We start from the raw sequence: 57,671 nt of genomic DNA on the forward strand, positions 1-57,671 counted from the left end.
CATTCAGCTGGAAAAGTATCGTTATCTTTTTCAATGCGCAAAGGAAAGCAATGATTTTGATTCATTTATGAAATTCGCAGTGTAGTTTTGTGCAATTTTTTAAATTTGCTCATTTATAGATTTTCATAAATATTTCGTCCACTCTCCACTGCCTTGATGATCGTGGCAAAATTATCATCCGTCAGAACCATAGATGCCGCATCTTTTGCAACCTCTGTCCCCGTGATTCCCATGGCAACTCCCACGTCTGCCTGCTTCAATGCAGGTGCATCATTGACTCCATCTCCGGTCATAGCTACGATGTTCCCTCTTTCCTGCCATGCACGCACAATACGTATCTTATGCTCCGGTGTCACACGTGCATACACTCTGATATTTTCCACAAAATCTTGAAGCTCCTCATCGCTCATACCATCAATCTGTGCACCCTCACAGGCCTGGGAAATATCATCCAGAATCCCGATCCGTTTTGCAATAGCGGCTGCTGTCACCTTATGATCTCCTGTAATCATCACCGGGCAGATACCTGCACGCTTACAGTCCGAAACCGCCGCTGCACTTTCCGTACGGGGCGGGTCCATCATTGCCAGTAACCCCAGAAAAACCAGCCCCTGTTCATCCTCTGTGGAGATATTTTTTTCCACCGGAAAATGGCGATATCCGATTCCAAGAACACGTAAACCTGACTCTGAATACTGTTCATTAACTCTGCAGATGTTTTCCACATCCACCTCTGTAACAGGAAAGATTTTTCCCAAAGCGATCCAGATTAATCTGAAGCGGTGTTTTCTTCTCCGAAGTATTCTTTAAAAGACCGGCGATTTTTCCTACTTCTGTGTTCATTCCAATCCCGGTTACAAGAAAAACACCTCTTCCATAAGTCACATAGCTTCCGGAAAATACCATGTTCCTGCGATCTCCCAACGGAAGTTCCCCGGTAAGCGGAGCGCTGATCTTATCTACACCAATGCTTTCTCCGGTAAGTGCACTTTCATCAACCTTAAGGCTGGCACTTTCCAGCACACGTCCGTCCGCCGGAATATAGTCTCCAGCCTCCAGATGGACCACATCTCCTACTGTAATTTCCCTTCCCGGAATTCTCACCACTGCACCGTTTCGAACCACCTTCGCCTCCGGTGCAGCCAGCTGTTTCAGGCTTTCCAGGGAATTCTCTGCCTTAATGGTCTGCACAGTTCCCAGAATAGCATTCATAGTAATCACAACCAGAATTACCGCTGCGCTCTCTGTTTCACCCAGGAACAGGGAAACCACCGCCGAAACAATCAGGATCAGCACCAGAAAATCTTTATACTGCTCCAGAAAAATCTGCAGGCCGCTTTTTTTCTTACCTTCCGCAAGTTCATTGAATCCGAATTTTTCCTGCCTTCTTTTTACTTCCTCATTTGTCAGAAAATCCTGTTCCCCATTCAGATCTCTGCGTACAGTTTCTACCGTTTCATTGTAATAAGCTTTCACAGATACCATTCCTCCTTTACAGATCCTCAGCAGAATCCCTGTTAACAGTATGGGCAGAATCGTAAAAAAAAGAGACTTTTATTGCACAAAAACATGCAATAAAAGTCTCGCTGTTTCATCACGATACGGACAGGTATGCACCCATCGAGATTGACGACATCATGAACACTGACGTGCCAGCTACTCCCCTTTATATGGTTTTACTATACTGTCCAAAAAAGCTTTTGTCAACCCGGAATATCAGTATGTAAATACGCCGACTCCATAAGCTTCCAGCGGATATGCAAAAGAAAATTCCCGGTTGTCGCAGTTCTTCTTCTCTGCCTTAAATGCCTTGCCTTTCGGAAGAAGTCCCTGCTCATTCATAATCAGTTTGTACTGTTTCTTCTTCGGTACACCTACACGGTAATCCGGACGTGCTACCGGCGTGAAGTTGCATACAACCAGAATGTTGTTACGTCTTGTGGGGGATTTTCTCACAAAACTGAAGATACTTCTGTCGCCATCGTTGGCATTGATCCACTCAAATGCAGAAGGATCATTGTCCGCACCATAAAGTGCCGGATATTTCCTGTAAATGTGAAGAAGATCACTGACATACTGCTGCAGCTTCTGATGATTCTCCTCACCAAGGAGATACCAGTCAAGTTCTCTGGCCTCACTCCACTCCCGGAGCTGTCCAAAATCCTGTCCCATAAACAGAAGTTTCTTACCCGGATGTCCGAACATGAAGGTATAGCCAGCCTTCAGGTTCTTGAATTTATCATCCAGTTCGCCTGGCATTTTTTCCAGCATGGAGCACTTCAGATGTACTACCTCATCGTGGGAAAGAACCAGAACATACTTCTCACTGTATGCATAAGTCATGGAAAATGTCATCTTATTATGATTAAATTTACGGAAATACGGATCCAGCTTCATATATTCCAGGAAATCGTTCATCCATCCCATGTTCCATTTCAGGGAGAATCCTAGGCCGTCATCTTCTGCCTTGCCGGTTACCATCGGCCATGCGGTAGATTCCTCCGCAATCATGACAGTTCCATGATTTCTTCCGAGAACAACCGTATTCAGATGCTTGAAGAATTCAATGGCTTCCAGGTTCTTGTTTCCACCGTATTTATTGGCAACCCACTCACCGTCTTTTTTACCGTAATCCAGGTAGAGCATAGATGCAACCGCGTCTACACGGAGACCGTCAACGTGGCATTCCTCTACCCAGTAAAGGGCATTGGCGATCAGGAAATTCTTTACTTCCGGACGTCCGTAATTGTAGATCTTGGTTCCCCAGTCCGGATGCTCGCCCTGTCTCGGATCTGCATGCTCGTATACTGCAGTTCCGTCAAAGTTGGCAAGTCCGTGTGCATCCTTCGGGAAGTGCGCCGGTACCCAGTCAAGGATAATACCAATCTTCTGGCGATGGAGATAATCAACCATATATTTGAAATCCTGTGGTGTTCCGTAACGGGAGGTCGGTGCATAATAGCCGGTAACCTGATAACCCCAGGAACCGTCAAAAGGATGCTCTGCGATGCCCATAAGCTCAACATGTGTGTAACCCATTTTCTTGACATACTCGGCAAGCTTCGGGGCTAGCTCTCTGTAGGAATAGAAACCATCCTCGTCTTCCGCGGTCTGCGGATGTTTCATCCATGAACCCGGATGCACCTCATAAATAGACATGGCACTTGTATCCGGATCAAAGGCCTCACGGTTCTTCATCCAGGTATCATCTTTCCATTTATAATTGGTGATGTCGGTAACACGGGAGGCTGTTCCAGGACGCATCTCAGCAGCGTTGGCATAGGGATCTGCCTTGTAAAGTTCCTCGCCATGTGCACCTGTAATGTAAAATTTATACAGTTGTCCAATCTTCGCTCCCGGTACAAATGTCTCATAAACACCAATGGGGCCAACTTTTTTCATGGGATTCTTCTCTGTGTCCCATTCATTGAACTCACCTACAACAGAAACCGCCTGTGCATTAGGTGCCCACACTGCAAAATAAACTCCTTTTTTCCGGTTCTGTGTATCCGGATGTGCTCCCAGTTTCCTGTAAATATCGTAATGCGTGCCCTGACCGAACAGATACTGGTCAAGCTCCGTAAATTGTAATTTCTTTCCCATTTTCAGGTACCTCCCTTTATAGTTCTGCCACTGTCCATTCCCCAATTTTAAGTGGAGTTTTTTATTCTATAATTATACCAATCCCCCTATTTTCAGTCAAGGAAAAACCCCCTCTGTTCAATATGTGTCTATTATCCGACAGTGTCGGATAAAGTCAAAAAAGAGACCTGAATGACGCACATTTTGTCACTCAGGTCTCTGGTGTTATTTAACCAAATATCTTCTTAATTATTCTTCACTTCCATCATCGTAGGAACCATCGTCATAGGAACCGTCATCATAGCTTCCATCATCGGAAGAACCATCGGAATAATCACTTCCGTCAGAGGAATCATCGGAACCGTCACTGACATCAGAACCATCGGAAGAGCCATCGCTGACATCTGTGCTGTCAGAAGATTCGCTTCCATCGGAAGAATCTGTGGAATCACTGGAATTTCCCGCATATCCTGCAACACGTCCAGCCTGAAGGGAGCTGTCCCAGAAGTCAGAATAGGAAGCACTCTGTAAAGTAACATCCTTAGCTGCTGCAAGTTCACTGACTGTCACCAGCTTATATCCTTCATTGACCAGTTCCGGAATCAACTTCTCCGTGGCACATTTTACAGATGGCTCATGGATATCATGCATCAGGATGATAGAACCATCACTCAGATCGCTGTTCATGATCTCATTGTAATCCGCATCCGCATCCATCAGTTTCCAGTCCAGAGAGTCTGTGGACCACATGAAAAACGGTTTGCCTACTGCTGCCATCTGCTCTTCTGTGATTGCTCCATACGGTGCACGGCACACAGTTGCAGCCTGTCCACAGGCTTTCACCAGCTCGTCATCCGTTTTCTGGAATTCCTGTACAACGGAATCCAGATCCATATTCGGAAGAGTCTGTGACGGATGATCCCAGGTGTGGTTACCGATCTCACAGCCAAGCTGAACCATTCTCTGTACGGTGGACTCACGTCCCTCAACATTCTGTCCCAGCATAAAGAAAGTAACATGAATATTATATTTCTCAACTGTGTCAAGAAGTGTTTCTGTATATTCTCCAGGTCCATCATCAAAAGTCAGGGCAATCATCGGACGCTTCTGAGTCGGGTCGTAGGAACCATCCTCATTGAAGTAATAATCTTTCACGCCTTTCTCAACCCATCCGGTCTGCATATATCCATTCTCATCAAAACTGTATGTAGTTCCGTCAATCTCCGCAAAACCATTGATATAATATGTACCGTCCGGATTCTGATACCATTTTCCTGTGGAATCCTCATGCCATCCCGGTGTCATAACCGAAAGCTTATCTGCAGCCGCTGTGCCCTTTACAGGCATCACCGTAGCATCTGTGCTGCTGTTATCCGAACTGCTGTCTCCGGATGAATCTGAAGATCCGGAATCGGACGATGCGGAAGCATCTTCTGTACTGTTATCCGTGGAAGTTCCTGCCGTATTCGCCTGCACATTTACAGTCTCTGCATCTTTACTGCTTCCACCGCCTGCATGATTGACAATCGGAAGAATTACCCCGCGAACAACAAAAATCAGCAGAAGAATTGCCGCAACCACACAGGTTATACGTTTCATCATCCTCCGCCGTCTTAATTGCTGCTGCTTTCTACGCATTCTTTCGCGCAAAACTCTTTTGTCCATTTTATATATCCCCATTTATATTACTTATAACTTTTTAATGTCTAAACTTTATCATACCTCATTTGGTATTCAAATACAATGGAATTTCCGAAAGAATCTCTTAATTTTCGCCTCTGGTATTTCTGTGAAAAAAGCGGTTCCCGGAAAGAATTCCGGGCCCCGCATCTTATTTCTTTACTCTGCTGAATCTGTTTCTCACTCTTCAGGAACCATGTCTGTGGCTTCTGCTGCTTCCAGTTCTTCATCAACCGTTCCCTCGGCGCTGCTTCCGTCTTCTGACGGATCGTCTCCGTTTACGCCTTCGGTATCACCGGCAGTAACTTTTTCTTCCACTGTAGCATTATCCAGTATAAAATCTTCTACCCTGAGAAGTCCGATGGATTCATCTACTGCAGCCTGTCCATATTTATCTACCAGCGCTGCCAGATCTTTGACATTATATGCCTTGATCAGTTCATCCTGAATGCTGAGAGATTTTTCATCCTCAAGTGTCATATTCTCCGCATCCATAATTCCCTGCACGATCAGGTTCTGTTTCACCTTATATTCCGCATACTGACTGCTCTGTTCCTCAAAATCATCCATGGAAATTCCCTGGGCTTTTACAAAATCCTCCAGAGTCATATCACCCTGTTTTGCGTAATTTTCGTACAGTGTCTTAAATTCTGTTTTTGCTGTATCCAGATCATCCTGAGGATATTCTTTTACTTCGGAAGCAGAAAGTACTGTATTCCATGCAGTCTCACGGAGTGTATTCTGTGCGCTTGTTTTTGCCTCATCCTCCAGTGTGGTGCGGATCTCTTTTCTGTATTCTTCTGCTGTTTTGCAGTCTGTATTCTTGGCTGCCCAGTCATCGGTAAGCTCCGGTGCACGTTTGAAGCTCTGCAGGGTAACTTTGAATACAACTTCCTGTCCTGCCAGCTCTTCAGATGAATACTCTTCCGGGAATGTAAGATCGAGATCTTTTGTCTGGCCTTTTTTCATTCCGATAATTCCATCTTCAAAACCGTCAATAAAAGTTCCGGAACCAATGGTCAGTTCATAATTGTTAGCTGTTCCTCCATCAAATGCCACACCATCTTTGGTTCCTACATAATTGATCGTAACCACGTCACCGTTCTGGACGTTTCCTTCGGTTACTTCCTCGGCCTTATTCTGTAATTCTTCCTTAATTCTTCCGTCAACCATATCATCGGTTACCGCTTCTACAGTTTTATCAAGAGACAGCCCCTTATACTGTCCGATTGTCACATATTTGCTGACATCATCCACAGATACCAGTCTTGTATCTCCGGAAACTGTGCCTGTACTTTCTTTATCTGAATCTGATTCTGCGGAATCTGCTGCTTTGGAATCTTTTTCATCAGCTGTATCCTGTGATTCCGCTGTGGATTTTGTTTCTTCTTTCTGACCTGCAGATGTGCCACAGGCTGTCATTGCCATAGCTGCACACAGTGCAAGAATAACGAGATATGTCTTTTTCTTCATATCTTACTCCCTTCATCAAATAAAACGGATATTTATATTCCGATTCAAACTCTATATTCAACTGTGGATTATTATAGTCTTTTTTTATGTTTCCCTGTAAAATCTGAATTACTTTTTTACATTTCAGGAACCGGTGTCGGCCTGGAAGAATCCCATACTTCAGATACATCAAACAGATCACTGAGCATATCCGGATTATAATACATACGATATCCATCCAGATTTCTTCTTCCCTGTCGGAAATATTCACTTGTAATCTGTACAAAATACTGGCTGGAATCCACGTTACAGAAATAACGGTAGCCACGGCTCTTGTAATATTCATACTTGGCGTTATCCGAAGTATATCCTTCCCAGTCACCGATATCTGCGCCAAAGGCAAAAATAATCATGTCCGTTTTTCCCAGAATCGGAGCCACATATTTTTCCCATTTCTTATTATCGGTTTTCAGTTCAGCCGCAGTGGAAGACGTTGCATTTCTGTGTCCCCAGGTATGGCTTGCAAATTCCCAGCCGTCTTTTTTCATGGCTTTTGCCACTTTCTTGGCCTGCTTTACCTCTTTATCATAATCAAAATCCGGATTGGCTTTAAGAAAAGCCTTCTGGTCATCCTGAAGATTTTTCTTGGTTTTATAGGCACCGTCGGTACGGTATCCCAGAACTCCGTTGTAACCTGTCATCGCCAGAATTCCTTTTCTTCCATGATAGGAAAAATCCGGATGCTGTTTTATGAAGGAGTCCAGAATAGGCACCACATCGTAATCGCCGGTTACAACTGTTCCGTCTGCCTTTTTATATTCACACTTGATGTCTCCGTTGTCATCAATTACCAGCTTTGTGGCAAAACCGTCATCATCCATGTAATGGTAATAGCTGACATCATCTTCGGAAAGCACAAACGGAATCTTGCCTTCCGGAAGCATGATCTTTCCTCTGCTCATAGTTCCGTCATCATTAACAACCGCCATGTCATGAGGACTTACCAGTACGTATCCCTTCTCATACATACTCTGAATCATCTTTTTAAACTCGCTGACTGTTGTCATCATCTGATTGTATCCCGCTTCATCGGAATCTCCGTCAAAAGCTCTGGATGTGTCTACAATCAGTGAATGAAAGAACACATGGGTAATATTTTCCAGAGGATATTCCACACAGGCATCTCTTTTCTTTCTGTATTCCGATACTGCCTTCTGCATCTTATCACTGGTTGCAAACTTCCAGTTATTCTGAAGAACAGAAATCGCCCCTGTGTAGTCATACTGCTGTGCCAGTTTCTGCGCCTTCTTGAGAAGTGTTTTTTCGTCTGAGGAAGTACTTGTGGAACTGTCTTCGGATTCTTCCCGTTTCTGGGTTTCCTTCTCTGCTTTTTTTTCTTCTTTTGGTGTCTCGGTAGCTGCCGGCTGATCCTCCGGATCTGCTGCTACTTTGGCCACTTCTTCTGCTTCTTCAGACTGTGTATCCTCCTCTTCTGCCTCATCTGACTGTGTTTCTTCACTGTCCTGTGACTGGGCAATCATATTGTCCTTCTCAACGGTAACGGAAGAATTTCCGCCCACAAGAAGTGACGCTGCAAGTACTGTTGTCAGTACACCTGCAATTTTTTTCTTCATAAATAATAAGCCCCTTTCTTTTAAGTCCCCTCGTATCTTTTATCTGCGGATCATCCCATCGGCGGTACCGGTGTCGGTCTTGCAGAATCAAAAACTTCTTTTGCGTTAAAAAGATCCTCCAGAAGCTCCGGATTATAATACATACGATATCCATCCAGATTTCTTCTTCCCTGTCGGAAATAGCGGTCACGGATCTGTACAAAATATTGACTGGAATCTACATTACAGTAATAATTATAGCCCTGTCCCTTCAGATATTCGAATTTATCACCGGAATAATCTGCTGCATTTGTAAGATCTGTTCCAAAAGCAAAAATAATGATATCCGTTCCCCCAATCAGCGGATCCACATTTTTTTTGAATTTTTCGGTATCGGACTGCAGTTTCTCCAGGGAAATCTGTCCTACATTCTGATGTCCCCAGGTATGGCTCGCAAATTCCCAGCCTTCTGCCTTCATAGCATCAGCAACTTTTTTTGCGGCTGCCCGTTCTTCCTCCAGACTGAAATCCGGATGTTCGTCCAGCCACTGTACTTTATTTGCATCCAGATCTGCAGGACGTGTTTCATAACTTTCGTCTGTACGGTATCCCAGAATTCCATTGTACCCGGTAAGTGCCACGATTCCCTTGGCTCCCCGGTAGGAAAAATCCGGATGCTGCTCCACAAAACGGTCAATCAATGGTACCATATCGTAATCTCCTACTGATACGCTGCCATCATCTTCCACATATTCGTTGCGGATTTTCCCCTCTTCATCCACAATCAGTTTTGTGGCAAAACCATCTCCATCCATATAATGATAATAACATACATCATCCTGCGAAAGGACAAACGGTGTTTTCCCCGGTGGGAGAAGAATTTCTCCTTCTGTGATATTGCCGTTTTCATCCACCTTTGCCATGTCTTTAATGCTTACCATGACATAGCCCTTATCGTACATGGTCTGCGTAATCTTATTAAACTCATCAATGGTAGTCATAACCTGATTATAATCTGCTTCTTTATAATCTCCGTCAAAAGCTTTGGATGTATCTTTTATCAGAATATGATAAAAGACATGCGTCACTTCTTCAAGTGGCCATGCCGTACATGTTGCTTTTGTTTCTTCATATTTTTTTACCGCATTCTGCATCTTCTGGCTGGAGCCGTAACCCGGATCTTTTTTCAGAAGATCTATTGCCTTGTCATAATTATACTGCTGTGCAAGAATATCTGCCTTTGCAAGAGTATCACCGGATAGGGTTTCTTCTAATGCGGCAGCTTCTGTAGGAACGTTCTGCTTGGAACTTTCATCCTGCGAATTTTTCTGATTTTCTGTTTCGTTTGATTCCTTTGTAGCAGATGCGCTTTTTTTCTGCTGAGAGACTGCTGTATTTTTTTCTTTAAAAGCTGTCACACCGGCGGATATGCCTCCGGAGACAAGCAAAACTGCTGCTCCTATGGCGATCAGACGATTTCTGCGTTCCCGCTGCAGACGCTTCCTGCGGCGTTCCAGCATACATTTCCGCCATTCTTCATACTCCGGAGTTCCCATTTCTGGTCTGGATCTCCGGGGTCTGTTCTCTTCCATACCAATTTCCTCCATCTCTGGTCTTTTTTCGTTTCTTACGTATAAACAAAGATCGCCCTGTTTCTGCAATCCATCTGGTATATATTGTGGACCACAGCACAATCATTATACCTTGTAAACGCTGAAATTTCCACCATTCCTCCTGTCTTTTTCACTTTTCTTTTATCTTGCCTTTTTGAGAAAACAATGCTAAAATATTTTGTACGTAATGTAACCGATTGCGAAACAAATATACATACAGGGGGATTCTCAAATGAGTACAGTTACCATTGTTCTTCTGGTCATCCTCGTTATTCTGATCGCAGCATTAGTCGCACTCTACTTCTTCGGAAAGAAGGCTCAGAAAAAACAGGACGAACAGCAGGCTCAGATCCAGGCCAACAAGCAGACAGTTTCCATGCTGATCATCGATAAAAAGCGGATGCCACTGAAAGATTCCGGACTTCCACAGATGGTCATTGACCAGACACCGAAGCTTATGCGTCGTTCCAAACTTCCGATCGTAAAAGCTAAAGTTGGTCCGAAGATCAGCATCCTCATTGCAGATGAGAAAGTCTTTGATCTGATCCCGGTTAAGAAAGAGATCAAAGCTGAAGTCAGCGGTCTTTACATCGTTGGCGTAAAAGGAATCCGTGGTTCTCTTGAAACACCACAGAAGAAGAAAAAAGGCTTCCTCGCAAGATTCCGTAAATAATCCGAATACAAAACAACCGCCGTGCTCTCAGGATTTTCCTGATGTACGGCGGTTATTTTTTATGATGCTGGTATTATAAGACAAAATCCTTACAGTCTCTTGGCTGTACCTGAATTGCCAGGTAGCAGTCTGCCACATGTTCCTCATTCATATCCAGCGCATAATCTGCTTTCATCTGAAGATTCTCTTCGCTTTCTTTAAGCTCCAGGCTTGTAGCTGCAATTCCCATCTGAAGTGTTCCATATGGAGTAGTATAATAGGTCATGTTTTTCTTTCCCTGTTCAAATACCATATGGACATTTACCAGGCCTTTTTTGCTTACTTCCAGGCCTTTTTCTGACATTTTTATGTAATTGATTGTGGGTTCGGCAGTTTCATCCAAAAGTTCCTCATATCTGAGATAATGGGAACCGTTGCGGAAATAATACTGTCCCGGCACAACGATCTCGATCGGCTCCTGGTCTCCCTGTGAGTCCATCATCTGAAGCCCTCTTACATGGATCAAAACTTCTTTTTGCATTTTTTTCTCCTAATATTTCTCAATATCGATCTTCTGTGTCTTTTCTACATTATATGGAAGAATGGAATTGGCAAAATCCTTGAATTTCTCGGCAAGGTCACTTACATAAAAGCGGTATGGAAATTCTTCCTGTGCAGCTTCATCACTGGCAAGATCCATCCCCGCCAGAAGCTTCTTCAGTTCCAGCGCCGTTTCATATGCCGGGTTTACAAGGCGGACCTCCTCACCCATAATCTTCCGGATCGTAGATCGCAGAAGCGGATAATGGGTGCAGCCAAGGATCAGCGTATCGATCTCCTGATCCTGCAGCTCCTTTAAGTATCTTCTGGCTACTTCCTCTGTAACCGGATCGTGATACCATCCTTCTTCCACCAGCGGTACAAATAAGGGGCACGCCTTTCCGATAACTGTAATCTCCGGATCCAGTTCTTTCAGATAAGAAGCATGGATGCCGCTGCCTACGGTACCTACCGTACCGATGATACCAACACGCTTGTTTCTGGTTTCCTGGGCTGCCACTCTGGCACCGGCCTCGATCACTCCCAGAATAGGAATATCCAGCTCGTCTTTCACCTCATCCAGGGCAAAAGCACTGGCCGTATTACAGGCTACAACAATGGCCTTCACCTTCTGTTCCTGCAGAAAATGAATGATCTGACGGGAGTAACGGATAACCGTTTCTTTGGATTTGCTTCCGTATGGAACCCGGGCTGTGTCTCCGAAATATACGATTTTTTCCGAGGGAAGATTCCGCATGATTTCCCGGGCTACGGTCAGTCCTCCGATACCGGAATCAAACACACCAACCGGTGCGTTTCTGTCTATATTCATTGATCTTATTCTCCTGAAATAATTAATCGAGCGCTATAATTACTCGTTGGAATATTGTATCACCAATCCAGCGCTTTCGCAAGCCAGAAGGAGATCTTCACCGGCTTATTTTCCCCATTATCCTCCACTTTCTCAAAGCAGAATTCCGGGTAGATGGTTCCCCACCAGGCATAAACTCCAGGGTTCTCAAAACCCGTAATCCTTTTCTCCCAGGTACCGCCTGCAAGAATTATGGCAGCCAGAAGAAAAATCCCCCATGTTCTTTTTAATATATGCTTTCCTGTTGTTATCGCATTCATAATCAAACCCTCCTGATATCTTTTTGATGGATATCAGAATTATTAACAGCCGGAACTTTATTTATTCACCGTTCCCGTAATCCACCTCCAGAAGCTCCCCGTTTACCCATACAGACGGAATCCACGGCAGTGTTCCGTCCTGGTAAAACTGATGATACACCTCTCTTAAAGTCACTCCTTTTTTCTGCTGACCGGTAGTACGGTTCTCCTGGATCCCCTGAAGATACTCACCCACAGAACTTTCTTCTGCCCCTTTCCAGCGAAAAACCTCTCCCAGCATTCCTGTTCGGAACATATACACATCCTCTCCCACATGTTCTTCCTGCTTCAGATACTCAAGAAATACTTTTCTGTTTTCTTCTGTCAGCATGCTTTCATCCAGAATTACCACCTGAAGGTGTCCCAAATCCAGAAATTTTTCCTGAGACCGGTTATAAACTTCCTCGATCTCCTGAAAATTTTCACCTGCAAGAGTCAGTACGGAAACCGGATCTTCCTCCGGCTTTTCCTGCCCGGTGGTCACATTCATATCCGGCATGGCATATTTCAGCACAAAACCTTCTTCTGAAACACCGGCGCCCAGTGCCAGCGGATACATTCGTTTTTCCGGTTCCACAGCTGCGCATCCGGTTCCCATAAGACTTATAAAGAAAAACAGGCTCGCAGACACCACTTTTTTCTTCCACCGGCCTTTATTTTCCACGCTGAGAAAAATCTGGATCACAAGAAGCAGCGGCACAAAAATATATGCCAGATACCAGCCATAATACGTTTCTATCCCGGCACCGTTTTTTTCGTAAAACGAAAGGATCCACCCTGCTGCCGGAATCCAGTACCGTCCACTTCCAAGCTTTGTTTTTTCCGCAATCTGATTCCCGTAATGAAAAAGACTTCCCAGAGAAAAAAGAAGCCCGAACACCAGAAATCCCATCCAGATCACATCAAATCTTGCCAGCACATTTCCCGGAAGATCTGCCCCGTCCAGAAGAGGCAGCACCGGATATGTTTCCGCCAGAATCCTGTTTTTTCCAAATACAGCAGGAAGCAGAACCTGCATACCAAGGACAATTCCACACACGGTAAGAAAGGCCAGGATCACCGGCTTTCTGGCACTTCCCTGTTTTTCTACTTTTTCAAGCCCAAAAGGCAGAAGCCCCACTCCGGAAAAAACACAGAGAAATGCATACACATCCCGGATCATCCATTTCCCGGAAAACCTGCTACCGGTACCCTCCACGGTTTCCAGAAAATATTCCGCTTTTCCCTGTCCTGCACTCAAAATCATAAGAAGGAGAATCCCTGCCAGAAAAATCCCTCCGGAAATTTCCGCAATCCTTCCTCTTCTCTGCATTCCCCGGTGCGTTCCCAGACTGCATGCTGCCACAGCAAGCAGAGACAGCCATTTCCCGGAAATCCCGCTGATCAGACTCTGTGGAATTACTTTTGCAAGAAGATCCGCCAGAAAAGCCGCACTTAAGATTACATATAAAAGAAAGAACAGTCCAATAAACCGTACAGTAATATTTCCTGTCATTCTGGAAAGTTCTCCATAAGCAGGAGCAAGACGGATCAGCCAGATCACATAAAATGAAAGAAGCACCGCCGCCAGGATCGTCCCTGCCATAGCATTCACTCCCAGCATTTCTCCGTTTTTAAAAAGGCACAGAAGAAAAGGCGCCGGAAACACAAGTATGATCTGCCGGAAAAGCTGTCTGTGGGAAATCCTGTTGTTTTCTGCAAATCTCATAATCCTTTTCCTTTCTGCCTCCACGGCTTTGTCCGCAGTCTGCGCTTCTGGTCATCTCTTGCATACAACGGCCGGAATTTCCGTTTCCGGAATGGCTGGCGCAAAATTCTTCCTCCTGTTTCCGCCTGGCCGTTTTTTTCTACAAAGGGTACCAGATATGGGACACCAAAACTTAAAAGTCCTGCCAGATGTGCCGCTGTCAGATACAGTCCCAGCACAATTCCGAAGATGCCAAGATATCCTCCCAGAAAAAGAAATCCATACTTCAGAAGCCGGAACGCAGACGCAAATTCCTCATTGGGGATCGCCAGAGATCCAAGCGCCGTTAATGCCACAATAATTACCACCACGGGGCTTACCAGATTAGCCTCCACAGCTGCCTGTCCAATAATCAGGCCTCCAACAATCCCGATGGCATTTCCAAGAGCTCCGGGAATCCGCACGCCCGCCTCCCGGATCAGCTCAAAAGACAGCTCCAGGAACACCAGCTCCACCACGCTGGAAAACGGTACGCCTTCCCTTGCCTGTGCAAAAGAAAGAATCAGATTGGCCGGAAGAATCTGAGTGTGGAACCGTATCACAGCCAGATAAAGTCCCGGAAGCAACGTTGCCACAGCCATAGCCAGATACCGCAGCACACGCAGGAATGAAGTCATTTCAAAACGGTTGTACCAGTCCTCACTGCTTTCCATAAAACTGTTAAATGCACCTGGAATCACCAGTGCCACCGGTGAGTTGTCGCAGAGCAGAACGGCTTTTCCATTGAGAAGTTCCTGTGCCGCCCGGTCCGGACGTTCGGTTGTCTGAAACTGAGGGAACGGCGAATACCATGCTTCTTCGGTCAGCTGTTCCAGCATTCCGCTATCCAGAATTCCGTCCACAGTAAAAGATTCCAGCCGTTCTTTCACTGCGGTCAGAAGTTCTTCGTGCACCAGATCTTCCACGTACAGAAGCTGCACCACTGTATTGGAACGCACCCCGATGCTTTGCTGCTCTACTTTAAGACGGGTATCCCGGATCCGCTTCCGCACAAGGGCCGCATTGGTTTTTACGCTGTCGCAGAAACCTTCCTTGGAACCCCGCAGCACTTTTTCCGTTTCCGCTTCTGATACATCCAGCCCCGGATAGCCTTTGCTGGATATCTTCATGGCCCTATCATAACCATCCATAAAGAAAACCGCATTTCCGGAAAGAACAGCCCCGAAGACTTCTTCCATGGAAAAAAGTTCTTCCACATCCGCAATTCCGAGACTGTTTCTCCTGATAAATTCCCGAATCTTTTCTTCCGGAATTTCCCAGAAATGATTGATCATCTTTCCAATGGCAGAATCGTCCAGCATCATGTTGGAAACTGCCACTTCAATATAAACCATCAGACAGTCCACTTTATGACCCTCTCCCAGGCGCATGGGCCGTATCAGAATATCATCGCAGTTTTCACAGCGCTTCCGGATATAAGATTCATTTTCATGGAGAGATACTGAAATCTTTTTTTCTTCCACAGTTTCACCGTCCTTTTCCAATAAAAAAGAGATGCCAGTGGCATCTCTCTTAATATCCCCGGATATCCGGTTCTTATTCTTTTTTCTCGGATTCTCTGGCTGCATTCTCCGCGCGGATGGTACGGATAATTGCCATTCTCTGATTCTCCAGATGGTGAAAAGAAATATCCTGTGCTTTCTGCACATCACCCTCCCGAATCGCTTTTACCAGTTCTTCGTGTTCGCTGACAAGAAGATTTCTGGTCTGCTCTTCCTTCAGATATTCCACGCGGTAACGGTACATCTGTTCCCGGAGATTATTCAGTACCTGGTTCAGGCGCTTGTTATCGGAGGCCTGGTAAATGATCTCATGGAACGCCACATCCGCTTCCGCAAGACGAACAAGATTTCCCTCTGCTTTTGTTTTTTCGAATTCTTTGGCTGCCACCCAGAGCCGTCCAAGCTCCTCCTCTGTAATCAGCTTGCATGCCTTTTCTATAGCTACGTTCTCAAGTGCAATACGCACCTCAAGAACATCATTCAGATCTTTTTCAGTAATGCTTGCAACCTGGGCTCCCCGGCGCGGAATCATTACCACAAGACCTTCCTGCTCCAGCTTACGCATTGCCTCACGCACCGGTGTTCTGCTGACCCCCAGACGCTCTGCAAGAGCGATCTCCAGAAGTCTTTCCCCCGGTTTCAGTTCTCCTTTCAGAATTGCCTGCCTCAAGGTGTTAAAAACAACATCCCGAAGCGGCAGATATTCATTCATATCCACAGAAAAATCACTTGTCATTTGTAACTCCTCCATCCCTGTTGTAAATATCCGTGGCAAATACTGTTTTTGCCAGTCCGCTCTTTCTGAGACTTCTGGCTGCCGCCGCCATCTTATCTCTGTTATCAAAAATACCAAATACCGTTGGACCGCTTCCGCTCATCATCGCTTTCAGCGCTCCCTTTTCTTCCATGAGTTCTTTGATATTTCCAATTACAGGGTACTGGCGGATAATTCCAGGCTCAAATACATTCTCCATTTTTGATGCCATGGCATAAAGATCACCGCACTCAATATCCCTGATAAGGCCATCAATATCCGGATGTTTCCCGATTCCCGCCAGATTCAGATTTTCGTAGGCAGTTTTTGTGGAAACATTGATTCCCGGTTTTCCTACCAGCACATAGCATTCCGGAACTTTCGGAAGTCGCTTCAGCTTCTCACCGATTCCCTCCGCAAGGGCTGTTCCACGCATAATGCAGTACGGAACATCTGCTCCTACCTTCACTGCGCGCTCCATCAGCTGCTCTTCCGTCAGGCCCAGATGAAACATCCGGTTCACACCTACAAATGCGGCCGCAGCATCAGAGCTTCCGCCTGCCATACCTGCTGCTACCGGAATAAACTTGCGAAGTTTAATGGAAAGTCCCTCTTCAATTCCAAATTCGTCCATCAGCATCTGTGCTGCTTTATATACAAGATTCCGGCTGTCTGTGGGAATAAACGGAAGATTGGTGGTCAGCACGATTCCTGGCCGTTTCGTCTTTCTGATATCCAGGATATCATACATACGGATGGTCTGCATGATCATGCGTACCTCATGATAGCCGTCCTCTCTCTTCCCCAGAACATCAAGTCCGAGATTGATCTTTGCCATTGCTTTTAAACGCATAAGCCCCTCCATTTGTACTTTGTATACAGTATTTATATGTATATTTTATATGATTTTCACAGTCTTTTCAACAGCAAAATTTTCCAGCTTTTTTCATTTTCTGCTGTTTTTTTCTCATTTAATCTGTCCTTCTACTTTTTTCACCACAAGAAGCGGTGTTCCCGGAGATGGCTCCTGGTTTTCCTTAAGCCCGTTCAGAGTGCAGATTTCTTCAATGGATGTATGATATTTTCTTGCAATATCCCACAGCGCATCTCCCGGTTTCACCATATAAATCAGTATTCCCGGCATGGCCTGGATTTTTTTCATATCCAGAGGTTTTTCTTCCACTTTATCAATAATAAATACCGGTTCCCGGATCACCGCAAGAAGATTCAGGCCCACTGACGCCCGGATCTCGATTTCGTTGCCGTCTGCCATGGATGCAGAAAGCTGTTCCAGTTCCGCCTTTAACCGGTAGCTGCTGTCCGGTCGGATACCTCTTGCTTCCACCACATGAGAAAACGGGATCATAGCCTCCATGGAATAAAAAGGCATCCTGTCATTTCCGATAATATACAGAATCTTCAGCATGACCACTCCATCTGCCTGCACTCCGTTCTCCACAATCCTGGTCTTATCGATTTTTACTTTTCCCTGGCTGTGACAAAGCTGAAGAATTTTTCCCTGGGTTTCTTTTACCTGAATACGGTCACTGATCCGGCATCTGGAAAAATTCCGCACCAGCAGTCTTTCCAGGACTTCATTTTTTCCTTCCGGAATGCATTCCCGAAGAGGTGTATACACATCTGTAACCATTGAACATTCTTCCTCCCGGAAAAACTTCATATCCAGTTCCAGCACTACATCAGATACAAAAATTCTTTCTTCTCCATCTGCATCCGGCTTTACTTCCAGGCTCTGGTGCATTACAGACACTTCAATATCCGGAATCAGTTCCTCCGTACAGTCCGAGCATTCCACTTCCCCGGAAAAGGGCAGGGCGTATTCCAGCCATTGCACCGGTGCTTCTGTATCTTCCGATTCATACAGCACAAAAACTGACAGCTCACCTCTTGCTTTTACGATATTTTCTCCCGGTTTCAGCTCCAGCCCCCGTACATCCATGGTATACCAGATCAGGCTGGAAATATCCGGGCGGTTGGAAGCAATGGTATATTCATCTTTGATCCGGAAGGTGTCTTTTTTATGTACAGTAAGTCCCAGGAAACGTACCTGCTTCTTTCTCACAGAAATGTCCGTAACATCCAGCGCTACCGGAAGCCGGATCTGCTCCGTCTCATCCACAGCTGCATAAAAAGTTACCAGGGCTTTGATATTCAGCTTTCTGGAATGGATCAGCCGGAGCGTAAGATCCTCTATTTCCCACTTCAGGCACATTTTATCCCCATTTACAATATCTTTCAGGTTTAATGTTTCCTCAAAAGGCAATTTTGCTGTAAGACTGCTGATAATTCCGCTTTCTTCCCCCACATAAAGAACATCTACCTGCAGATCTCCACGCAGAATCCCTTTTCCATCTGCAAGGCGTACATCCTCCATAATGATCCGTCCCTTATGCTGGATCAGTCTTCCCACATCCGGTTTTGCATCCGGTACATTAAAATCCTCATCAAAAGTAACCTGGCTTTTCGCCCTGCTTTTTTCTCTGAGTATCTGCATACTTTCCTTTTTTAATTCCACAGTCTAATCCCCTTTCTCAGATACTTTTTCTGATTTCCTGCTGCCTTCCCGGAAAGTTACCGGCTTTTTCTGGCGCCGGGTTTTTATTACAATGGAAGGGTACGATGGAACTCCGGCTTCACTCAGATCTTTTGGTCCCAGAAGTCTTGTAATAAAAAAAAGCCCGTTTCCGGATTCCCCAAGTTCTTCTACCTGAATACTGTACCCACCGCTCATCTGACGGCCATATCCCTTTACCAGGTACAGATCCTCCCCTGTTTCGTAGCTTAGCTGAAATTCTTTTTCCTTTTTTTCTTCCATGATCCTGGAAAGTTCTTCCGGGATATCCGAATGTTCCACTACCGTATAGGAAACCGGTTTTCGATCTTCTTCCTCAATCCGCACAAACCGGCATCCGGAAAGCAGAAAGGCTGTTATTACAGCAATCAGCACAAAAACTGATTTTTTCATAATTCCCTCTTTTATCAGCAGCCTGCATTACTCAGTATTTATTCTATGTAATCCGGGAAAGATTTATTGCAACTATCGGAAATTCTTCGTATAATGGTATCAGGATGCGAAGCTGCATCAAAATATAGAAAGGACAAAAGACATGATTCGATTTATACTTGTCTGTATCGTTGTCATCGCTTATCTGGTGCTGACGATCCCGGTTCTTCTGGTGGAATGGATCATCGGCAAGTTCTCTCCAATGACCAAGGATATCAGTTCCCTGCGTATGGTACAGGCCATATTTAAATTTATCCTGTGGATCACTGGTGCCAAAGTCACCGTCATCGGTGAAGAAAATGTTCCGAAAGATCAGGCCGTTCTCTATGTGGCAAACCACAGAAGTTATTTTGACATTCTGCTGACCTACAGCCGCTGCCCGATCCGTACCGGTTATGTTGCAAAAAAAGAAATGGAACGTTACCCTCTGCTTTCCAACTGGATGCGTAACCTCTACTGCCTCTTCCTTGACAGAGAAGACATCAAACAGGGACTGAAAACCATCCTTCAGGCGGCAGATTACGTAAAATCCGGCATTTCCGTATGCATTTTCCCGGAAGGAACCAGAAACAAAAATGCAGACGAAACCGATATGCTGCCATTTCATGACGGTAGTTTCAAGATCGCAACCAGAGCAAAAAGCCCGATCATTCCTGTTGCGATCAGCAATTCCGCCAATATCTGGGAAGCCAATTTTCCAAAGATGTCTCCTACACATGTGGTAATTGAATATGGCAAACCGATCATTCCATCTGAGCTTGACCGGGATACTCAGCGTCACCTGGGTGCGTATACTCAGAGCATTATTAAAGAAATGCTTATCAAAAACAAAGAGCTGGTGTGAGCAATGTTTCACACCAGCTTTTCTGATCTATACAGATTCTTTTTTATTTTTCAGGAACGTCTGTTCCCCCCCCCCAATTGTCGGGACGTTATCCATGTATTCTTTTTTTATGTCTTCAGACACGGATTTAAAGAACTGTTCTTTTGTTTTTTCGTAGCCGTCAAATTCTGAGGTAGCACTTCCCTTATCTTCAGTCTCCGTACGCTCTTCTGCCATTGAGATCATTTCTCCTTTCAGACGGCTCTGAATATCTTTCAGGCATTCCAGAAGAAGCGGATTGAAGGTACCGCACTCTCCATTCAGGATCATCTCAACAGCTTTCTCATGAGAATAAGCTTTCTTATATACACGTTCGCTGATCAGCGCATCGTATACATCAGCCAGTGCAACTACCTGGGCAGAAATCGGGATTTCTTCTCCCTTCAGGCCATCCGGATAGCCTTTTCCATCATAACGTTCGTGATGCCATCTGCAGATATCATGGGCAATCCGGACCAGCGGTTCGTTTTTATAATATTCCAGGCTCTCCAGCATGGAAGCACCAATAGCACTGTGTGTCTTAATCACCTCAAATTCTTCTTTGGTCAGTCTGCCCGGCTTATTCAGAATCTTATCATCAATACCGATCTTTCCGATATCATGAAGCGCAGACGCTGTAACAATCATTCTTCTTACGGAGCTGGACAGATCATACTGATCCGTTTTCTGTATCAGTCTCTCCAGAATCAGTTCTGTAATAATATTGATATGCAGAACATGGGCACCACTTTCACCATTTCTGAATTCTACAATCTGGCTTAAGATGCTGATCATCATACGGTTGTTCTTTTCTTTTTCATAAATCTGATCTGTAACAAGAACCAGCAGTCTTCTCTGTTTTGCATATAATGTAATGGTGTTGTAAACACGTTTGTATACAATCTGGGCATCAAATGGCTTTTTGATATAATCCGCAACTCCCAGATCAAAGGCACGTCTCACGTAGGAAACGGAATCTTCACCGGAAATCATGATAACCGGAATATCCTCAAGCCAGTTTCTTTCATTCATATAGCTCAGTACTCCAAATCCGTCCAGCACCGGCATAACAAGATCAAGAAGTACCAGAGAAATTCCTGTTTCATACTGTCTCAGGAGTTTAATGGCTTCCTCTCCGTTAGTCGCTTCCAGAATGTCATAATCTTCTTTCAGCATTTCGGACAGAATGCAGCGGTTCATCTCTGAATCATCTACAATCAGAATGGTCAGTTTTGTTTTATCCTGCAGTAAAATTTCCTGTGCACTGTTTCTTCCTACAATCTCATTTTCGCTGATAACAACCATATTTTTACGTTGTTTTGCACGATACATAAACTTGTCTGCACGAAGTACTGCTTCTCCCAGCTTTTCTCCGGTGGAAAGCACTCCACCGATACTTACTGACAGTTTCAGCTGAGAATATCCGGGAACTCTGGCTGCATGGACTTCTTCCTGAATCTCTTTCAGTTTTCTGGTAAAATTATCCACATTAATATCCGGAATCAGAAGAAGAAACTCATCTCCTCCGAAACGGACGACTTTATCTGTCTTACGCACATGCCGGTGAATAACTTCCACAACTGCTTTTAATGCTTTATCACCTGCATCATGTCCATAGGTGTCATTATAAAGCTTAAAATCATCCAGATCTACCATCGCCACTCCGGCCGAACTTTCCAGTTCTTTCACCTTATCCTCATAATATCTCCGGTTAAAAACACCTGTCAGCGCATCTTTATACAATTCATCCGCATATCCACTGAGCTCTGCGAGAAGATTCTCCCGGTCTTCCGAATCAATAATATCATCATCTTCCAGGTTGTTAATCATTTCCATGATGTATGGCTTCCCGTCAATATTCAGATATCTGGCAATTACCTGATAAACTTTGGAGTCTACGATTTCTATTTTTGTTTTCTGGCGTTTCTCCTTCAGTGCTTTTCTGGAAATACAGTTTATACACTGTTCACTCTTACCCCATACTGAATAGCACTGACATGGCGGTTCAATCCCCGCTCCGGTTTCCAGCGTTTCTCCATCCAGCAGGCGCACAATTGAGAAGACTTTTTCCAGCTGATTCTTCATTTCCTGTACTTCCTGCATTGTCATGATATCCTTTAACTCCATTTTTTTCCTTCACTTTATACGTTACTCTGATAATCATTTTTCTTCTTATTAACATGATAGCACTAATTATTTTTAAAGTATAGTGAGAAATAACAAAAAAACCATATCCATGTCTATTTTTCGACATGTGATATGGTTTTTACATTAATGTGCTCCTGCACCCAAAATCTTCTCTGCATTTTCAATCCGCTCTTTTGTTGGCGGATTAATCCCTTTCAGCGGATAATCAAGATGAAGGTTTTCCCACTTGAAGATTCCAAGTGTATGATATGGAAGAACTTCCACTCTATCAACAGTTTTCAGGGTTGCGATGAAATCAGCCAGGCGATGGAGATAATCGTCACGATCATTACGCTCCGGTACCAGCACGTGACGAATCCACATGGATACACCCATATCCGAAAGTTTCTGCGCCATGGCAAGGATATTTTTGTTGGTACATCCTGTGAGAATCTTATGCTGTTCCTCATCAATATGTTTGATATCCAGCATGACAAGATCTGTATATTTCATCAGCTCTTCCCATTTTTCATGCCATGGGCCCTCTTCTGTGTAAGGATTGCCGCTGGTATCAAGCGTTGTGTGGATTCCCTGTTTTTTGGCTTTCTTAAAAAGTTCAGTGAGGAAATCGATCTGTAACAGTGGCTCGCCTCCACTCACAGTAATACCGCCCTTACTTCCCCAGTAAGAGCGGTATCGACAGGCTTTTTCAAGCAGCTCATCTGCTGTGTACTCCGTTCCTGTTTTCATTTGCCAGGTGTCCGGATTGTGGCAGAACTGGCAGCGCATGGCACAGCCGCTCAAAAAAATCACATACCGGACTCCTGGTCCGTCAACAGAGCCGAAGCTCTCCAGTGAGTGGACGTAGCCAGTAATTTTTTTCTGGTCGTCCATATTTTTTATTACATCCTTTCGTGGCAGGTTCTTGCGATAACGTCAAGCTGCTGCTCTCTTGTAAGGTCGATGAACTTAACAGCATATCCGGAAACACGGATGGTGAAGTTTGCATACTCCTCTTTTTCCGGATGCTCCATAGCATCGATAAGTTTCTCTTTACCGAATACGTTTACATTGAGGTGATGTGCACCACGGTCAAAGTATCCGTCCAATACATTTACAAGGTTCTCTGTACGCTCTTCCTCAGAATGTCCAAGGGCATCCGGGTTGATTGTCTGAGTATTGGAGATTCCGTCAAGGGCATCCTCATAGTCAAGTTTTGCAACAGAGTTCAGGGAAGCAAGAAGTCCGTTCTGCTCTGCGCCGTAAGACGGGTTAGCTCCCGGTGCCAGAGGCTCGCCGGCTTTTCTTCCGTCCGGAAGAGATCCTGTAGCTTTACCATAAACAACGTTGGATGTGATGGTAAGGATGGATGTGGTTGGCTTGGAATCACGATAGGTATGGATATGTTTCAGTTTCTCAAGGAATGTGGAAAGCAGTGTTGTTGCGATCTCATCTGCTCTGTCATCATCGTTACCATAGCGTGGGAAGTCACCCTCAACCTGGAAGTCTGTTGTGATTCCGTCCTCGTCACGGATTGCTTTTACTTTTGCATATTTGATAGCGGAAAGGGAGTCTACTACATGTGAGAATCCGGCGATACCAGTTGCGAAAGAACGGTCAACCTTTGTATCGATGAGTGCCATTTCAGCTGCCTCATAGTAGTATTTATCATGCATGTAATGGATCATGTTCAGTGTTCCAACATACAGATGTGCAAGCCAGTCCATCATCTGATCGTATTTAGCGATTACTTCGTCATAGTTAAGGTACTCGGAAGTGATCGGCTGATACTGAGGTCCTACCTGCTGTTTTGTCTTCTCATCAACACCACCGTTGATCGCGTAAAGAAGGCATTTTGCAAGGTTTGCACGAGCGCCGAAGAACTGCATCTCTTTACCTGTCTCTGTAGCAGATACACAGCAGCAGATGCTGTAGTCATCGCCCCATACCGGACGCATAACATCATCGTTCTCGTACTGGATGGAACTTGTTGTAACAGAGATGTCTGCTGCATATTTCTTGAAGTTCTCAGGCAGTCTTGAAGAGTAGAGAACAGTAAGGTTCGGCTCCGGAGCCGGCCCCATGTCCTCAAGTGTATGAAGGAAACGGAAGTCGTTCTTTGTTACCATGGAACGTCCATCCTGTCCCATACCTGCTACTTCCAGTGTTGCCCATACCGGGTCTCCGGAGAAGAGCTGGTTGTAAGACGGGATACGAGCGAATTTTACCATACGGAATTTCATTACCATGTGGTCAACAAGCTCCTGTGCCTCTTTCTCTGTAAGAGTTCCGTTCTCAAGGTCTCTCTCAATGTAGATATCAAGGAATGTGGAGATACGTCCAACACTCATTGCAGCTCCGTTCTGAGTCTTGATTGCTGCAAGATAACCGAAGTACAGCCACTGGAATGCTTCTTTTGCATTCTTAGCCGGCTGGGAAATATCAAAGCCGTAGATCTGAGCCATTTCTTTCATCTTCTTCAGAGCGCGGATCTGATCTGCGATCTCCTCACGAAGCTGGAAGTCATAACGTCTCATACCCTGACGGTCGCATGCTGCGAAATCTTTCTCTTTACCGGCGATCAGGAAGTCGATTCCGTAAAGAGCTACTCGTCTGTAGTCACCTACGATACGTCCACGTCCGTAAGTATCCGGAAGTCCTGTAAGGATCTTGTTGTGACGTGCTCTCTTCATCTCCGGTGTGTAGATATCGAATACACCCTGGTTGTGTGTTTTGAACTCATAGTTGTTGAAAACATCTTTGATCTTGTCGCTTACATGGTATCCATAAGTCTCACATGCCTGCTCTGCCATTTTGATTCCGCCGTATGGCATGAAAGCACGTTTCAGAGGTTTGTCTGTCTGAAGACCTACAACCTGCTCAAGATCTTTCAGCTCCTCATCGATGTATCCAGGACCATATGCTGTGATACCTGTAACTACCTCTGTCTCCATATCAAGAACGCCGCCCTTGGCACGCTCCTCTTTCTGAAGCTCCTGAAGTTTGCCCCAGAGTTTATCAGTTGCCTCTGTCGGCTCTTCCAGGAAAGAAGCGTCTCCGTCATATGGTGTGTAGTTCATGCTGATGAAGTTACGAACGTCGATTTTCTCTTTCCAACGATCGCCTTTGAATCCGTTCCACTGCTCGAAATTAACTTTTGCCAATTTGTTGCACATCCTTTCTCTGTTCTGTTTCGATGATTATTCGTTCACTGCCCGCGCAGTTAGTAATATATAACATTTCTCATGACGACCATAAGATACCAGATTCAGATTTTAAAGTCAACAGATTGGAAGTATGTTTTTTATAATATACAAGGGATGGTATTATTGATAAAATTAATGATAAAATTGTACTAGATATTGTACATTGTCGGGCGTCTGACGTACGCACTTTCGCAGTGGGCGGAGTTCCCTTTCCGGGTGGGACGCTTTGGCTGCGGGCGTTTTTGCGAGGAGGGGAAGCATTCATAGTTGCGAAGGCCATTTCCCCTCCTCGCGCTCCTCCCCTCCGGCCACGCAGTTGTTCTGCGTTGTGGGAATGTGATTCTTTACTGACAAGAAGATGGATTCTGCTGTATTGGATATGAAACACTATGCCGATTTTAGCGAAGATGTGGACGGGAATGTGGCACTTACGTTCCTGTTCCCTGGGTGTGGAATGGGTGAATAGATGTGTAGGGTTTAATCTATAACTGACTTTTAAAGTATATCTTTTATATTTTCTGATTATTTGTATTGAAACACTTTTTTGATGGAGCTATAATGTAGAAAAAAGGAGCGTGATTTTTATGAGTACGGAAACTACGAAGGATACTCTTCCTTTTACCTGCACACCGGCTTATAACCGGGATGCCTGTAAGGGGTGTGTCTGTTCTACCTGTTATGAACAGGAATTTTGTGACCGGTGCAGCTCCTGTGTGGAGCAGGGACATCGGAAGGAGCGATGTAATGCTTATGAGGGGGCTTATAACTACTGAGCGTCTGAAGTAATTCTAACATTTCAGTCATTTATACACAACAGGTACAAAAAGGGAGATGCGAAAAAACTCAATCGAGTTTTTTCACATCCCCTTTTTAATATCTGTTTTATTCCTTTGTTTTTCCCTCCATAGTCTGCTGTTCATGATTATAAATCCAGCTGGGCGTCATACTTTCGCTTCCATCTCCGTATACAGAAACAGCAATGTACTTTCCGTCTTTCACATAATATCCAATTTCCAGTTTCAGATTCGCTGCCAGTGGTCCGCCTTGTTTCCGGCTTTCTCCTATCTGAATATCGGCATTGCTGATATCAAAGGTAGTCTGTGTAAAATTGCCTTCCGAACCATATTCCATCGTTACGCTGTCCTCATCAGATTCTGTAAGGACTCCGTTTATATATATGATTTCCGATTCTGGTTCGTCGGCAGCACTGCTCTCAGAAGAGGAGGTCTCTTTATTATTCGGGGACTGTCCACATCCCGGAAGACCTGCCAGCAATATCCCAAGCATTATGAATCATGCTGTCATTCTTTTGTATCTCATTTTTCTCTTTCCCCTGTTGTAAATGATGATTTTCCTTTGATTCTGCCCTCCCTGTTAATAATCCTCAGAAGTTTCCTCTTCCTCGTCTATATAATCTGCATCCCCGGATTCTTCATACTCCTGCGTATCCTCTTCTGCCTGGGTATTTCTCTGTTCCATATTATACAGCTGACTGGGTGAAAAATATTCTGTCCCATCGCTGTATACATAAGTAGCAATGTTCACTCCATCTTTCACATAATAATTTACATCTACATTAAGGCTTGTTCTAAGACCACTGACTCCGATCACTTCATCTACCTGAATATCCAGCTCTGCACTGCTGATGTCAAAAGTCATTTCATAGAAATCTCCATCAGAGCCTGTCTCTATTGTCATGGTAGAGTCATCGTTATATCTTACATTTCCGCTGACGGACTTCATTTCATAATTATAAACCCAGCTTGGAGTCATACTTTCACTTCCGTCTCCATATACAGAAACAGCAATGTAATCTCCATTCTCCACATAATATCCAATTTTAAGATTCAGATTTGCCGCTAAAGGTCCCCCCTGTTTCTTGTTTTCGCCTATCTGAATATCCGCATTACTGATATCAAAAGTTGTCTGATTAAAATCCCCGTCAGATCCATACTCGATTGTTACACTGTCCTCATCGGAATCTGTTAAAACTCCGTTTATATATGTAATTTCTTTTTCCGCTTCTGAAGATGTGTTTCCTGTATTGCCGGACTGAGACCCTGAGCCTGTCTGCGCAGCTGCTTTCGTAGGTTTTGGTGCTGCTGTGGCTTTTGGAGTTGGCGTAGCTGTATCCTTCGGTGCTGCTGTGGCCGCCGCCTTGGTCGGTTCCGAAGCAGATGTTCCTCCATTCCCCTCTGTCAGTCCGCATCCGGAAAAACACGTTGCTGCTATTCCCAATGCCATAAATACTGCTGTCAATTTCTTGTAGTTCATTTTCTCTTCCTCCTGACATAATATTTTTCTTTCATTATACGCCTTTAACTTATCCATTTTGCAGAAACTGTCAAAATCACGTCTCTTATTGGAATAATTTCCTTTTTTTCTTTTTTATTTATTTTTATTTTATACCTGCAAATTCATATTTTGTAAAACTTACCTTCCTGATATTCTGCTTTTATAAGCTTGTCCGATATGATAAAATATTGATAAGATAAAAAAAGTACCAGGATCGGTTTTCCCGAAACTGGTACTTTTTTCAGAGAAAGTATTCTCCGCATCATATTTTTTTAAATTACAATACTTTGGAAAGAAACTCCTTTGTACGTTCCTCCCCTGGATTGCCAAAGAGTTCTTTCGGCTTTCTGTCTTCAAGGATCACTCCGTCGTCCATAAAAAGCACTCTGTCGCTGACTTCTCTTGCAAATCCCATCTCATGGGTAACAACCAGCATGGTCATGCCTTCTTTTGCAAGCTCTTTCATAACCTCAAGAACCTCCCCGACCATTTCCGGGTCAAGGGCTGATGTTGGTTCATCGAACAGCAGCACCTGCGGATTCATTGCCAGGGCTCTTGCGATGGCAACCCTCTGCTTCTGTCCGCCGGAAAGCTTCCCGGGATGGACATCTGCTTTTTCTTCAAGGCCGACTCTTTTCAGAAGAGCCCTTGCTTTCTGGTCCGCCTCTGCCGCATTCCATTTGCCAAGGCGTACCGGTGCAAGAGTGATATTTTTCAGTACTGTCATATTTGGAAACAGGTTAAAATGCTGAAAAACCATTCCCACATTTTCCCTGAATTTATCTACATCCAGCTTTGGATCCAGAATCTGCTGTCCGTTTACGGTGATCTCGCCTTCCTCCGGTTTTTCCAGAAGATTCAGGCAGCGCAGAAACGTAGATTTTCCGGAGCCGGACGGACCGATGATACAGATACACTCACCTTTATTTACATGAGTTGTGATTCCTTTTAATACATGTACATCCCCGAAGGACTTTTTCAGATTTTTAACATCAATCACTTTCTCTCAGTCTCCTTTCAAATCTCCTCAGAAGAATGCTCAGACACTTCACGATCAGGTAATACATGATACCTGCAACGATCAGCGGAATGAACATCTGATAGGTACGGGAAGAAACATAGCTTGCCGCTTTTGTCAGATCCATGATCCCCACATAACCAAGAATAGACGTCTCTTTGATCAGCTGGATAAACTCATTACCCATTGCCGGAAGGATTGTTTTTACTGCCTGCGGAATGATAATAAAACGCATAGTATCTTTATATCCCAGGCCAAGAGAACGGCCTGCTTCGCTCTGACCTTTATCTACAGATAAAATACCTCCGCGGATAACCTCGGAAACATACGCACCACTGTTGATACCGAAGCTGACCACTGCTGCCACATATCCCAGGCGGCTGTGGAATACTGCAAAATAAATGATCATCAGCTGAAGAACGGACGGTGTTCCCCGGATCACGTCAACATAAATATCCGCGATCGTAGAAAGAATGGTTCTTCTGCCTTTTTTCGCAGCTCCAAGACGTACCAGAGCCACCACAAGACCGATCAGAATACCTACGATCACAGACAGAAGGGAAACGATCAGTGTAATTCCAAGACCGTTGATATAAAATTTCCAGCGATTATCCTGAAGGAAAATAAAGCTTAAAAGTCCCAGGAAGCCATCGGTTGCAGCTACATCAGTCACATCCTCACTGCTTTCTACCGTATCTACGAAATACTGCTGGTAAAGATCATCATAAACACCGGACTTTTTAACCTTTGCAAGTCCGTCATTGATGATCTGAACAAGCTCTGTGTTTCCTTTTTCAATACAGAAAACAGTGTCCTCTGCTGTACTTGGCACAGATTCATACTGCAGATCCGAATTCTGTTTGCAGTAGATCTCAGCCATGATATTATCGATCAGGACTGCATCTGCACCGCCGTTTTTCAGCTCCATTACTGCACTGGAGGCGTTTTTAAATCGTTTCACTTTTGCATCTTTTACTTCGCCATAATCCGTTGTCTCACCGGATGCGATCATATCGCTCTGGGCACCTTCCAGAACTGCAACAGTTTTTCCGGACATCTCCTCAAAATCTTTGATCGGATTATCCTTACGGCTGATGATGCACTGGGTACCGGTGTAATAAACATCGGAAAAATCCACGCTCTTTTTTCGATCCTCTGTAGGTCCGATTCCGGCAGCGATCACCTGCACGTCTCCGACTTCCATGGAACCCATCAGTGAATCAAAAGGCATGTCCTTCCATACCAGCTTTACATTTTCTTCTTTGGCGATGGCCTCCAGAAGATCGTAGTCAAATCCTGTGATATTTCCATCATCATCCAGGTATTCAAACGGTGAATACTCTGCATTTGTTCCCACAATGATGGTCTGCTGCTCTGCTGCTTTTACTGCCACCGCACTGCTGAAATATACCGGCAGAGCCATGATCATGCACATTACAAAACAGATAAGCGCTCTGCTTTTTCCATAGCGTCTCATTGTTTTCCCCTCCTGTTATTCATATTTTTTTCCGTATCCGAAAGCACCTTCCATACCGCAGATCCCTGCCGCAAAAGCAGCTGCTTCCGCAAGGCTTTCACGGATCGCTGTTTCCCTGTCCACGCCGGCTTTGGTTTTTCCGATATATCCGGTAAGAAAAGAAGCAATAAGGGAATCTCCTGCACCGAGAGTGTCTTTTACTTCTGCAAGCGGAGCTGCCGCCTGGGCAAAAAACTTCTCACCATCATAAAGGATACATCCTTTTGCACCTCTGGAAGCCATGGCAAGTTCCGGACCCATGGAGATGATTTTTTTCAGATGGGCTTCTGCTTCCTCATCGGTTCCATCAAAAGAACAGAACGCATAGGTAACATCCGGTGCTGTTTTTTCATAATACTCTTCTGTGGAATCATCCGAAAAATCGAAGGAAACCGGGATTCCGGCCTCTTTGATCTTGTGGAGTTCATTCTCTGTAAAAGAATAATTTCCACTGTGTACCACGTCAAAACCTTTCATGTATTCCAGGTCAAACCGATCCAGAACATATGGTGTTTTTCCGCGGATGCCGCCTTCATTAAAATCCAGGAACTGACGGTCTCCGTCTTTTAACGTGATCCTGGAATAGCCATTCTCGCCGTGCAGCTATTTACACTTTACCGTTTCCACGCCGATTTTTCCCAGTGTATCCATGATCAGCTCTGCTCTGTCATCATCTCCGAAATATCCCATATATGCTGTTTTTTCACAACCGGCCATTTTTCCGTAGACACTGACATTTACACAGTTTCCACCTGGATACATGGTTTTCAGATGATCATAGATATCCACAACATTGTCTCCAAAACCAAGGAGTTTTGCACTGTATCTGCTCATTTTTCCCCTTTCTCTGTGCCGAGGCACTGCAACATTCTTAATATTCCACAACTCCCATATATCTTCTCATATCCAGCGGATGGCGGCGTTTATCCTGCAGCGCAGTACGGTAAACCGTTGTCATGGTGTAGAAGAGCATTGGTGTAAAATATTCCACGCAGCTGTCATCGATCGCTGCCATGCCAAGTTTATCTGCATCGATCACTTCGTATTTTTTTCCATATTTCTCAAGAAAAGTCAGAACTCGCTCATCCATCATACGATTTCTTCCGCGACTCATCATCAGAATGTACAGATGATCCTCGTCTGTCACCTCAAAGGGTCCGTGGAAATATTCTGCGCTGTTCAGATATCCGCAGTCCATCCACTGCATTTCCTGAAGAGAGCAGATGGCAAAACCGTATGCCTGAGAATAGGATGCTCCGGATGCCATGATATAAAGATTCGGTTCCTCAGAGTATTTTTCTGCAAAAAGCCATGCTGCATTCTGCTGATCTTTAACTGCTTCTGCAATGATCTCATCGATCTTGTCAAAACCTTCCGCAATCTTGTCATAGAGCCCATAACCCGGCTCCTGTATCTTCATAAGTTCATTAAGAAGACGGAGAACGATTCCCTGTGGCTTCTCTGCCTCTTTTACTCCCGGTGCCCAGTCGTATACAATGGAAATCCACTCATCGGTATCGCAGGCAGATCCCGGTGCATGTGTCATGGTCACAACGGCTGCGCCTGCTTCCATTCCCGCTTTTGCGGCTTCCAGACATTCCTTTGTTTTTCCGCTGTGTGAGCAGATGACCAGAAGGCTGTCTTTTCCAAGCTTCCTGGGCGGTGTCAGGGCAAACTCCCTTGCCGGGATCCACTGTGCATCCATCACTGCTGATTCCGCACGCAGGAAATAATATCCCGAATATAAATCTACCAGAGAGCCTCCGCATGCAAGAAAATACACGTTTTTGATCGTTCCATGCTCTTTGCTGATCTTATTTGCAATTTTTACTGCGTCCATTTTTTATCCTCCTGTTTTGAGATGTTCCATCTGAAAATCCTAAAAATCCTTTGAAAATTCAGGATCTGAAAGATTTTCCGGCTTTGTTTTTTCCTCTTTTGCTTTTACGGTTTACCTTTTTAAAGAATATAACATATTATAACGTTATAGTAAAGAGTGTATTCATTATTTATGAGTAATTATTCATCCCTATACATTGTTACTGTTCACTCTGTGACCGGCAGCATACCCCGCTATGCTCTTCATCCTGCTGGACAAACCCAGTTATACTATAGTAAAATACTGGTTATGAATACATCAGAAAGGACATTTTCATGTTAAATAAAAATTCAATCCAGCCGCTTTACAAGCAGCTTATGGATATTATTACCGGCCAGTTAAAAAATGGCACATATAAGCCTGGAGAGAAAATCCCCACAGAGCCGGAACTGGCTGAGCTTTACCAGGTCAGCAGAATCACAGTGCGGCGTACTGTAGAGGAACTTTGTACCCAGGGATATCTTGTCAAGCATCAGGGAAAAGGAACTTTCGTAAAATCCCCTATGATCTTCCGGAAATTTGAATCTCAGAAAAATATGAGTTTTTCTGAATCCTGCCGTCAAAGCGGTCGTGTTCCCGGTTCCCATGTACTGGCTTTCTGCAGGAAGTCTTCAGACAGTCTGACCTCTGATTTCCTCCAGCTCGCTCCTGATGAAGAAGTTTTCTTCCTGGAAAGGCTTCTCCTGGCTGACGGAATTCCCATTATCGATGTGCACACCTGGCTGCCAGTCCGGCTCTTTCCGGATTTTGATCCCAAGGCTGTGGAAAACGGATCTTTTTTTGAATATCTGAAATCTGCTTACAGCTATTCCATCGCTGATTCCAGCAGAAGCACCGTTTCAGTCACTACCGCATCCGCAGACATGGCCCAGACTTTAAGCCTTGCACCGGGGGACCCTGTGATGATCCTGGATTCCTATATGCAAAGTCCGGACGGAGCTCCCCTATACATCAGCCGGGAATACATTGCCGGCTCACGCTATACAATATCTTTCTGACAAAATGAGCAGCACAACCTGGCCCCACCATCAACACATTTCGCCCACCACTCTCAGGGAACAGGCCCGCAAGTGGGCCTCCTTCCCGTCCACAACCACCAATAGACACAACCTCCCATCCCCAACACCCCCGAATCCCACATCCCGTCAGTGCATTTACGCCCACCACAACGCTGAACAACTGCGTGGCCAGGAGGGGAAGAGCGCGAGAAGGGGAGACGGCCTTCGCTAACTCCGAGTGCTTCCCCTTCTCGCAAATTACCGCCTTCCAAAAGGCAGAACCTTTATCAAAAAAATCATAAAAAACAAATTCCCACATAAAAAGAGACCATCGAACGTCAATACGTCCAACAGTCTCTAAAAAAGAAAAATCCCTTTTATTTATTTTTAACTTTTTCAAGCATCTCCTCAGCTCTCTCAACATCCGTCTTCTCATCCTTAGGAAGAACGATGTTCAAGATAATCGCAAACACCGCCGCCGGAACAATACCGGAACCGCCGAAGATCAGGCTGATGGCCTGCGGCAGATGTGCAAGGATCGCTGTATTGGAACCAAGTCCATAACCAAGACCCAGCGCAACAGAAACGATGGTAACATTTCTCGGTCCAACCGGCCATTTGGTGATCAGCTGGATACCACTGACAACGATCGATGAGAACATCATAACAGCAGCGCCGCCCAGAACACTCTGCGGCATGATAGAGATCAGCGCCGCAAGTTTCGGGAATAATCCGCAGGCGATCAGGAAGATTCCTCCTGTAGCGATACAGAAACGGTTTACAACCTTATTCATGGCAACCAGACCAACGTTCTGGCTGAATGAAGTATTCGGCAGTACACCGAACAGTGCCGCAAAGGAAGAACCAAGACCGTCACACATAACACCACCGGAAAGCTCTTTATCGGTAGCCTCTCTTCCAAGACCACCCTCTGTGATTCCGGAAATATCACCGACAGTTTCCACTGCAGTTACAATAAACATAATGAGGATCGGCACGATCGCACGTGCGTCAAATACCCATTTCACAGGCATAAGTGCCGGTACTGCAAACCATTTCGCCTGAGCAACTTTATCCCAGTTCAGGACCCAGGCCTTTGTAGCCTCCACAGTAGCACCTGTGTCATCTACATATGTAAATGTTGTGGGAAGTACCACAGCCATGATACTTACCAGAATATATCCCACAATAATACCGATGAGGATTGAAGAAAAGCTTGTAAATCCTTTTGTACCATGTTTCAGCGCAATGATCACGATCAGAACCACAAAACCTACGAAAAGGTTTTCCAGAGAACCGTAATCCTTTGCGGAGCTTCCGCCTCCAAAGGAGCTGATTCCCACACCGATCAGTGAAAGACCAATTGAAAGTACAACGGTACCGGTTACAACAGACGGGAAAAATTTTCTCAAAGGTTTCAGAAAGCTTCCCAGAACCGTCTCAAAAAGACCGCCGATAAAACATGCTGCCATGATCGCGCCGTAGGCTACGACACCATTTCCCATAACTCCGGCAACACTCTGACATACGCCGATGAAGCCTGAACTTGTTCCCATAACGATAGGAAGCTTGCCACCGACCGGTCCGATCGTAAAGACCTGTACAAGTGTAACAATTCCTGCGATCAGCATTGCATTCTGAAGTAATGCAACCTGAAGATCCCCTCCTGCTTCGATCCCGCAGGCTGCCGTAATGATCAGAAGCGGGGTAAGATTACCCACAAACATGGCAAGCACGTGCTGCAGTCCAAGGGGAATTGCCACCTTAAGAGGTGGGCGTCCGTCCAGCTCATAAGGGCTGGCTATGTTTTTCTCCTGTTTTTCCATAATGAATCCATCCTTTCTTTCCCTATGTCCTGACGATAACATAAAAAAGAAGGCAGTTATACCCACTGCTGAATATAACCGCCCTGTTATCTGTCAGTACACGTATCGTGTCTCTTCTGTTTCGACACTCTTATCTGAACTGTTATTTCAGACTCCTGAAAAACGGGTTCATTATACAGTATCCCACCATCTATATCAAGTGTTAATTAACAAGTTGTTGATTTTTTTGCAGCTTTTTTCGCCTGGCTCTCACTCCAGAGCTCATCTGCCTGTTTCTTCCATACCTCTGCATAGTGATCACACTTTGCACAGAGATGCTCAGCTGTTTCCGGAGACTGAAGATCTGTAGATTTCGCTCCTGCACGTTCAACCATCTTGCGGAGAAGCTCCGGATTCTCAAGCATAGGACATGGACGAAGCATGTTCTTGTTGAACGGCTGTCCCTTGTGATACTCCATAAAGATCGGGCTCTTCAGCGCCTCAAGGAGTGTACATTCTTTAATGTTCGCATTGGAGAAATGAATGAATACACAAGGATCCACATCTCCGTTTGCATTGATATGAAGGTAACGGCGGCCACCTGCGATACATCCGCCTACATACTCTGCATCATTCTGGAAGTCCATAGTGAAGAGAGATTTTGTGGCACGGAATTTACGTACGCTGTCGTACATTTTGATTCTCTGCTCCGGTGTCGGAAGAAGATCTGCTGCCGCATCATTTCCAACTGGCATGTAATGGAAGAACCATGCAAAATAAGCTCCGCACTCGATCAGATGATCGAAGTACTCCTCGCTGCTTACTGCATCTACGTTTGCAGATGTGTAGCATGTGGAAACACCGAACGGAAGTCCGTGGCTCTTAAGAAGCTCCATGGCATGCATAACCTTCTGGTATACGCCATCTCCACGTCGTCCGTCTGTAGTTGCCTCTGTTCCCTCAAGGCTGATAGCCGGAACAAAGTTTTTCACACGGAGCATTTCCTGACAGAATTCTTCGTCAATAAGAGTTCCGTTTGTGAAGGAAAGGAACTCGCAGTCCGGATTCATCTCACAGATCTTAATGAGATCCTTTTTGCGGACCAGTGGCTCACCGCCTGTATAGATGTACATATAGGTTCCCAATTCTTTACCCTGTTTTACGATAGAATCGATAGTCTCAAGATCCAGGTTCAGCTTGTGGCCATACTCTGCTGCCCAGCATCCTGTGCAGTGAAGGTTACATGCGCTGGTAGGATCAAGAAGGATTGCCCACGGTACATTGCAGTCATTCTCTTCGGATACTTTTTCCTGTGTTGCGCTTCCCTTAAGGCTGGCATTTACAATAAAGTTACGGAAGAATGTCTGGCGTACTCCCGCATCCAGCTGATACATACGAAGGATCAGCTGATACCAGTTGTCCTTTGCCTCGATGGAATGACGGATGGCGTTTCTCTGTCCTGCATACCAGCCATCCGGTGTTACTTTATCAACCATTTCCATGATCTTCGGTATATTTGTCTCCGGATCCTTCTCAAGATAATCCAGTGCTTTTGTTACGGTAGCTGCGATCGCTGCCTGTTTTGCTTTGTCTACGATTCCCATAATTATTTCCTCCTGTGTTATTATCTAAAGTGATCAGTTATTTTTATGTTTATGTTTAAAGTCGACTCTTGATGATCTTGATCGTCAGGATTCCGACCCATAGGTTGAGGATTCCTTCCAGTAAAATGGAAAAGCCTACCAACGCCATCATCGTGGCTGCTGCTTCAAATGGTCTGATAAAAACCAGAACTCCGATCACTCCGGTGACCAGTGCGATCAGCAGGATCTGCCACCACAGTGCCAGACCGAATCTCTTCGCATCTACAGACATCTGGATCTTAAACAGGGCATCTGCCAGGATCAGGATTCCGAACACGGAAAAAATAAGATCCACTGCGAAATTTTTTTTGGCTATCATGATCACTCCCACTGCCATCAGCAGGATCCCGAAAGCCAGATCGAACTGAAATGCCAGACAGAAAGCATCTCTCGTGAAATAGCCGCTGATCTTAATAGCTCCGTACAGGATCAGCATGATTCCCATGAGCACGCACAGCATTTTTACAGAGCTTTTGGGCCTTACCATCAGAAAAATACCCAGCACGCAGAACAGTAATGACATGATGATGTAGATGTTTTTTACAAGCTTTAGCTGTTTCAGGTCATCCATACGTTCCCTCCTTGATAATTTTTTCTCATTTATTGTACTGAATTATATATCACCGTGTCGTTTAAAAAAACAGACAAAAAAGAGCCGGTGCCTAAATTTCAGACACCAGCTCAAAATTAACCGTTTCTATATCTCCATGTCTCAGAGAATTCCTGATCCACAGCATTATTATTAAGATCAAAACTTTTCTTTCAGCGTTCTGTATTGATTCTCAAGGCTTTTCTCATAAATATGCTCCAGCTTATGCATATCTGATAGGATATCATAATCCATATCATGACGCAGCCAGTCCAGGATCACTCCCACAAATACACATTTATAATACCGGCTTACAAGATGCTTATCTTCCTGATCCATCTCAAAGTCTCCAACCGCCCTGTTGATCAACTCCTCCACCACACGCTCTGCGGCATGGTCCAGATAATCGGCAAATACATCCCTCTGGATCGAGCGGTACAGATGTATCATGGCTTTTTTGTTCTTCTGAACTGCATTGACAAGGATTTCCATGCAGTCACTGACTGATTCCGGCGCTTTCTGATCCTTCAGAATGTCATTCAGCTCTTCCCTTACCATTGCTTCCACTGCATCCGGAATATCCCTGAAATGATAGTAAAATGTATTCCTGTTTACTCCACAGCGTTCCACGATGTCCTTTACTGTAATCTTGGACAATGGCTTTTCGTTCATAAGTTCCGTCAGTGTATGCAGTATGATCTGTCTTGTAAAACCTGGCATTTCCTCTCCCCCATCACAAGCTTTCCTCGGGTTATTTCCTTATTATGTCATAAAAATAACATACTTTCAAGCAACAACATGTTCGAAAATGTCCATAAATCCCCAAAGATCTTTCTCCCGATAACTGTCCCATGACCTGGCTGAACAAGGTTTTGTCAAATCTCTTCTTTCTGTTCCTGCACTTTTTTCTCTGGCTGAACGTGAACGATTCCCTCCACAACGGTATGGTTTCTGACCTGATCTACCACAATGTCCAGGTTTTTCCAGCTGCACCGGAACTGTTCTCCGTCCTCCGGTACACGTTCCAGGACTCCGCAGACAAACCCGCTGAAGGTATCATATTTTTCTACAGGAAGCTCCTCATTTATGGCCTCTGCCACATCATCCAGGATCGCTCCTCCCTGTATTTTCCAGATATGTTCTCCTGTCTTCTCAATATCATCCGGCTTCGGCAGATCCGTCCTGTCGTCAATATCTCCCACCAGTGTCTCCACCAGATCGTGCAGAGTAACGATTCCCACGAAACAGCCGTATTCATCCAGCACCACTGCAAAATAATCCCGTTTCTCCCTCATTTCCCGGAAGATCAGGTTGGCACGCATGGACTCCGGTACGAAAAACGGCGGATAACAGGCATGCTGTAAAACTGCTTCTCTGGATCTGTCATCCAGTCGAAAATAATCTCTGGTGTCCAGAATATGGATAATATCATCCTGGTCTTCCCCACATACCGGATAAAAGGTGTGACGGTTTTCCCTGATGATCCTTTCCCATTCCTCATCGGAATCTTCCATATAGAGGACAACCACATCTCTTCTATGTGTACAGATCTCATCTGCTGCAGTATCATCCAGGTCAAAAACATTCTGGATCATCTCGCTTTCTTCCTGCTGGATGCTGCCTTGTTCATTTCCCTCTGTAAGCAACATACGGATCTCTTCCTCTGTGGCCTGCTCCTCTTTTTCTTCCGGTTTGATCCCCATCAGATACAGCACACCATTGGCAGTTACTGTCAGAAGTGCGGTAGCCGGCCAGACTGCGATCATCGCGATCTTAAGAAGTCCTGCCAGACGCAGAGACAGCTCATCCGGATTTTTCATTCCCAGACGTCTTGGCACCAGTTCCCCAAACAGGAGACTTACATAGGAAAGCAGTATGGTCACGATGATCATGCATACGATCTTCAGAACATTTTGTGGTACATCTATCCCTGCCTTTATCAGCGCCGCAGTCATGGGCTGTGCAAAATATTCCGCCGCAAAAGCGCTCTGCAGAAATCCTGCCGTAGTTACCGTTATACGGATCGCCGTCATAAAATGTGCCGGCTGTTCTGTGAGCTTTATCAAAATCTGCGCCCGGTGATCTCCCTCTTCTGCCATCTCTTTCATCTTCGGTTCATTCATGGACAGAACCGCAATCTCCGCGCCTGCAAATACAGAGTTCAGAAAGATCAGGAACACCAGTAAAATAATTGCCTGTATCATCTTTTTATTCCCCTCAGTATAGTCGTCCGGAAGTATTCCGAACCGGTTATAATACAGAAAGCGGACTACTAATCCGCTTTCCCGTCTTGTATTTCGAATTATTACTACTTAAGATAGCATAAGCCATCCGGTCTGTCAAACTGGGAAGCCGGTTCTCCAGCCTGATACAAAAAGAAGCAGCATTTTTACTCTGCTGCCTCTTTATTTTCCATATGATGTTTCGGAAATTCCATAATGATCTCGGTTCCCTGTCCCGGCTCACTCTTAAGCCACAGCCTGCCGTTCAGAGTTTTTACCCCGTGTTTTACAATAGAAAGGCCAAGACCGGTTCCTCCGATTTCCTTGGAGTGACTTTTATCCACCCGGTAAAAACGCTCAAAGATGCGTTCCTGATCTTCTTTCGGAATACCGATTCCCGTATCCCGCACATTTACACGAACTACGTCTCCTTCATCCTTCAGCCGTACAAAAACTTCTCCACCCTGATGGTTATATTTGATAGCATTATCACAGACATTGTAGAGAACTTCTTCCATAATCGTCGGCACGGTTTCCAACACGGTACTTCCACCTTCCATATACATATGCACTTCCTGCTTCCCGGCAGCTTCATGTAAGGTGGAAAAAATATCGTGAACCATACTGTAAAGATCCAGTTCTTCCCACTGATAGGGAAGGCCGCCTTCATCCAGACGGGAGATCCGGATCACATCTCCAACCAGACGGATCAGTCTCTGCGCCTCTTTATAGATACGCCCTGCAAAAACTTTCACATCTTCATCCTTCACAAATCCGTCCTGCATGATCTCTGCAAAGCCGGAAATAGAAGTCAGCGGTGTTTTCAGCTCGTGGGAAACATTGGCGGAAAATTCTCTGCGCAGCTGTTCCCGTTCTACTTTTTCAGTTACGTCCACCAGAAGAATTACCGCACCTTCTGTCTTGTTTTCTCTTGTGACAGGGTTGGCGATCACCTGGATATCACTGCCGTCCAGACGAAGGATCTTGTTCTCATGCTTTCCTTCAAGGACCTGCCCAACGACACCTCGAAACTCCTCCGAGCGGTTCAGAAGATATACGCTTTCTCCCGTTTTGACTTCTTTTACCTTAAGGAGCCTTCCCACACTGGAGTTAACGGAAAGCACCATGGTGTAACGGTCGATCACAAGAAGACCTTCCTGCATGTTCTCCGTAATAATGGAAAACTCTTTCTGCTGCCTTCTGGCTGCCTCAAGCTGCAGACGGATCTGACGGTTCTGGCGGTAGATTTTGCTGATAAGAGGTTCCACCTCTTCATACACATTGATCTCCTCCGGATGTTCCAGATCCAGGTTGTTGAGAGGTTCCACCACCCTGCCGGAAAGTCTGGAGGCAAATACCGCAGAAAGAACAAGGATCAGAAACAGCACGCCCAAAAGGGATGGTACCAGCTGCCAGACAAGTGCAAGCGCCGAGTCCTGAGTGCCGGAAACACGAAGGACATTTCCATTGTCCAGACGTATCGCATAATATATGGTCTTTTCGGAAAGTGTAGAAGACATTCTCTCATCTTCCCCCTCTCCGTTAAGCTCTGCCTCACGGATTTCTTTTCTGTGGCCATGATTTCCCATACTTTCCACATCAGCTTCATTATCATAGAGGACTTTTCCACTTTCATCCACATAGGTGACTCTGGAATCTATGTTATTCAGCTGTTCCAGATAATCTGTCCCTGCCGCTTCTACTCCTCTGGAAATATAAACCGCTTCTTTTTTCAGCTCATTCATCAGCTGATGCTGGAAGGAATGAGAAAGGATTCCAATGACAAATGCCAGTCCCAGCACGGTAACCATGGATGAGACCAGCATAATATACTTAAATATTTTTTTACTCAAAATAATCATTCTCCGGTAAGATAATTGTCCGTGTGACTGGCACTGCTTCTGTGGACTCCGGTAATGGAGTATTCTACCCATTCCGCAATGTTTACTGCGTGATCGCCGATACGTTCAAAATACTTCGCAGCCATGAGAATGTCAAGCCCTAATCTTGCATCCGGGCTTCCGCTGCTTAAGATTTCAACCAGTTTTTCTTTAATCTCATTAAACGCATTATCTACCTTGTCATCATCATCAATCACCTGTCTGCAGAGTTCCAGATCACCCTTTACAAAAGCATCAATGCTTTCTGTCACCATGCGGACTGTATCCTCAGCCATCTTCCGGATGTTGATGCTGTTTCCGGTAACTGCTTTGTCCTCGATATGTTTGGACAGATCCGCAATATCTGCTGCCTGATCACCGATACGTTCCATATCGGAGATCATCTTCAGTGCTGCGGAAATGGATCTCAGGTCTCCGGCTACCGGATGCTCATGAAGAAGAAGCTTCATGCAGAGATTTTCGATCTCTCTTTCCTGTGCATCGATCTCTTTTTCCGTCTCAAAGATCTTGCCAATGAGAGTCATCCCGCCTTCACCCTGAATAGCTTTGGCAGAAAGTGAAATTGCTTTTTCGCAGAGACTTCCCATGGTGATCAGTTCCACGTGAAGCTCTTCCAGCTGTCTTACAAAACGTTCTGACATAATATCAACCAAACCTTCCTGTAATATAATCCTCGGTACGCTTGTCCGCCGGCATGGAGAACAGCTTGTCGGTATCCGCAAATTCCACAACCTCACCCAGAAGGAAGAATGCTGTTTTGTCGGAAATACGGGTTGCCTGCTGCATATTATGTGTGACCATGACGATCGTATAGTCTTTTTTCAGCTCTACTGCCAGATCCTCAATCTTGGATGTGGAGATCGGGTCCAGAGCAGATGTGGGCTCATCCATCAGAAGTACTTCCGGCTGTACGGCAAGGGCGCGGGCAATACAGAGACGCTGCTGCTGTCCGCCGGACATACCAAGAGCACTTTTTTTCAGACGGTCCTTCACCTCATCCCAGATAGCTGCGTCGCGGAGAGATTTTTCCACAATGTCATCCAGTTTCGCTTTGGAACGGATGCCATGGGTTCTTGGTCCGTATGCGATATTATCATAAATGCTCATCGGGAACGGATTGGGCTTCTGGAATACCATACCTACACGTTTGCGGAGAAGGTTCACATCCATGTTTCCGTAGATGTCTTCGCCGTCAAGCTCTACTTTTCCTGTGATGGTACATCCCTCTACAAGATCGTTCATACGGTTGAGGGATTTCAGAAGTGTGGATTTACCACAACCGCTGGGCCCGATAAAAGCTGTGATCTCTTTTTCCGGGATCTCCATATTGATGCCTTTCAGTGCATGAAAGTTTCCGTAATGAAGATTCATATTATCTATCAGAATTTTTGTTTTTTCACTCATGATCAGTTCATTATCCTTTCGCTATTTTTCTGGCTACCAGACCGGACAGGCCATTGATAACAAGTACAAAAGCCAGAATGACTACGGCTGTTGCAGATGCCTGGTTTACATGAAGTCCCTCGCTGGAAAGCACATACATGTGAAGTGCCAGGGTACGTCCGGAACCCATCAGGCTGTTTGGAACTGCCGCAACGGTACCGGAAGTATAAAGAAGTGCTGCTGTCTCACCTACCACACGTCCGATGGCAAGGATCACACCTGCCAGGATCCCGGGAACTGCGGAAGGAAGTACAATGGTAAAGATCGTACGGAGTTTTCCTGCTCCAAGTCCGAAACTTGCTTCACGGTAAGAATCCGGAACTGCTTTCAGCGCTTCCTCAGAAGTACGCATGATCAGTGGAAGTACCATAATTACCATAGTCAGCGCACCGGAAAGAAGGGACATGCCCCAGTGTAATGCGGTTACAAAGAACAGCATACCGAACAGACCATATACGATAGATGGAATACCGGAAAGTGTTTCTGCGGTGATACGGATCAGTTTTACAAAACGGCTGCCTTTTTTTGCATATTCTACAAGGAAGATTGCTGCAAAAATTCCAATCGGTGCCGCAATAGCCAGAGATACCAGTGTCATGATCAGGGTATTGATCAGGGACGGGAGAAGGGAAAGGTTCTCTGAGGTATAGGTAAAACTGAACAAGCTTGCGTTCAGGTAAGGGATACCTTTTACCAGCACATAGCCGATCAGGAAAAACAGCAGTGCAAAGGTAAGTACTGCGCCAAGTAATGTGAGAAATGCCAGGATTCCTGCGCCAGGATGTCTGGTGTAGGATTTCAGCTGGTCTCCCAGGGAAATTGTATTTCTTTTCTTCATAATAGTTTCTGCCGCAGGATCTGCGGCTACAGATACGTTAGTTTGCATGTTCCGCCCTCCTGTTCAGCAGTGAAAGACTTAAGTTGATGATGAGAATAAATACAAAGAGCACAACTCCTGTAGCGATCAGTGCTTCTCTGTGAAGGCCTGATGCATATCCCATCTCTGTTACGATGTTTGCAGTCATGGTACGGACACCCTGGAGAAGTCCTTTTGGCATACGTGGCTGGTTTCCGGCTACCATGATTACCGCCATGGTCTCACCGATGGCACGTCCGATTCCAAGGACAACGCCTGCCAGGATTCCGGATTTTGCCGCGGGAAGCATAACAAAGAAAATACTTCTTTCTTTTGTTGCACCAAGTGCCAGAGAGCCTTCATAATAGCTTTCCGGAACGCTTCGTACTGCGGACTCTGTAACTCCGATGATGGTTGGAAGGATCATGATTCCCAGAAGGATACATGCTGCCAGCATACTGCTTCCGGTTCCTCCGAACAGCTGGCGGATCAGTGGTACCAGGAGAACCAGGCCAAAATAACCATATACGATAGATGGAACACCTGCCATCAGTTCAATACCGGATTTCAGTGGTTTGTAGATTTTTTTCGGGCAATATCTTGCCATAAATACGGATGTAAAAAGTGCGATCGGCACTCCGATAAGGATTGCTCCTGCTGTTACATAAATACTTGCCACGATCATTGGCAGGATTCCGAATTTATCGTTTGTTGGTCTCCATTCCGTTCCGAAGAGGAATTTTAAGGGACCGATCTTTCCCATTGCAGGAAGACCGTTTGCAAAAAGGAACACGCAGATAAGAAATACTGCAAGAACTGATGCACAGGCTGCAATGAGGAAAACGACCTTCATGGCCTTTTCTCCTAAATGATTCATAAGACACCTTTCTCTCTGTTCCAGTGGATATCCACTGTGCTGATATATAACGGAGCGGCTTTCCTGACCTTGTCATGATCGCCGCTCTCTGTAAGATACTTCAATCGTTTTTTGCCCGGGAATTTATTTGGTCACGTCTTCCCAGTCTGTGATATCACCTGTGAAGATGGATTTTACCTGATCGCTTGAGAGCTCCTCAAGGTCATTGTCGTTGTTTACGATCACTGCGATACCATCTCTTGCGATCTCTGTAGCCTTGACGCCTTTTGCTGTCTCTTCGTCTTTCAGATCACGGGATGCCATTCCGATATCACATACACCCTCTGTTGCGCTGTTGATTCCTGTTGTGGAGTCGCTGACCTGAACCTCAACGGTGATGTCTTTGTTTGTTTTCTGATATGCTTCTGCAAGTTTCTCCATTACAGGGCCTACAGAAGAAGATCCCATAACTACTACTTTACCTTTTGCATCGCCGGCTTTGTATGCTTCTGCCTTGTCATCAGCTTTGATATAACCTTCTTTTTCGATGATGTCCTGTCCGTCAGAGCTCATGATGTAGTTGATGAAATCCTGTGCTGCATCGCTGAGCTTGTCGCCAGTTACGATGTTGAACGGACGTGCTACCTTGTATGTATCGTCTGCAACGTTCTCTGCAGTTGCCTCTGCTCCGTCGATCTTTACTGCTTTTACTGTGTCATTGAGGGAACCAAGAGATACATATCCGATGGAGTTCTCATCGCCTGCTACTGTGGTAAGCATTACATCTGTGTTGTTTGTGATGCTTGCTTCCTGTGTTGTCATATCTACTTTCTCGCCGTCTTTTTCTTCTTCAATTCCGAACAGCTCTACGAATGCTCCTCGTGTTCCGGAACCATCCTCACGGGAAATTACATCGATTGCTCCGGACGGTGCTGCCATTGCAACGGTTCCCATTACTGTTGTTCCGATCAGTGCTGCTGTTAAGATACCTGCGATTCTTTTTTTCATGATTTTTTTCTCCTCGTTTCTATGATCATTTTTGTTTGCTTACTGCTTAAGTACAGGTGTTATTATAGGAACGGAAGGTAAAATATAAAATCGCGGTTTTGTAAAATATTGGTAAAGAAATAAAAAGAAGCGGATATATGTAATAAAAAAAGCTGCTCGCGCAGCTTTTTTTATATCACGTATTCATCCGCCTTCACGGCCTGCCAGTTCATCAGGTCTTCCAGCGTTATATTGTCTACCACACCTTTGATAGCATCGTCCAGTTTTTTCCAGAGGATCTGTGTAACACAGTTTTCCTCCCGTTCGCAGATGGCCCCGTTGTCGTCCAGACATTCCACAGGGGAAAGACTTCCTTCTGTGAGGCGGAGAATCATGCCGATGGTGTATTTATCCGGTGTCTGCTGCAGTGCATAGCCGCCCTGAGGGCCGCGGACGCTGCGAACAAAACCAGCTTTGTTCAGGATGGAAATGATCTGCTCCAGATATTTGTCGGAGATCTCCTGGCGTTTGGCTACGTCCTTCAGACGGATAGGCTTGCCTGTATAGTTTGTGGCAAGATCCAGCATCAGTCTCACCGCATATCTTCCTCTTGTAGAAATCCTCATGTAATATTTACCTCCAATACTTCAATTCTTATCTTTGTAAACTTTATTCTGTATATTCTTAATAGGTTTTATTCGTTTTCTTTATTATACCCGAAAAAACTACGGGATACAATGGAATTAAGAACAAAACCGGCGCTCCGGCAGCCTGCTTGGACAGGCATTCAGGAGCGCCGTAAATAATTCCGCAGAAGTACGCTTCGGGGCAAAAGAAGCGGTCTTCGGATCAATTATTTTGTAAACAGTGGTGTGGAGTAGTAACGGTCTCCGCTGTCCGGAAGAAGTGCTACGATCACTTTACCCTTGTTCTCCGGGCGTTTTGCAAGCTGGATTGCCGCATAAAGAGCAGCACCGGAAGAAATTCCTGTAAGGATTCCCTCTTTCTTGGTGAGGAGTTTGGATGTCTCAAATGCATCCTCGTTCTCTACCGGGATAATCTCGTCATAAACCTTGGTGTCAAGTGTGTCCGGAACAAATCCTGCGCCGATACCCTGAATCTTATGCGGGCCTGCTTTTCCCTCGGAAAGTACAGGAGATGTTGCAGGCTCAACAGCTACTACTTTCACGTTCGGATTCTGGCTCTTCAGATACTCACCTGTACCTGTGATTGTTCCGCCTGTACCAACACCAGCTACGAAGATATCTACCTTTCCGTCTGTATCGTTCCAGATCTCCGGACCTGTAGTTGCTGCATGTGCCTTCGGGTTGGCCGGGTTCTCAAACTGTCCTGGGATAAAGCTTCCCGGGATCTCTTTGGCAAGTTCTTCTGCCTTGGCAATGGCACCTTTCATTCCTTTAGCTCCATCTGTCAGAACTACCTCTGCGCCGTATGCTTTCAGGATGTTTCTTCTCTCAACACTCATGGTTTCCGGCATGGTGAGGATTGTCTTATATCCCTTGGCAGCTGCGATAGCTGCAAGTCCGATTCCTGTGTTACCGGATGTTGGCTCGATGATGGTTGCGCCTGGTTTCAGAACGCCTTTCTGCTCTGCATCCTCGATCATTGCCTTACCGATTCTGTCCTTAACGCTTCCTGCCGGGTTAAAATACTCGAGCTTGGCAAGAATGGTAGCCTCAAGTCCCTCAGACTTCTCTACGTTCTTAACCTCTACAAGCGGTGTGTTTCCGATCAGTTCCAGTGCGCTTCCGTAAATTTTACCCATGGTGATATCCTCCTTAATTCCCTATCTCTATTTCCCTATTTCCTAGTAACTATATATGTTTTCTGTGATTTGATTGAATTATATCATAGTACAGGGATTTGTCAATACATTTCAGATAAAAAAACGCAGGAATTTTTCTCCAGAAAAATCCTGCGTTTCGTACTGTTTCATTTATTCTGTTTTTGTAATTTTCCCAAGCAGACGCATCATCTCATCCACGTCCAGCGGCTTCGCCAGAAAGCCATCCATCCCTGCTTCCTGTGCCTTTCGTCTGTCTTCATCATAGGCATTGGCAGTCATGGCAATGATCGGGATCTCAGCTCTCGAATCGTCCAAATCCCGGATCCTCTGTGTTGCCGTGTAACCATCCATATTTGGCATCTGGACATCCATCAGGATCACGTCATAATATTTCTCCGGCATTTTTTTCAGTTCTTCAATACACTGAAGGCCATCTTCCACCCGTTTCACTTCTATTCCTGCTTCGACCAGAACAGTCTCCGCAATTTCCGCATTCAGGTCATTATCCTCCGCAAGAAGAATCCGTTTTCCTTTCAGCTTCTCTGTAATATCCGGAATATTCTGTTTCTCTTTTTCCCGAACCTGATTTTCTGAACTGACAGGAAAAGAAAATTTCATAATAAAGCGGGTGCCTTTTCCCTCTTCACTTTCTACTTCGATGGTTCCTCCCATCCGGTATGTGGAATAATCTCAAAATACCAGGTGTCATTTGGAACCTTACAGCTGATCTGTACAGCCCCTTTGTGAATCGCATCTCCACCCTGGGCAATGATCGTTTTCTTTCCGGAATTTCCGTCTTTTTTCCACATCTGGTAACAATAAGAAGCATCGGTAAGTTTATCCAGTTCCAGTTCTTCTATAAATCTGTTCCAGTCAAGTACCAGAATTGAGAATCCCCAGAAGGATTTTTTTCCGGATTTATCTGTAGTATAAATCGGTTCAAACAACAGTGAGCCAAAGCCTCCCTGATTCAGCTCATAGGAACCGGCTATGGTATACTCACCGCTTTTCATTGCCAGATTCGCTTCATATTTACGGGCCGGATTATTCAGCATATCAATTCCAAAAGCTGCCTCATTTCCTTTCAGAGGATAAATATCCTTAACTACTCCGTCCGGTGCCTGTTCAATAGCTTTTATAATTTGAGAATCATCGGAGATCATCTGCGACAGAGCCTGAAATTCTTTGCTGTCCATCTGATGTCAGGGTCCAATTATATTCTGAAAGAATTCTGAAACATCAAGATATCGGTTAAGCTGTGATTTTATCCGGTTCACGGTTGTTTCCGCTGTAAAAGCAGCTCGCATTTTCTCTTCATTTACAGTATTCCTGTTGAGCAGCTGTCCACAGACGGATACTATAAAGAAGGAAATGATCCCTACGACCAGACAGTAAATCCTGATCTGTTTTGAAGTATTATCTTTTTTTATCATTTGATTTTTTTAACCTTCTCCTGCTCAGTGTAACGTTATGTCAAATGTATATTTTACCATCCTGCTATTTTATTTACAACAAAAAGAATCTCCCAAACAGCAGTGTTTTTGTCCGCTGCTGTTCAGAAGATTTCTTTTTACTGGATTATTCTTTTATTATCTGGCGGATTCGGTTAATGTAATATCTCCGTCACTGCTGTTCACATTTAAAGTCGGTGCGGAAGCGCCCACTTTGTTCTCATAAACCGAGAGGTCTTCCTCATTGCTGGATTTTCCCCGGGAAAGATCTTTAGTATCCACATCCCCGTCTGTGGTTTTCAGATAAATGTTGGTTTTATCCACGCTGCCATTTTTCATTTGTATGGAAACATCTCCGTTGGAGTTAGTGATTTCCATATCTCCGTTAAAACTGCTGTTGCCCATCTGAAGCTCACCATCATCAAGAGAAATCTGGCCGTCTGTAAGATCTGCTTTTTTTATGCTCACATCCCCGTTTTCAGATTTCAGCTGCATGTTATCCGTGCATTGCAGCTCTTTTACATCCAGATCTCCGTCGCCAAGCTTTGCCTCAAATTTTTCAAACACGCCTTTGTCCAGCATCAGATCTCCATCGGAAAGTTGCGCTGTCATTTTTTCACATAAAAGCTGATCGGCAGTAAAATCTCCGTCCGAAAGCTGAATCTCAGCTTCCAGAAGCTGCGCTTTCTCCGGCACATAGAGAATCACTGTATTTACCGCATCTTCTTTCCGGGTCTGCTCTATATGTGTCCGAAAGACTCCCAGATCATATGTTATAAAATAACCTCCCGTTCCTCCTTCGGACTCCTTAAGTGTAAGTTCTCCGTCTTTATCCTCCCAGGTCAGGGGATCTTTCTTTCCGTTTTTCTCAAGTTTATATTCCATATAATAATGGTCATCATCCGAAGTCCGGATATCCAGGTCAAGATCCTCAAAATCTACATTCAGTTTTGTAAAATCATCGATCTGTTCTTTTTTCATAACTGCAAGGTTTTTATGAGCAGAAGAATTTCCTCCGGATACATACACATGATCTGAAGCATATGTGAAATCTTTTCCCCCGGCAAAATATCCTGCTGTAGAAAGAACGACTCCCACCACACAGAGCGCTGTGCCTGTCATCAATGCTGTTTTTGCGATCTTATTCATTTCTTTGCACCTTCTTTCTTACAAATCGGTTTACCAGACGTCCGATTCCTGTTGCGCACCATTTACAGATATATACGGTAAGCACGCCGATCAGAATTCCGGATCCAGCCATGAGAAATCCGCCGCCAACCATCATGCAGGCTGCTGCCACAGATTTAAAGATCAGAGTCGCACCGAAACCTGCGAGCATGATACCGCCTGCTACAGTTGCAGCGCAGGTAACACCCAGGGAAAAAATCACGGCTGCGATCACAACTACTACGGCAAACAATACTGCCAGCGCACTGAACATAAGTGCCAGACTTACCGGTGACGCACAGAGGACAAGAATTGCAAGGAGGATGATCTTACCCGGAGAACGTTTCTTCTTTGTAGAATCACTGGTTGAAGCAGCTGTATTTTGTCCTGCTGCACTCCGTCGGTTGCCGGAACCTTCTGCCGGCAGTTCCGTCTCTTTTTCTCCGGTACTGTCTTTCCCCTCACCAACACTCTCCTGCAGAAGATTCAGAAGCAGTTCCCTGGCTGCTTCCTTCGGCTCGCCAAGTTCCTCCATTACCTGCTGCTCATTCTCCGGGCCTGCCTCATCGAAGTATTCCGAAAAATACTCAATGGCATTCTCATAATCTTCTTTCGGAAGCCGCTTCAGATATTTCCTGAGCTGCTCCATATACTCTTTCCTCGTCATTTTCGAAGTCTCCCTTCCACAATATCATCTATGGTATCGCGGTATTCTCTCCACTCTTTCCTCAGATATTCCAGATGACTGCGTCCTTCCTCTGTGATGGAATAATACTTGCGCTTCCTTCCCTGGAATTCCTCGGAATAAGTTGTCAGATATCCGCCTGTCTCCAGCTTCCTCAAAATAGGATACAAAGTTGATTCCTTAATCGATGCTACCATCTTCACAGTCTGGCTGATCTCATATCCGTAGGAATCCTGCTGTTCCACAACAGAGAGGATCAGGCATTCCGTCAGCACAGCTGACACCGGATAGTAATACATACGCTCACCCCTTTATGTAATTATTCTATATATAAAGTTTTTATATATAATTATTTTACATATATAGTATCATACTTTTCTCTTTTGTCAAGGCGAATTTCGCAATTGCTTTTTCCGAAGTCCTTCTTTATAATGTTTTACAAATACAAACTATTTCCCCAGAAAGGACATGATCTTATGGAAAAAAAGCCCCATCTGATGGCGATCGTCCTGTTTCTGACGGGTCTTATCTGTATTGGACTGCTTTTTGGCTTAAGTTACAAAACCTATCAGAAAATTGATGCCGCAGACCAGAAAATGACTTCCGTCATCGAACCGGTCAAAACGAAGCAGAAAGCCATGAAAGAAGATATTGACCTTTATACAGCCAAGATCGAAAAGAAACAGGCAGCCGACAAATATCTGCAGCAACGCTCCCAGACTGAACAGGCAGTAAAGAACAACACCGGCGAACACGAACGCGCACCGGAATCCGAAAACAGCCAGAAAAGTTCCAAACCTTCTGTTTTCAGTGAAGCCGGTGGTGAGGGATTCTCTGACGGAGGCAGCGATACCACTGCTTCTGCTGCAAATGGTCACATCGTAGGAATTGATCCTGGACATCAGGGTGAAAACGTTGATATGAGTGCCACCGAACCAAATGGTCCCGGTTCCTCCACCATGAAGGCAAAAGCTTCTACCGGAACCAGAGGTTCCTACAGCGGCCTTCCGGAATATCAGCTGAACCTGGATGTATCCCTTCTTCTGAAAAATATTCTGGAACAGCGTGGATACCAGGTAGTAATGACAAGAACTGATAATGACACTGCCATCAGCAATAAGGAACGTGCAGAGCTGGTTGCTTCCCAGGGTGCGGAAATCTGCGTACGTATTCATGCAAACGGTGATGATTCTTCTTCTGTTTCCGGAGCTCTTACCATGTGCCCGTCCCAGCAGAATCCTTATGTTTCCAGTCTCTATGACAGTTCCAACCGGCTTTCCCAGTGCATTGTTGATTCCTACTGTGCAGCTACCGGTTTTCAGAACCGTGGAATTATCTACACAGATACCATGACAGGTATCAACTGGAGTACCATACCGGTTACCATTGTGGAAATGGGATTTATGACCAATCAGAACGATGATCTGAAGATGGCAGATTCTTCCTTCCAGCAGACAATGGCAGAAGGAATCGCCAATGGAATTGATGCTTATTTTCAGTAAAAAGGAGTAACTTTTATGAAAAAAAATGTTTTCTTATATATTGTGATTGCAGTCCTTGCCGTTGCTCTGGCAGGACTTGGCGCACTGAATGTCCGATCCCTGGACAAACTTGCATCCCTTCAGTCCAAGGTCAATGAACTGCAGAAAAGTGTACAGGAAGTTTCGGATTCTGCTGCAGAATTAAGCACCAAGGCAGACCAGCTGGATGCCCTCTACCCGGATGACCCTACTGTTGCCAGCGCCGCTGCTGCCGCAGGCGTACAGTCTGATTCTCAGAATTCCGGAGAAGTTGCAGGTCCGTCCGCATCCTCTGACAGTCAGGACAGCTCTTCTTCTCAGGAAGAGGGAACTCTTTCTCCTTCCAGTGGAAGCAGCACTTTTACAGATAATTCTGATTCCAGCATGGACAATCTTCTGAATCAGGTACAGTCCCTTCTTCCTTCCGGCAACGGTACCTGGTCTGTATACGTATGTAACCTTGCCAAAAATACCGAAGGTTCCATCAATGACCAGCAGATGCAGGCTGCCAGCCTGATCAAGCTCTATATCATGGGCACTGTATACGAAGATTATGACAGTCTTTCCGCCACCTACGGAAAAGATAAACTGGATGACAATCTGAATTCCATGATTACAGTCAGCGACAATGATGCTGCCAATACCCTTGTCAATTATCTTGGCGGTGGTGATGACGCTGCCGGAATGGCCCGCGTCAACAAATTCTGCCAGGATCATGGATATACCAGTACTTCCATGGGACGTCTCCTTCTTGCAGACAACTCCAATGGAGATAATTACACCTCCGTAAAAGACTGTGGAAAATTCCTGAAAACCATTTATCAGATTGATAAAGGTACTTCCACCGATGACACGCTTGCAGGTGCGGAATATATGTATCATCTTCTGAAGATGCAGACAAGAACAAACAAAATCCCGGCACAGATGCCGGAGGGCGTAAAAGTTGCCAACAAAACCGGCGAACTTGACACCGTAGAAAATGATGCAGGTATCATCTACGATACAGCCAAAGGCATTGATCTGGTTGTCTGCTTTATGTCCCAGGATCTTAATGATACTGCCGCTGCCCAGAATAGCATTGCTCAGATCAGCCGTTCCATTTACGGTTATTACAACGAATAAAGCACAGACAAAAAAGGATGACGCGCCAGATACGCATCATCCTTTTTTTCAGCTTTTTTCTTCCCCTTCTTCGTAGGATTTCTCCCATATCTCGGAAAATACTGCCAACGGGCAGTCTGTCAGAAGACACATCAGAAGGAAACATTCATATGGATTTACTATGTAAATTTCACTCATTCCACAGCGGGCCAGAATCTCCTGGATTTCTTCCAGAAAATGACGATATCTGGTATATGGATCATCATCTGCCATCTCCTGGGAAATCACAAAAAATTCCAGCGTAATCAAATCAAAACGTTCCACCGGAAACTTGTGATTCAGGATATTATTGATTCTCTGACGGCTGAAACGCTTCTGACTGAAATGTTTTGCCAGAATGGAAGCGGACATTTTTTTCAGATTTCCCATCTTGTTAATGGGAATTCCGCTGCATATCACTTTCTCCAGATCGGAAGCACTGATATTTTCAGGTTTCCAGATTTTTTTACCGCCATTTTCCTCTTCATCTTCCTGATACATGGCTGCAATAATCTTTTTTGCACGCTCCACAAGAATCATAAACTCCTGAAAAGCCTGGCTCTTTTCAGATTTCGGATCATCGCATCTGCCTTTGAGAAATGCCAGATATTCCAGAAGTTTTTCCTCACTGTCCAGACAGAGCCCTGTACCATATACAACCTCACCGGTCTTTTTTTCCACAGGCGTCAGCTCTTTATAGGTTTCTCTGTATTCTTCCGCCTTATAGTAACCAAGATGGTTCCGGTAACAGTACCAGTAAATCACTTCTTCCGGATTATGAAAATCAAAATCCTGCTCCCGGAGCACCCTGGTCAGAAAGTCGGATACGTCCTCCGTACTCATTCGAAGTCCGAATCCCAGCAGAAAAACGGTTTCACGCTTCACAGACGCCTGTGTCAGCCAGTTGTTCACCAGCGAACTCAGTTTGGCCGAAGTCGGAGACATGGATTTTGGTGTATAAGTTTCCTTGAAAGATTCCACCACAATATCCCTGTAAACCTCCTGGGGTACCTGGGAAAAAGGCTCTTCCAGCTCTGCACGCTCGTAAACATATCGTTTCAGATAATCACCGAAAGAAACCAGTTCCATTTCTTTATAAAGATAATGAAAAATAACGTCCGCATCCTCATCCTCAAAAGAATCCAGACTGACAACCTGGCGGAACTTCTGTGCCGCCTTTCTTGTAAATTCAAAGTCCTTCACAGAATCGAAGGCAACTGTCTGTTCAAAATCAAGATCCTGCATTCGATTTCTCATCGTAAATTCTCCTTATCCCTTAAATTCCTCCCCGGCAGAATTGTCCAAACAGCAGTATGAACATCCTTTGCTGCAGATTTTCTACCGCCCGGTACTGTACCGTTCTGCCCATCGTTTGAGAGGATTCCTTTCTTCGTAGCCACTGATCTGTGCAAGAACCATGGTTACATTATCTCTGCCGCCTTTGGCCAGCGCCATTTCCAGCAGTTCCTCTACTTTCTCCTCTGCTGTACTGTTTTTCCCAAGGATTTCCCGGATCTCCTCATCAGAAAGCATATCCGTAACTCCATCCGAGCAGATCAGATAACTGCTTCCGGTCTGATATCCGATTTCCACAATAGACGGCTCCAGAGCCATATTTTCTTCCTGAAAGCCCAGATACTGTGTCAGAGGGGCTTTTCCCAGCATTTTCCCGCCAATGACATGGTCTGTGGATATCTGGCGGAGTTTTCCCTGAAAATGCCGGTAAATACGGCTGTCTCCAAGATTACAGGCATAAATAGCTTTTTCACTGAAAGACAGCAATGCCATGGTGGTGCCCATGCTGTTGATACAGTTTTCTCTGCTGTAACGACATACTGCTTCATTCATATTTTCGCAGGCTCCTGTCAGAAAAGCCACCGGTTCCTTTTTCAGGCTCCTGCGGTTTTCTTCGTAAAAACTGCCCAGTGCTTCCACCGCAGCGGAAGCCGCCATTTCTCCACAGCTTTCTCCACCCATGCCATCAAAAACAGCCAGAACGGGAAGCTGCCAATGCTGTGTATGACCTGCCAGGATTCCGTCAACTCCCTGGTTGTGCACCGGCAGGCGCACACCGCAGCACCAGAAATTATCCTCATTATTTACCCTCACCTTTCCGGTGTGGCATGTGTATGCATAATCAATCTGATAGGCCATTTTTTTTCCTTTCGTAAAAACCCTTTCGACATTACTGCTGAAGCTCCATTACCGAATTACTCCAGTATTTGTCTCCCAGTTCTACATATTCGTCGTTATCGCTCTCTTTATCATGAACCTTTCCATCCTTATCAATCCATCGGATCAAAAGGCCGTCCTGATAATAGAAATACTGTTTCTCGTCTCCGTCCCATACGTAAGTATAAAACATCTGCTCTCCCCAGTAAAAATATTCCTCATAAACACCATCTGCGGAGCTGTCCGGATATACAAGCACTTTGGCAATTTCTCCTGACCCATTATAAAAACGCAGGCGGTCCCCCTCTGTGCCTTCGCGTTTATAACTGTCCAGAGCATCCTCTATGGTTGTCGCATGTTCACGTATGGTTTCCATTGCCTGGGCAAAACTCTTATCCGAACTGTCTGCAGTCCCAAAATTTCCTTTATTCAGAGCATCCGAATCATCGGTATCTACATATGTATCTTTTCCACCATCTGCAGATTTCAGAACATTTCGTGCTACGAGGATTCCGCCGATCAGCACAATAAGTATAACAGCTGTAATGATAATCCTGGAAAAGCTCTTCCGCTTTTTTCTTTCAGAAACACTTCCGTCATACTCTGTTACAGGTTCTTCCCATTCCCGCAGATCCTGGTCACGGCTGTCTTCCAGATCGGTTATAGAAGTGACTTTTGGCTTTACCGCTCTGGATACTGGTTTTCCAGGTGCTGATTTCTGTGGACTCTGTACCACACTCTGCACTTTTGCCGTATTCTGCGCTGTATTTTTTGCCGTTTCTCCTGTGGAACGTTTCTCAGGCTGTACAGACACCTGCCCGGAATTTTTCCGTGCCTGACGGATCGCATCTGTATTCAGCTGACTTGTTCTGGCCAGCTGTTTGGCGGCACCTTCCTGAAGAAACTTCGGCATGGACTCCGGAACCGGCCTTTCCCCGGTGGTTTTCAGTTTTGAAGGAGTTGTACCCTCATACCGGATTCGCTCCAGCGCCTGCCTCAGTTCCTGCGGCGTCTGATATCGTTCCTTTTCCTCATAGGCACAGGCTTTTAAAATAACCGCGCCAAAAGCTTCTCCCGCATCTGCCGGCGCAGGCGGTGTTTCACCTGACATTCTCCTTGTCAGCGCATTTTCTTTATCTCTGTATGTGATCAGCTGTTTTTCCAGATTCAGAAACGGAAGTCTGTTATGATTCATCAGTTTATACAGCACCAGGCCAAGCGCATAGATATCCACTCTGCTGTCGTACTTTTCTCCCCTGTACATCTCCGGCGCCATATAGGAATAAGTCCCCTTTTTGGAAAGGGTACTCATGGTTTTTTCCAGTTCCCTGGCGATTCCAAAGTCTCCCAGCTTGAAATCTCCGAATCTGGATACAAAAATATTCTCAGGCTTGATATCCCTGTGAATAATGTGAAGCTGCCCGCAGTATTCCAGTGATTTACAAAGGTCTATGCCAAGCTTCATCACTTCTTTTTCTGTGAGATTTTTTCCCGCATAATATTCCATGAAGCTTGTGAGATATTCCATGCGGATAAAAATATCCCATCCGATCTCATCCAGATATTCCATCACCCTGTAATCTTCTACCGACACAATGTGGGAATTTCCTCTGAAATACTCCATGGTGCTTACTTCCTGAATACACTCTTCCACCAGATTTTCGAAATATCCACGGACGGATTTTTCATCACCGGATTCTGAGCGTACACTGTCCAGTTCCCCTTTACTGGCGGGGATTGTGATTATCTTAATTGCCGAGTAAAAAGAACGTCCCTTCTCAGTTCTCTGAGCTTTATATACTCTTCCAAAAGAGCCTTCCCCGATCTTACTTATGATCTTCCATTCCGGCCACGGGGAAATTGGCAGTTCCTTGTCCATCGCAATCCCTCCTCTCTCAGAAAATCCCTGCTTATAAACAGAAATCTCCCTCCGGATTTCCGGGGGGAGATTTATTTATATTAGCAAGGTATATTGACTTATTCTTCTACCGGTGCAGTTTCCTCTGCTGTCTCTTCAACAGCAACGGTCTCTTCCTCCGGAGCAGTCTCAGTCTTCTCTTCCTCTACGGAAATTTCCTCTGTATCCTCAGGCTCCTCGGAAGCTGTTTTTACTTCCGGCATTCCTGTATCAAGACTGATCTCACTGTAACGCTTCATACCTGTACCTGCAGGAATCAGCTTACCAATGATAACGTT

52 protein-coding genes and 1 pseudogene (1 of these 53 running past the window's edge) are annotated in these 57,671 nt (G+C 45.1%); 6 read left to right on the forward strand and 47 right to left on the reverse strand.

Translation table 11 applies throughout. The annotated features are described in order from the left end of the window. Nucleotides 1-116: 116 nt before the first annotated feature. The 6 genes and pseudogenes from KQI39_RS17900 to KQI39_RS08970 form a co-directional block, all read right to left on the reverse strand. Nucleotides 117-1,485, reverse strand: a pseudogene (locus KQI39_RS17900) (HAD-IC family P-type ATPase); the annotation flags it as partial. A gap of 231 nt (nucleotides 1,486-1,716) precedes the next feature. Continuing rightward, complete coding sequence (gene glgB / locus KQI39_RS08950; protein WP_216417916.1) at nucleotides 1,717-3,603, reverse strand: 1,4-alpha-glucan branching protein GlgB; 1,887 nt, start codon at nucleotides 3,601-3,603, stop codon at nucleotides 1,717-1,719. Between the two features lie 228 nt (nucleotides 3,604-3,831). Beyond that, on the reverse strand, nucleotides 3,832-5,184 hold the full coding sequence (locus KQI39_RS08955; RefSeq protein ID WP_330626647.1) for a polysaccharide deacetylase family protein: 1,353 nt from the start codon (nucleotides 5,182-5,184) through the stop codon (nucleotides 3,832-3,834). A gap of 258 nt (nucleotides 5,185-5,442) precedes the next feature. After that, nucleotides 5,443-6,735, reverse strand: a complete 1,293-nt coding sequence (tig, locus tag KQI39_RS08960) for a trigger factor (RefSeq protein WP_216417918.1) — start codon at nucleotides 6,733-6,735, stop codon at nucleotides 5,443-5,445. Nucleotides 6,736-6,851: 116 nt separating this feature from the next. After that, the gene (locus KQI39_RS08965; RefSeq protein WP_195566080.1) at nucleotides 6,852-8,348 is read right to left on the reverse strand and encodes a polysaccharide deacetylase family protein; all 1,497 of its coding nucleotides are present in this window, start codon (nucleotides 8,346-8,348) and stop codon (nucleotides 6,852-6,854) included. A gap of 50 nt (nucleotides 8,349-8,398) precedes the next feature. Then, a complete protein-coding gene (locus tag KQI39_RS08970; protein ID WP_330385229.1) occupies nucleotides 8,399-9,919 on the reverse strand; it encodes a polysaccharide deacetylase family protein in 1,521 nt (506 codons plus the stop codon). 253 nt (nucleotides 9,920-10,172) lie between these two features. On the opposite strand from KQI39_RS08970, the gene KQI39_RS08975 reads away from it, so the two are divergent. Continuing rightward, nucleotides 10,173-10,613 carry a hypothetical protein gene (locus tag KQI39_RS08975; protein ID WP_148446241.1) on the forward strand — a complete coding sequence of 147 codons (441 nt, stop codon included), beginning with the start codon at nucleotides 10,173-10,175 and terminating at the stop codon, nucleotides 10,611-10,613. A gap of 73 nt (nucleotides 10,614-10,686) precedes the next feature. Here KQI39_RS08975 and KQI39_RS08980 read toward each other — a convergent pair whose 3' ends face one another. From KQI39_RS08980 to KQI39_RS09020, 9 genes are all read right to left on the reverse strand, one after another. Continuing rightward, nucleotides 10,687-11,133, reverse strand: coding sequence for a DUF1934 domain-containing protein (locus KQI39_RS08980; RefSeq protein ID WP_148446243.1), 447 nt, complete (start codon nucleotides 11,131-11,133; stop codon nucleotides 10,687-10,689). Nucleotides 11,134-11,142: 9 nt separating this feature from the next. Next, nucleotides 11,143-11,964 (reverse strand): glutamate racemase, encoded by an 822-nt coding sequence (gene murI / locus KQI39_RS08985; RefSeq protein ID WP_147603129.1) that lies wholly within the window; start codon nucleotides 11,962-11,964, stop codon nucleotides 11,143-11,145. A gap of 59 nt (nucleotides 11,965-12,023) precedes the next feature. After that, nucleotides 12,024-12,263 (reverse strand): hypothetical protein, encoded by a 240-nt coding sequence (locus KQI39_RS08990; protein ID WP_148446245.1) that lies wholly within the window; start codon nucleotides 12,261-12,263, stop codon nucleotides 12,024-12,026. Between the two features lie 61 nt (nucleotides 12,264-12,324). Further along, a complete protein-coding gene (locus KQI39_RS08995; RefSeq protein WP_216417920.1) occupies nucleotides 12,325-14,010 on the reverse strand; it encodes a GerAB/ArcD/ProY family transporter in 1,686 nt (561 codons plus the stop codon). Then, nucleotides 14,007-15,512 (reverse strand): spore germination protein, encoded by a 1,506-nt coding sequence (locus KQI39_RS09000; protein WP_216417922.1) that lies wholly within the window; start codon nucleotides 15,510-15,512, stop codon nucleotides 14,007-14,009. Before KQI39_RS09000 ends, KQI39_RS08995 begins: the two co-directional genes overlap by 4 nt. Nucleotides 15,513-15,585: 73 nt before the next feature. After that, a complete protein-coding gene (locus tag KQI39_RS09005; protein ID WP_021976976.1) occupies nucleotides 15,586-16,287 on the reverse strand; it encodes a GntR family transcriptional regulator in 702 nt (233 codons plus the stop codon). Further along, nucleotides 16,277-17,158 (reverse strand): 4-(cytidine 5'-diphospho)-2-C-methyl-D-erythritol kinase, encoded by an 882-nt coding sequence (gene ispE / locus KQI39_RS09010; protein ID WP_147603125.1) that lies wholly within the window; start codon nucleotides 17,156-17,158, stop codon nucleotides 16,277-16,279. Before ispE ends, KQI39_RS09005 begins: the two co-directional genes overlap by 11 nt. Nucleotides 17,159-17,272: 114 nt before the next feature. Continuing rightward, on the reverse strand, nucleotides 17,273-18,841 hold the full coding sequence (locus tag KQI39_RS09015) for a DUF3794 and LysM peptidoglycan-binding domain-containing protein (RefSeq protein WP_330654017.1): 1,569 nt from the start codon (nucleotides 18,839-18,841) through the stop codon (nucleotides 17,273-17,275). A gap of 3 nt (nucleotides 18,842-18,844) precedes the next feature. Then, nucleotides 18,845-19,291, reverse strand: a complete 447-nt coding sequence (locus KQI39_RS09020; RefSeq protein WP_147603124.1) for a protease complex subunit PrcB family protein — start codon at nucleotides 19,289-19,291, stop codon at nucleotides 18,845-18,847. Between the two features lie 142 nt (nucleotides 19,292-19,433). On the opposite strand from KQI39_RS09020, the gene KQI39_RS09025 reads away from it, so the two are divergent. Beyond that, nucleotides 19,434-20,174 carry a lysophospholipid acyltransferase family protein gene (locus KQI39_RS09025; RefSeq protein WP_147603123.1) on the forward strand — a complete coding sequence of 247 codons (741 nt, stop codon included), beginning with the start codon at nucleotides 19,434-19,436 and terminating at the stop codon, nucleotides 20,172-20,174. A gap of 27 nt (nucleotides 20,175-20,201) precedes the next feature. Here KQI39_RS09025 and KQI39_RS09030 read toward each other — a convergent pair whose 3' ends face one another. From KQI39_RS09030 to pflB, 3 genes are all read right to left on the reverse strand, one after another. Beyond that, a complete protein-coding gene (locus tag KQI39_RS09030; protein WP_216417924.1) occupies nucleotides 20,202-22,319 on the reverse strand; it encodes a diguanylate cyclase in 2,118 nt (705 codons plus the stop codon). Nucleotides 22,320-22,463: 144 nt separating this feature from the next. Then, nucleotides 22,464-23,213, reverse strand: coding sequence for a pyruvate formate-lyase-activating protein (gene pflA / locus KQI39_RS09035; protein WP_147603121.1), 750 nt, complete (start codon nucleotides 23,211-23,213; stop codon nucleotides 22,464-22,466). An 8-nt stretch (nucleotides 23,214-23,221) separates the two neighbouring features. Beyond that, nucleotides 23,222-25,483: a formate C-acetyltransferase gene (gene pflB / locus KQI39_RS09040; RefSeq protein ID WP_253293128.1), complete on the reverse strand. Its 2,262-nt coding sequence runs from the start codon at nucleotides 25,481-25,483 to the stop codon at nucleotides 23,222-23,224. A 626-nt stretch (nucleotides 25,484-26,109) separates the two neighbouring features. Here pflB and KQI39_RS09045 point away from each other — a divergent pair. Next, nucleotides 26,110-26,298 carry a hypothetical protein gene (locus KQI39_RS09045; protein ID WP_110103587.1) on the forward strand — a complete coding sequence of 63 codons (189 nt, stop codon included), beginning with the start codon at nucleotides 26,110-26,112 and terminating at the stop codon, nucleotides 26,296-26,298. 109 nt (nucleotides 26,299-26,407) lie between these two features. Here KQI39_RS09045 and KQI39_RS09050 read toward each other — a convergent pair whose 3' ends face one another. From KQI39_RS09050 to KQI39_RS09075, 7 genes are all read right to left on the reverse strand, one after another. Then, on the reverse strand, nucleotides 26,408-26,812 hold the full coding sequence (locus KQI39_RS09050; RefSeq protein WP_117849435.1) for a hypothetical protein: 405 nt from the start codon (nucleotides 26,810-26,812) through the stop codon (nucleotides 26,408-26,410). Nucleotides 26,813-26,899: 87 nt separating this feature from the next. Continuing rightward, entirely contained in the window at nucleotides 26,900-27,799 is a 900-nt protein-coding gene (locus tag KQI39_RS09055; RefSeq protein WP_161285678.1) for a hypothetical protein, read from the reverse strand. Nucleotides 27,800-28,097: 298 nt separating this feature from the next. Further along, on the reverse strand, nucleotides 28,098-28,820 hold the full coding sequence (locus KQI39_RS09060) for an amino acid ABC transporter ATP-binding protein (protein ID WP_148446260.1): 723 nt from the start codon (nucleotides 28,818-28,820) through the stop codon (nucleotides 28,098-28,100). After that, a complete protein-coding gene (locus KQI39_RS09065; protein ID WP_216417928.1) occupies nucleotides 28,813-30,315 on the reverse strand; it encodes an ABC transporter permease subunit in 1,503 nt (500 codons plus the stop codon). Before KQI39_RS09065 ends, KQI39_RS09060 begins: the two co-directional genes overlap by 8 nt. 15 nt (nucleotides 30,316-30,330) lie before the next feature. Next, nucleotides 30,331-30,957: a PfkB family carbohydrate kinase gene (locus KQI39_RS17355; protein ID WP_330654024.1), complete on the reverse strand. Its 627-nt coding sequence runs from the start codon at nucleotides 30,955-30,957 to the stop codon at nucleotides 30,331-30,333. Continuing rightward, complete coding sequence (locus KQI39_RS17360) at nucleotides 30,958-31,188, reverse strand: hypothetical protein (RefSeq protein WP_253293130.1); 231 nt, start codon at nucleotides 31,186-31,188, stop codon at nucleotides 30,958-30,960. A gap of 37 nt (nucleotides 31,189-31,225) precedes the next feature. Further along, entirely contained in the window at nucleotides 31,226-32,194 is a 969-nt protein-coding gene (locus KQI39_RS09075; protein ID WP_216417929.1) for an SIS domain-containing protein, read from the reverse strand. 314 nt (nucleotides 32,195-32,508) lie between these two features. Here KQI39_RS09075 and KQI39_RS09080 point away from each other — a divergent pair, with 314 nt between their 5' ends. Then, the gene (locus KQI39_RS09080; protein WP_216417931.1) at nucleotides 32,509-33,231 is read left to right on the forward strand and encodes a GntR family transcriptional regulator; all 723 of its coding nucleotides are present in this window, start codon (nucleotides 32,509-32,511) and stop codon (nucleotides 33,229-33,231) included. Between the two features lie 377 nt (nucleotides 33,232-33,608). On the opposite strand, the gene KQI39_RS09085 is transcribed toward KQI39_RS09080, so the two are convergent. From KQI39_RS09085 to KQI39_RS09170, 18 genes are all read right to left on the reverse strand, one after another. Further along, a complete protein-coding gene (locus KQI39_RS09085; RefSeq protein ID WP_216417933.1) occupies nucleotides 33,609-35,057 on the reverse strand; it encodes a uracil-xanthine permease family protein in 1,449 nt (482 codons plus the stop codon). Between the two features lie 206 nt (nucleotides 35,058-35,263). Beyond that, the gene (locus tag KQI39_RS09090; RefSeq protein WP_216417935.1) at nucleotides 35,264-36,640 is read right to left on the reverse strand and encodes a radical SAM protein; all 1,377 of its coding nucleotides are present in this window, start codon (nucleotides 36,638-36,640) and stop codon (nucleotides 35,264-35,266) included. A 55-nt stretch (nucleotides 36,641-36,695) separates the two neighbouring features. Then, nucleotides 36,696-37,250 carry an HdeD family acid-resistance protein gene (locus tag KQI39_RS09095; RefSeq protein ID WP_216417937.1) on the reverse strand — a complete coding sequence of 185 codons (555 nt, stop codon included), beginning with the start codon at nucleotides 37,248-37,250 and terminating at the stop codon, nucleotides 36,696-36,698. Nucleotides 37,251-37,427: 177 nt separating this feature from the next. Continuing rightward, nucleotides 37,428-37,988 carry a TetR/AcrR family transcriptional regulator C-terminal domain-containing protein gene (locus KQI39_RS09100; RefSeq protein WP_216417939.1) on the reverse strand — a complete coding sequence of 187 codons (561 nt, stop codon included), beginning with the start codon at nucleotides 37,986-37,988 and terminating at the stop codon, nucleotides 37,428-37,430. Between the two features lie 155 nt (nucleotides 37,989-38,143). Further along, nucleotides 38,144-39,472 (reverse strand): hemolysin family protein, encoded by a 1,329-nt coding sequence (locus tag KQI39_RS09105; protein WP_253293131.1) that lies wholly within the window; start codon nucleotides 39,470-39,472, stop codon nucleotides 38,144-38,146. Nucleotides 39,473-39,657: 185 nt separating this feature from the next. Next, a complete protein-coding gene (locus tag KQI39_RS09110) occupies nucleotides 39,658-41,343 on the reverse strand; it encodes a sensor histidine kinase (protein WP_330654019.1) in 1,686 nt (561 codons plus the stop codon). A 5-nt stretch (nucleotides 41,344-41,348) separates the two neighbouring features. Next, nucleotides 41,349-42,032 (reverse strand): phosphate signaling complex protein PhoU, encoded by a 684-nt coding sequence (gene phoU / locus KQI39_RS09115; protein ID WP_216417941.1) that lies wholly within the window; start codon nucleotides 42,030-42,032, stop codon nucleotides 41,349-41,351. 4 nt (nucleotides 42,033-42,036) lie between these two features. After that, a complete protein-coding gene (pstB, locus tag KQI39_RS09120; protein WP_173762204.1) occupies nucleotides 42,037-42,795 on the reverse strand; it encodes a phosphate ABC transporter ATP-binding protein PstB in 759 nt (252 codons plus the stop codon). 10 nt (nucleotides 42,796-42,805) lie between these two features. Then, nucleotides 42,806-43,672 (reverse strand): phosphate ABC transporter permease PstA, encoded by an 867-nt coding sequence (gene pstA / locus KQI39_RS09125; RefSeq protein WP_253293135.1) that lies wholly within the window; start codon nucleotides 43,670-43,672, stop codon nucleotides 42,806-42,808. Between the two features lie 37 nt (nucleotides 43,673-43,709). Then, a complete protein-coding gene (gene pstC / locus KQI39_RS09130; RefSeq protein WP_118061759.1) occupies nucleotides 43,710-44,567 on the reverse strand; it encodes a phosphate ABC transporter permease subunit PstC in 858 nt (285 codons plus the stop codon). A 123-nt stretch (nucleotides 44,568-44,690) separates the two neighbouring features. Continuing rightward, the gene (locus KQI39_RS09135) at nucleotides 44,691-45,554 is read right to left on the reverse strand and encodes a substrate-binding domain-containing protein (protein WP_216417946.1); all 864 of its coding nucleotides are present in this window, start codon (nucleotides 45,552-45,554) and stop codon (nucleotides 44,691-44,693) included. Nucleotides 45,555-45,724: 170 nt separating this feature from the next. After that, the gene (locus KQI39_RS09140) at nucleotides 45,725-46,159 is read right to left on the reverse strand and encodes an RrF2 family transcriptional regulator (RefSeq protein WP_118609101.1); all 435 of its coding nucleotides are present in this window, start codon (nucleotides 46,157-46,159) and stop codon (nucleotides 45,725-45,727) included. A 227-nt stretch (nucleotides 46,160-46,386) separates the two neighbouring features. Next, nucleotides 46,387-47,319 (reverse strand): cysteine synthase A, encoded by a 933-nt coding sequence (cysK, locus tag KQI39_RS09145; RefSeq protein WP_216417948.1) that lies wholly within the window; start codon nucleotides 47,317-47,319, stop codon nucleotides 46,387-46,389. A gap of 171 nt (nucleotides 47,320-47,490) precedes the next feature. Further along, nucleotides 47,491-47,958 carry a response regulator gene (locus KQI39_RS09150; RefSeq protein WP_216417950.1) on the reverse strand — a complete coding sequence of 156 codons (468 nt, stop codon included), beginning with the start codon at nucleotides 47,956-47,958 and terminating at the stop codon, nucleotides 47,491-47,493. Between the two features lie 32 nt (nucleotides 47,959-47,990). Then, nucleotides 47,991-48,536, reverse strand: coding sequence for a CHASE domain-containing protein (locus KQI39_RS09155; protein WP_216417952.1), 546 nt, complete (start codon nucleotides 48,534-48,536; stop codon nucleotides 47,991-47,993). 393 nt (nucleotides 48,537-48,929) lie between these two features. After that, entirely contained in the window at nucleotides 48,930-49,940 is a 1,011-nt protein-coding gene (locus KQI39_RS09160) for a DUF4097 family beta strand repeat-containing protein (RefSeq protein ID WP_216417954.1), read from the reverse strand. Further along, complete coding sequence (locus KQI39_RS09165) at nucleotides 49,933-50,625, reverse strand: DUF1700 domain-containing protein (protein ID WP_216417956.1); 693 nt, start codon at nucleotides 50,623-50,625, stop codon at nucleotides 49,933-49,935. Before KQI39_RS09165 ends, KQI39_RS09160 begins: the two co-directional genes overlap by 8 nt. Beyond that, nucleotides 50,622-50,942: a PadR family transcriptional regulator gene (locus KQI39_RS09170; protein ID WP_118061753.1), complete on the reverse strand. Its 321-nt coding sequence runs from the start codon at nucleotides 50,940-50,942 to the stop codon at nucleotides 50,622-50,624. The genes KQI39_RS09165 and KQI39_RS09170 overlap by 4 nt, the downstream gene beginning before the upstream one ends. Before the next feature lie 177 nt (nucleotides 50,943-51,119). Here KQI39_RS09170 and KQI39_RS09175 point away from each other — a divergent pair, with 177 nt between their 5' ends. Together KQI39_RS09175 and KQI39_RS09180 are read left to right on the forward strand one after the other, a co-directional pair. After that, nucleotides 51,120-52,145: an N-acetylmuramoyl-L-alanine amidase family protein gene (locus KQI39_RS09175; protein ID WP_253293132.1), complete on the forward strand. Its 1,026-nt coding sequence runs from the start codon at nucleotides 51,120-51,122 to the stop codon at nucleotides 52,143-52,145. Between the two features lie 15 nt (nucleotides 52,146-52,160). Beyond that, on the forward strand, nucleotides 52,161-53,285 hold the full coding sequence (locus KQI39_RS09180; protein WP_216417958.1) for a serine hydrolase: 1,125 nt from the start codon (nucleotides 52,161-52,163) through the stop codon (nucleotides 53,283-53,285). Nucleotides 53,286-53,333: 48 nt separating this feature from the next. On the opposite strand, the gene KQI39_RS09185 is transcribed toward KQI39_RS09180, so the two are convergent. The 4 genes from KQI39_RS09185 to rpoC form a co-directional block, all read right to left on the reverse strand. Continuing rightward, entirely contained in the window at nucleotides 53,334-54,560 is a 1,227-nt protein-coding gene (locus KQI39_RS09185; RefSeq protein ID WP_173771891.1) for a hypothetical protein, read from the reverse strand. Nucleotides 54,561-54,641: 81 nt separating this feature from the next. Beyond that, entirely contained in the window at nucleotides 54,642-55,457 is an 816-nt protein-coding gene (locus tag KQI39_RS09190) for a PP2C family protein-serine/threonine phosphatase (protein WP_173771889.1), read from the reverse strand. A gap of 31 nt (nucleotides 55,458-55,488) precedes the next feature. Beyond that, nucleotides 55,489-57,354 (reverse strand): serine/threonine protein kinase, encoded by a 1,866-nt coding sequence (locus KQI39_RS09195; RefSeq protein ID WP_216417960.1) that lies wholly within the window; start codon nucleotides 57,352-57,354, stop codon nucleotides 55,489-55,491. A gap of 98 nt (nucleotides 57,355-57,452) precedes the next feature. Continuing rightward, on the reverse strand, nucleotides 57,453-57,671 hold the 3' end of the coding sequence (rpoC, locus tag KQI39_RS09200; RefSeq protein WP_148446294.1) for a DNA-directed RNA polymerase subunit beta'. The gene runs 3,480 nt beyond the window's last position; the window shows 219 of its 3,699 coding nt (coding positions 3,481-3,699); the start codon falls outside the window, past its right edge — the gene reads right to left on this strand; the stop codon is at nucleotides 57,453-57,455.

It is taken from the genome of Blautia sp. MSJ-36 (assembly GCF_018917985.1).
GTDB lineage: Bacteria > Bacillota > Clostridia > Lachnospirales > Lachnospiraceae > Blautia_A.

Excerpts from the sequence above, each read along its gene's own strand:
- glgB (WP_216417916.1), bottom strand. The coding sequence starts at position 3,603 with ATGGGAAAGAAATTACAATTTACGGAGCTTGACCAGTATCTGTTCGGT.
- KQI39_RS08955 (WP_330626647.1), bottom strand. The coding sequence starts at position 5,184 with ATGATGAAACGTATAACCTGTGTGGTTGCGGCAATTCTTCTGCTGATT.
- tig (WP_216417918.1), bottom strand. The coding sequence starts at position 6,735 with ATGAAGAAAAAGACATATCTCGTTATTCTTGCACTGTGTGCAGCTATG.
- KQI39_RS08965 (WP_195566080.1), bottom strand. The coding sequence starts at position 8,348 with ATGAAGAAAAAAATTGCAGGTGTACTGACAACAGTACTTGCAGCGTCA.
- KQI39_RS08970 (WP_330385229.1), bottom strand. The coding sequence starts at position 9,919 with ATGGAAGAGAACAGACCCCGGAGATCCAGACCAGAAATGGGAACTCCG.
- KQI39_RS08975 (WP_148446241.1), top strand. The coding sequence starts at position 10,173 with ATGAGTACAGTTACCATTGTTCTTCTGGTCATCCTCGTTATTCTGATC.
- KQI39_RS08980 (WP_148446243.1), bottom strand. The coding sequence starts at position 11,133 with ATGCAAAAAGAAGTTTTGATCCATGTAAGAGGGCTTCAGATGATGGAC.
- murI (WP_147603129.1), bottom strand. The coding sequence starts at position 11,964 with ATGAATATAGACAGAAACGCACCGGTTGGTGTGTTTGATTCCGGTATC.
- KQI39_RS08990 (WP_148446245.1), bottom strand. The coding sequence starts at position 12,263 with ATGAATGCGATAACAACAGGAAAGCATATATTAAAAAGAACATGGGGG.
- KQI39_RS08995 (WP_216417920.1), bottom strand. The coding sequence starts at position 14,010 with ATGAGATTTGCAGAAAACAACAGGATTTCCCACAGACAGCTTTTCCGG.
- KQI39_RS09005 (WP_021976976.1), bottom strand. The coding sequence starts at position 16,287 with ATGACAAGTGATTTTTCTGTGGATATGAATGAATATCTGCCGCTTCGG.
- ispE (WP_147603125.1), bottom strand. The coding sequence starts at position 17,158 with ATGCGTTTAAAAGCAATGGCAAAGATCAATCTCGGACTTGATGTTCTG.
- KQI39_RS09020 (WP_147603124.1), bottom strand. The coding sequence starts at position 19,291 with ATGAAAAAATCAGTTTTTGTGCTGATTGCTGTAATAACAGCCTTTCTG.
- KQI39_RS09025 (WP_147603123.1), top strand. The coding sequence starts at position 19,434 with ATGATTCGATTTATACTTGTCTGTATCGTTGTCATCGCTTATCTGGTG.
- KQI39_RS09030 (WP_216417924.1), bottom strand. The coding sequence starts at position 22,319 with ATGGAGTTAAAGGATATCATGACAATGCAGGAAGTACAGGAAATGAAG.
- pflA (WP_147603121.1), bottom strand. The coding sequence starts at position 23,213 with ATGGACGACCAGAAAAAAATTACTGGCTACGTCCACTCACTGGAGAGC.
- KQI39_RS09045 (WP_110103587.1), top strand. The coding sequence starts at position 26,110 with ATGAGTACGGAAACTACGAAGGATACTCTTCCTTTTACCTGCACACCG.
- KQI39_RS09050 (WP_117849435.1), bottom strand. The coding sequence starts at position 26,812 with ATGCTTGGGATATTGCTGGCAGGTCTTCCGGGATGTGGACAGTCCCCG.
- KQI39_RS09055 (WP_161285678.1), bottom strand. The coding sequence starts at position 27,799 with ATGAACTACAAGAAATTGACAGCAGTATTTATGGCATTGGGAATAGCA.
- KQI39_RS09065 (WP_216417928.1), bottom strand. The coding sequence starts at position 30,315 with ATGAGACGCTATGGAAAAAGCAGAGCGCTTATCTGTTTTGTAATGTGC.
- KQI39_RS17360 (WP_253293130.1), bottom strand. The coding sequence starts at position 31,188 with ATGAGCAGATACAGTGCAAAACTCCTTGGTTTTGGAGACAATGTTGTG.
- KQI39_RS09075 (WP_216417929.1), bottom strand. The coding sequence starts at position 32,194 with ATGGACGCAGTAAAAATTGCAAATAAGATCAGCAAAGAGCATGGAACG.
- KQI39_RS09080 (WP_216417931.1), top strand. The coding sequence starts at position 32,509 with ATGTTAAATAAAAATTCAATCCAGCCGCTTTACAAGCAGCTTATGGAT.
- KQI39_RS09085 (WP_216417933.1), bottom strand. The coding sequence starts at position 35,057 with ATGGAAAAACAGGAGAAAAACATAGCCAGCCCTTATGAGCTGGACGGA.
- KQI39_RS09090 (WP_216417935.1), bottom strand. The coding sequence starts at position 36,640 with ATGGGAATCGTAGACAAAGCAAAACAGGCAGCGATCGCAGCTACCGTA.
- KQI39_RS09095 (WP_216417937.1), bottom strand. The coding sequence starts at position 37,250 with ATGGATGACCTGAAACAGCTAAAGCTTGTAAAAAACATCTACATCATC.
- KQI39_RS09100 (WP_216417939.1), bottom strand. The coding sequence starts at position 37,988 with ATGCCAGGTTTTACAAGACAGATCATACTGCATACACTGACGGAACTT.
- KQI39_RS09105 (WP_253293131.1), bottom strand. The coding sequence starts at position 39,472 with ATGATACAGGCAATTATTTTACTGGTGTTCCTGATCTTTCTGAACTCT.
- phoU (WP_216417941.1), bottom strand. The coding sequence starts at position 42,032 with ATGTCAGAACGTTTTGTAAGACAGCTGGAAGAGCTTCACGTGGAACTG.
- pstB (WP_173762204.1), bottom strand. The coding sequence starts at position 42,795 with ATGAGTGAAAAAACAAAAATTCTGATAGATAATATGAATCTTCATTAC.
- pstA (WP_253293135.1), bottom strand. The coding sequence starts at position 43,672 with ATGAAGAAAAGAAATACAATTTCCCTGGGAGACCAGCTGAAATCCTAC.
- pstC (WP_118061759.1), bottom strand. The coding sequence starts at position 44,567 with ATGAATCATTTAGGAGAAAAGGCCATGAAGGTCGTTTTCCTCATTGCA.
- KQI39_RS09135 (WP_216417946.1), bottom strand. The coding sequence starts at position 45,554 with ATGAAAAAAAGAATCGCAGGTATCTTAACAGCAGCACTGATCGGAACA.
- KQI39_RS09140 (WP_118609101.1), bottom strand. The coding sequence starts at position 46,159 with ATGAGGATTTCTACAAGAGGAAGATATGCGGTGAGACTGATGCTGGAT.
- cysK (WP_216417948.1), bottom strand. The coding sequence starts at position 47,319 with ATGGGTAAAATTTACGGAAGCGCACTGGAACTGATCGGAAACACACCG.
- KQI39_RS09150 (WP_216417950.1), bottom strand. The coding sequence starts at position 47,958 with ATGAAATTTTCTTTTCCTGTCAGTTCAGAAAATCAGGTTCGGGAAAAA.
- KQI39_RS09155 (WP_216417952.1), bottom strand. The coding sequence starts at position 48,536 with ATGGACAGCAAAGAATTTCAGGCTCTGTCGCAGATGATCTCCGATGAT.
- KQI39_RS09160 (WP_216417954.1), bottom strand. The coding sequence starts at position 49,940 with ATGAATAAGATCGCAAAAACAGCATTGATGACAGGCACAGCGCTCTGT.
- KQI39_RS09165 (WP_216417956.1), bottom strand. The coding sequence starts at position 50,625 with ATGACGAGGAAAGAGTATATGGAGCAGCTCAGGAAATATCTGAAGCGG.
- KQI39_RS09170 (WP_118061753.1), bottom strand. The coding sequence starts at position 50,942 with ATGTATTACTATCCGGTGTCAGCTGTGCTGACGGAATGCCTGATCCTC.
- KQI39_RS09175 (WP_253293132.1), top strand. The coding sequence starts at position 51,120 with ATGGAAAAAAAGCCCCATCTGATGGCGATCGTCCTGTTTCTGACGGGT.
- KQI39_RS09180 (WP_216417958.1), top strand. The coding sequence starts at position 52,161 with ATGAAAAAAAATGTTTTCTTATATATTGTGATTGCAGTCCTTGCCGTT.
- KQI39_RS09185 (WP_173771891.1), bottom strand. The coding sequence starts at position 54,560 with ATGAGAAATCGAATGCAGGATCTTGATTTTGAACAGACAGTTGCCTTC.
- KQI39_RS09190 (WP_173771889.1), bottom strand. The coding sequence starts at position 55,457 with ATGGCCTATCAGATTGATTATGCATACACATGCCACACCGGAAAGGTG.
- KQI39_RS09195 (WP_216417960.1), bottom strand. The coding sequence starts at position 57,354 with ATGGACAAGGAACTGCCAATTTCCCCGTGGCCGGAATGGAAGATCATA.